The sequence below is a fragment of the candidate division KSB1 bacterium genome, from assembly GCA_024655945.1.
In the GTDB taxonomy this organism is placed as follows: Bacteria; Zhuqueibacterota; Zhuqueibacteria; order JANLFK01; family Oleimicrobiaceae; genus Oleimicrobium.
This window is the reverse complement of record JANLFK010000002.1, coordinates 403,701-461,371: the sequence shown is the minus strand read 5'-3', so window position 1 is coordinate 461,371 and position 57,671 is coordinate 403,701. Positions and strand designations below refer to the sequence as shown.

Below are 57,671 nucleotides of genomic sequence, written 5' to 3'. Positions count from 1 at the left end.
GATTGGAAGCGCACTCCCTCCTGGGTGACCTTGCGCAACTCGGCGAGGCTAAAGACCTGGTAGCCGCCGCTGTCGGTGAGCACCGGGCGGTACCACGCGGCGAAACGCTGGATGCCCCCTGCTTTCCGCACCAGCTCCACGCCGGGGCGCAGATAGAGGTGGTACGTGTTGCTGAGAATGATCTGGGCACCGCAGGCGACCAGGTCATCTGGCGACAAGGTCTTGACCGTTCCCTGCGTTCCCACCGGCATAAAGGCGGGGGTCTCCACCTCGCCATGGGCCAGGTGCAGCACTCCGGTGCGTGCGGCCGAACTCGGGTCTTTCTTCGCGATGGTGAAGCGCACCCGTCTCCCTAAGTGAGCAGCTCTTTGAGCGCCTGTTCGATCCGCTCGACGCCCTTGACGGTGACACCGGCCACGCGTCGTGTGGCGCGCATGCTTGAATGCGGAACGACGGCGCGCTGGAACCCCATGCGCTGCGCCTCGGCCAGGCGCTTGTCCAGGTGGGCCACGGCACGTACCTCTCCACCCAGGCCGACCTCGCCCACGACTATTGCCTTAGGATCGACCACCTTGTTCTGCATGCTCGAAGCAATGGCCACAGCGATGCCCAGGTCTGCGGCAGGCTCATCCAAGCGCACCCCGCCAGCCACGTTCACGAAGACATCAAAGGTGCCCAGACGGAGCCCAACCCTCTTTTCCAGCACCGCAAGCAGCAGTGCCACCCTGCGGGGGTCAACACCCGAGCTGGTGCGCTGCGGCACGCCAAAACTGCTGGGTGCAACCAAGGCCTGAATCTCCACCAGGATTGGCCTGGTCCCTTCCAGGATGCACCCGACCGCACTGCCGCTGGCATCGCCGCGTCGCTCGGAGAGGAAGAAGGCCGAGGGGTTTGTCACTTCGACCAGCCCCTTTTCGGTCATCTCGAAGACGCCGATTTCCCGCGTCGAGCCGAAACGATTCTTCACCGCGCGCAGGACGCGGTACATGTGGTCGCGGTCGCCCTCGAACAAGAGCAGGGTGTCGACCATGTGTTCCAGAGTCTTTGGCCCGGCAATGTAACCTTCCTTGGTTACATGGCCGATGAGAAAGATGGGTATGGCACTCCTCTTGGCCAGCGTGATGAGCTCCAGCGCGCACTCCCGCACCTGGCTAATGCTCCCCGGGGCACTCTCGAAGAGCGGCTTGTACATGGTCTGAATGGAGTCGATGACCACCAGACCAGGCTGCACTTCCTCTCCTGCCTCCAGCACCGCGTCCAAGTTTGTCTCGGCCAGCACGTAGACGTGCTCTGTGGAGGGCCCAAGGCGATCGGCGCGCATCTTGGTCTGGCGGGCGGACTCTTCGCCCGACACGTAGAGGACCGGGCGATCAGGGCCAGCCAGTGCCATGGCCTGCTGGAGCATAAGCGTCGACTTGCCGATCCCTGGGTCGCCACCCACCAGGATGACCGATCCCGGCACGATTCCTCCGCCTAACACACGGTTGAATTCAGTGAAGGGGGTGCAAAGCCGGATCTCCTCGGTGACCTCGACTTCTGAGAGGCGGAGCGGTTTGCTCACCGGAGTGGCGGGCGCACGCTGAGCACGGGCCGGCTGAGGGACAACTCTCTCCTCCACGAAGCTGTTCCAGGCCCCACATTCGGTGCACCGGCCCAGCCATTTGGGCGAGACATAGCCACACGATTGACAGACGAATCTGCTCTTCTGCTTCTTTATCTCGCTCACGGCTCGATCTCAGTCACAAGACTGGTCAGAGCGCCTCGAGGCTCCTGAATCATCCCGCCTGCGTCGCCCGCTGCTGGGCCCATGTGCGTTTTCTCCGGCAGTAGCGCCAGCCGTTTGAGCCCTGGTGACCATGGCCCTTTTGGTCCTTTTCCAAGGAAAGCACCGTGCTGCGTACGCTGACCAGGACAGAGAAGAGGAACTCCATGCCCAGAACACATGCCCTGATTCGCTACAGCCCCGTTTTTCTAATTCGGCTGGACAAGAGGCACCGGCAGCAACGCCTGCCGTCCGGCACTCCACTGACGAACGGCACACCCGCTCTGAGCCGTCTTCGAACTGCCGGCAGTGGTCACAGAGAACAAACCGACACGTTGGAAAGCTGCGCGAGCGAGCTTGTCGCCTTCTCGGGCCAGGGAGCCGTTGCACAGCGCAATGGCCGCCACCACAGGTGGAGAATCAACGCCTTTGTCCTGCACTTGCCTAATCGGATGGGTGAAGCACCAGTAGGGGGCCAGGGTCAACGTTCACGCGCCGGAGGAGCACAACGACTGCCTTGCTGAAGAGTGATGGTGTTCAGATTCATTTGCCTCTGGCGCGCACGGAGCCGGCTGCTGAACCGTGCAGTGCGCGCCGCCTCTGGGCAGTCCGTGCTGTGGCTGCGCCTCTGCGCCCGGACGCACAGCAAAGTATGGAAAAAATCGCTGAAAATCAAGCTGTTTTTTCTTGCCCGATCCTCTCCGCCATGCACATGGCACATCGCAGGCTCGAGGGAATCGCTCGCCAGAGAACCGACAGGTGCCCAAGCCTACTGGAAGAAATCCTGCAACTCTTCTACTGAGGGGGGGCGAGTTAGTTCCACCAGGTAGAGCTGAAACGTCCCTGTGCGATTCGAATGGAAAACAAGCCTCTTGCCATCAGGCGAAAAGCGGGGGTGCCCGTCAATGGCCTGGTCGTTGGTAAGCTGCTGCAGATTGCCGCCGTCTCTGCGGATGAGGTAGAGGTCGTACTTCCCCCTGTCCTTGGCGGCGAAGGCGATCGTGGTGCCGTCCGGAGAAAAGGCCGGCGCCGCCTTCACGCCCAACGTGTCAGTCACCACGCGCACCCGCTTCTTGGCCAGGTCCATCTCGCAGAGGAGAGAACGTCCTTCGTGTTCCTTGACGAAGAGCAGAAAACCTCCGTCAGCCGAAACCTCGGGTGCGAAGCAGTCTTCGCCAGGTTGGGTCAGGGTTATTGGCGTGAGGTCGTCCAACTGCATGGACATCACGCTACGCGTGCCGGTCTCCCCCAGGGGTGTAGAGACGTAGAAGAGCCGCGCCCCGTCTGGGGAGAAGACGGCATGGAAATCGTCGGCATGGCTCCTGGTCAACTGCCGCACGTGCCTTGATGGCACATCGAGCAGGTAGATTTCCCGCTGCTGCTGTCGAGGGTCTCGCGCCGGTTGGCTGTCGCGTGTGGAAGTGAACGCCACAAGTCGGCCGTCCCGCGCCGCGCAGGGAGCCTCGTCGCGAGCCGGATGCTCGGTGAGCTGGGTCAGGCTTCCTGAGGCAAGGTCCAGGACGAAGATTTCCCAGTTGCCGGTGCGATTTGTCTGCACGGCGATACGCCGCCCGTCCGGAAACCAGGAAGGGAACGCATGGTCATGAGGGCCACTGGTGAGTTGCTCAATATGGAAGGGCCTGCCGAGCTGGCGGCCTAAGCGAGCGAGAACCTCCGCTCCCTGGGGAGAGTCGACGGCACGCCGAATCAGCCGCTTGCCTTCCGCAGCAAAGCCCAACGCCCGCAGGGTCTGACCTTTCTCATACAGTGCCCAGGGATAGTCCGGCATGAGGGAAAGAGCGCTGTCGAACTGGGCCACGGCCAGCCGATATTGACCAGCGCCAGCGAGCGCCTGGCCCAGTCTTACCCGGGCATCGACGTCGTGGGGAGCCAGCTTCACGGCGAGCGCGAGCTCGCTGAGCGAAGAGTCACCATGACCGAGCTGCGGCTGGTGCGATGCACAGCCGAGCACCAAGCCTACACAAGCGAGCAGGAGAACACTGCGCATCATACGGTTTCCTTCATCTCCATGACCAGACCGCAGATACCCTTACGGAATCGCTACGGCAAGGCCGCTACCAGCCGCTCGATGTCCTGCGCGTTGTTGTAAAAGTGCGGCGAGATCCGGAGCAGCCCATTGCGCTCAGAGGTCACCACCTTTTCCTTGAGCAGCTTCGCGTAGATGACCCCTGCCTCCACAGTGGGGTGCCGGAAGCTGAGAATCCCCGAGCGGTGGCCATCTACCATCTGGGTGACCACCTCGTAGCCCCTCTCCGCTACCAACGAAGCCGCTAAAGCGGTGAGCCAGAGGAGCCGCTCTTCAATAGATGGGATGCCGACTTCTAACAACATCTCCACGCTGGCACCCAGGCCGGCAATGCCCAGCAGGTTTTGGCATCCCCCTTCGAATCGGCGCGCCGACTGCCTGAACGGCTGCGTTATGTCCGTGAATGCGGCCGGATTTTCCACGCTCAGCCAACCGAGCGTAGGAGTGAAGAGGGCGGGGAGGAGCTCTTTGCGCACGTAGAGCATCCCTTGCCCCCAGGGGCCCATCAGCCACTTGACGCCGTTGACGGCGACAAAGTCGGCACCTATTTCTCGCACATCAAAGTGGAGCGCACCTACGCCTTGGGTCCCGTCTACAAAGAAGAGGGCATTCCTTTCGCGACACAGGCGACCCACCTCAGCGAGGTCATGCCGCCAGCCGTCATCGTATTCGACGAAGCAGATGCTGACTAGCCTGGTGCGGCGGTCGATGGCCTCTGCCAGGGCATCGAGCGAGCCGTCGCGAAGAAGCCGGACGAGGCGAATTTCCACCCCGAGATTTTGCAGGTTCAGCCAAGGGTAGATGTTCGCGGGGAACTGATTGACCGGGGTGACCACGTTGTCCCCCGGCTGCAGGCGCAGTGCCTGGGCCACAACGGCGGCCGCTGCCGTCACGCTCTGAACAAAAGTGACCTCGTCGGGATGAGTGTGGATGAGCCCCGCCAGGTGCTGTCGGGTCTTTTCTGCGTACTCGTGCCACGCCTCTTCTTTCAGGTCGCCGTACTCACAGTCGCGCAGGTGCGCCTGGATTCTCTCTTGCACACGCCGCGACTCTGGTGCGTTGGAGGCATGATTGAGATACGCATATTCCGGCACTATGGGGAATTCACGCCGATACTGTTCGATGTCCTCGTCGGAAAGCATACCCTGCAGTAGTCAGCCCGGATCTCTTCTGCAAGCCACCTCTGGCGCCCGGCACGGCATTGACCGGATTTGGCGGAAAAGAAGGCGAGGCTGCATGCCCCGCCTTCTCTGCGCCTGCACACGCGCGCCACTTCGCTGGACGGGCGCCCAGGGCGTTAATGCCGCAGTCTATCGCCTTCGCTTCTTCTCCGCTTCGAGGAATGGCTTTACGAGTTCGATGGGAAGCGGGAAAACGGTCGTGGAATTGTTCTCCGAGGCGATGGTGGTAAGCGTCTGCAGGAAGCGCAGCTGCATGGCCATCGGCTCCGAGGCGATCACTTTGGCGGCGTCGGCGAGCTTTCTGGATGCCTGGAATTCGCCCTCGGCGTTGATCACCTTGGCGCGCCGCTCGCGCTCAGCCTCTGCCTGCCGGGCCATGGCGCGCTGCATCTCCACCGGCAGGTCGACGTGCTTGACCTCCACCATGGAGACCTTGATGCCCCAGGGGTCGGTCTGGTGATCGATGATCTGCTGCAGCTCGCGGTTGATCTTGTCGCGCGCAGAGAGAAGCTCGTCCAACTCAGCCTGCCCGAGCACGCTGCGCAGGGTGGTTTGCGCCAGCTGAGAGGTGGCGAAAAGGTAGTCTTCCACTTCCACCACTGCCTTAGCAGGGTCCATGACGCGGAAGTAGAGAACTGCGTTCACTTTCACCGACACGTTGTCCCGCGTGATGACGTCTTGCGGCGGCACGTCCATGGCGACGGTACGGAGACTCACTTTCACCATTCGGTCCACAAACGGGATGATCAAGAAGATGCCGGGGCCACGGGCGCCCACCAGCCGCCCAAGGCGAAAGATCACGCCTCGTTCGTACTCGCGCAAAATCTTGATGGCACTCAGCAGCAGGAAGAAGGCAATGACGATGACGATGATGAACGGTTGCATGATGACCCTCCCAATGAGTTATGCGGTGGCAGCCGCCTCAGAGCAGGCGGCCGATGCTAACTGGAGGCGAATTTCTTCACTTTCAGGCTCATTCCATCCACGCCCACCACCTGGATCTTCTGTCCTGCGGGAATGGGCTCGTCGCTGTAAGCGCTCCAGATCTCGCCATGCAGCCTGACCTGTCCCTCGGGCGCCAGATCAGTGACTACGACCCCCTTCTCTCCAATAAGTCCCTCTTTGCCAGTGGTGGGCTTGGTCATCTTGGCTTTCAGGGCCATGCCCATGGCGAAGAAGAAGAACAGGCCCGTGGTGATCGCCGCAGCCAATGCCACTCGCCAGTCGATGCGCATGCTGGGCATAGCGGTCTCCTGGAAGAGCATAAGCGAACCGATGAGCATTGCCACGATTCCTCCGATGGTAAGCACGCCGTAGCTGGTGACCTTCACCTCCAGCACGAAGAGCACGATGGCGAACAGAATCAGCAGCAGGCCGGCCGCCCGGACCGGAAGCTGTTGCAACGCAAAGAAAGCCAGAATCAGGAAGATGCCGCCCACTACACCGGGCAGTACCGAGCCGGGATTGGAAAGCTCGAAAAAGATGCCGTAGATGCCCAGGACCAGGAGTATGTAAGCGATGGTCGGGTTGGATATCTTGTACAGAATCAGAGAGCGCCAATCCATGGAGTACTCATGGATGGTGGCCTCTTTGGTGTGCAGGGTGACGCGTCCGGAAGCGACCTCTGTCTCTTTGCCGTCCAGCGTGTCCAATACCTCTTTCAGAGAGGCGCAGACATAGTCCACCACCTTCTTCTTCAAAGCCTCTTCTTCCGTGATCGAGGCGCTCTCGCGCACGGCCTTTTCTGCCCAGTCGGCGTTGCGCCCTCTCTTTTCGGCGATGGAGCGCATCCACGCGGCTGCCCAATTGGTGGTCTTTTCCGCCATAGTGGCGGAGGTGTCCTGCGCACCGATGCCGACCGGATGGGCGGCGCCAATGTTTGTGCCAGGGGCCATGATGGCAAAGTGGGCCGCCATGGTGATGAACACACCGGCTGACACTGCCCCTCCTCCGCTGGGCCACACGTAGACCACCACTGGCACGTCGGCGCCCAGGATGCCCTTTACGATGTCCTGCGTCGAGAGCACTAATCCCCCAGGAGTGTCCATCTTGATGACCAGGCACTCGGCACGTTCCTTCTCGGCCTTTTCGATATGCCGGATGATGAAGCGGGCCAACACCGGGTTGACGTCCCCCTCGACCTTGATGACGTGCACGCGGCCAGTGGCGCCTGAGGCTGCGGCGCTCACGGCCAAGAGGAGGGCAAGGAGTGAGAGAACTCGCAACAGGGATCTTTTCATCACGCGGTTACCTCGTGTGAGCACGCCACGTTTCAGCTTCACCGCCTGCTGAACAGATAGAGGATGAGGCTCAGAACAAGGCTGAGCACGACACACGTGGCGATTGGAAAATAGAAAGTGAAATTCTTGCGTTGCACGAGAATGTCGCCAGGCAATCGCCCCAAGAACGGAACCTGTCGGGCGAGCAGCAGCACCACGCCTACCCCAGCGAGGAAGAGGCCGAAGAGGAGCAGCACGCGCGCTATTGGGTTGAGGTCCATGGTGCCCACCGCGAATAAGCTATGGCCGCCTGCCAACTGGTAGCTCTGTGGTCCAGTTGAGCACATTGTATTTCCTGCAGATCTCCACAATTTTCTCCACAGGCAAAGCCTCGGCCTGGTGGCCGTCCTTTCCCCGAACCGGCGTGGCGCGAAAGAGAGAGTTGAGGATCGCTTCTTCGGTGGCTTCGACCACCGCTAAGAAGAGAGGGGAGAGTGCGCTATTTGGCAACTCGCGGAACTGGTGGAGGCCGCCCTCAGGTTTGGGGCGAATGCGCACTGCCGGACTGGTAGAGAAGGCGATGACATAGTCACCGCTGCCATTGGAGCAGTAGCCGCCTGTGTGGGCAAGTCCGAAGAGCGCGCGCTTGGCCAATCGTTTCAGGTTACGGCTGAGCAGCGGGGCGTCCGTGGCGACGACGATCATGCACGAGCCCTGCTCCGGCGGTTGCAGTTCTTCTCGCATGGGAAACCGCCCCAGCTCTCTGCCCACCGGAGCGCCGTTGATCTGCAGGATGCCGTCGAAATTGGTCTGCACCAGCACCCCTACCGTGTAGCCACCGCGACTCTTGGGCAGCACGCGCGAAGAGGTGCCGATACCCCCCTTGAACCCGAAACAGACCGTGCCTGTGCCCGCGCCGACACTACCTTCTTCCACGGGACCAGACTGCGCTAACTCCAAGGCCCTGAACACCTCCTCCACGCGAAGGCGCCGCCCGGCGATATCGTTGAGCCAACCATCGTTGGTCTCGCCCACCACAGGGTTCACCGAACGTACGTTCTGATTTCCCGGCATGCGCAGCGTGTAGTCGATCAGAGCTGTTGCCGCTACCGGGACGCTCAGCGTGTTCACCAGCGCGATGGGTGTCTCCAACTCCCCCAATTCTTCCACCTGGGTGAAGCCGGTCAGCTTGCCAAAGGCATTGCCGACGCTCACCGCCGCAGGTACGCGCTCCATGAAGAGATTGCCTGCATGGGGAAGAATCACTGTGACACCGGTGCGCACGCTATCCCCTTCGACGAGCGTATAGTGGCCAACCCTCACTCCCTCGACGTCGGTGATGGCGTTCCACTTTCCCGGCGGCAAGAGCCCGATGCACACGCCCACATCCCGTGCGCGAGGACGCTCTTGCTGGGCAGCGCTGTATGCCAGCGCCTCCACTCCTTGCATCAGTGCACCCCAGATCACCAGTAGTGCCACTACTCGCATTTGCCAACCTTTCCGCGTTGGCCACTCACCAGGGAGTTACGCGTGTTAGGCCAACACCAATTTAGCAAAAGGGCTGCTCAAAATCAACTGCTTTTTCCGCCGGTCGAGGTCTAACCATGGGACTACCCGGGTGGTGCGGCTCCCGGTCGGCGGCAGGCACCTCCCTCAAAAGGCCCGGAGCAACAAGGATATGGGCGCGCTCGCTCGCCGCGGCGACACCAGAAAAAAGTTGAGAAAAATGGCAGGGAAGAGATTTTCCGCTTGACATTTTCAGATATTTTTGCTAATATGATGACGCCTTAGAAAACATCCCTGCAAATTGAGCGGTGGTTTGTCAATTAAAGAGCCAACACCTGCCAATAGGGAGCCGAGCTCTGGACGTGGATTACAGGCCTCACCGTGCGGCGCGCGGTAGTGGAAGTAAGAAACGCCCAGGCGGTGCCCACCGTGTTGAGCACGGTTCTTTACGCAACCATCCTAATTTGCAGGGATTTTTCTTTTCTGTTCCGGACCTGATGAGCCAACCAGCGCTCTCTGTGTTCCCCCGCCGGTTCTGAGTGCACTCGTCTGCCGCAAAGCTGTCCTGCGCCCCAGTGACCACGCTCGCACGGTAGCTGCTTTTGTGAAGCTGTTACGCCTCTCTCGCGTCTCTGCTCTCTGCGCGTTCGACCTTGACTTTGCTGCAGCAGCCCTTCGAACTGAGAAGCGAGCGGGAGGCGAGGGAGCCATTCGTGGGTTATGGATGAACTCCTCCGACCTTGATTTCGCCGCGTGAACAACTCTTATTCTCTACTCTCCAGCGTTTCCGGATCTGATCTCCGGTGGGAATGGCAGAGTTTGTTGGAGTAGCTAGGAGGGAGGCCACTCACAGCATCCAATTCCTGTCCAGGGTGCGGTACTGGATTGCTTCGCTCACGAACTCGGGGCGAATCTCTTCACTTCCTTCCAGGTCGGCGATGGTGCGTGCCACTTTCAGCACGCGGTCGTAGGCACGGGCAGAAAACCCAAGGCGAGTGATGGCCGTACGCAGCAGCTCTTCGCTCCTGCTGTCGACCGGACAGTAGCGGCGGATATCCTTCGACTCCATGCGCGCGTTGCAGAAAAGCGCCTTTCGGTCACGGAAGCGGCGCAACTGAATCTCCCGCGCCCGCACGACTCTCTCCCGAATGACCGCCGAAGGCTCCCCCACCGTCTTGCCCGCCAGCTCCCGGTACTTGACCGCTGGCACCTCCACGTGCAGGTCGATGCGGTCCAGAAGCGGCCCGGAAACCCTAGAGAGATAGCGCTGAATCTGTGGCGGGGTGCAAGAGCATTCATGTGTCGGATCGGTGCGGTAGCCGCAGGGACAGGGGTTCATGGCGGCGACCAACATGAACTCGGCCGGATAGGTCAGCGACATCATGGCGCGGGAGATGGTCACCTTGCCGTCCTCGAGTGGCTGGCGCAGCACCTCCAACACGTTCTTCTTGAACTCCGGTAACTCGTCCAGGAACAGCACACCAAAGTGCGCAAGGCTCACTTCGCCCGGCTTGGGGATGGTGCCGCCGCCAATCAGGCCGGCGTCGCTGATGGTGTGGTGCGGCGAACGGAAGGGGCGAGTGGCAATGAGCGCCGTGTTGGGTGGGAGAAGGCCCCCCACGGAGTGAATCTTTGTGGTCTCCAACGCCTCCTCGAAGGTCAAATCCGGGAGAATCGTCGGGATCCGCTTGGCGAGCATCGTTTTGCCGGAGCCGGGAGGCCCAATCATGAGGATGTTGTGTCCGCCGGCTGCCGCCACTTCTAAGGCACGCTTGACATGCTCCTGGCCCTTCACGTCCTGGAAGTCGATGTCGTAATGCCTGCTCTGCGAGAAAACCTCCTGCAGGTCGACGGTGAATGCCTCTGGGTTGATGCGGCCATCGAGAAAGTCCACTGCTTCGCGCAGATGCCGGACTGGGATGACGGTGAGTCCTTGCGTCATCGCCGCCTCCCTGGCGTTCTCTTCCGGCACAATGATCCCGCGGATGTTATTGTTGCGCAGCGCCACCGCGATGGGCAGCACGCCGCGCACCGGACGGATCACGCCATCCAGAGCCAGCTCACCCACCAGCGCAAACTGATCCAGCAGACTCGTGGAAACTTGCTTGGTGGCCGCCAGAATGGCGATGGCCATGGGGAGGTCAAATGCCGAGCCTTCCTTCTTGACGTCCGCGGGCGCCAGGTTGACGGTGACTCTCTTGGGAGAGAGGCGGAAGCCGGTGTTCTTAATGGCAGCACTGACTCTCTCCTTTGACTCCCGCACCGCGCCGTCGGGAAGGCCAACCGTCGCGAAGGAGGGGAGACCCGATTCGAGGTGGGCCTCGACTTTTACGATGTAAGCGTCGATGCCCAAAACTGTCGCGCTCAGTGCACTGCCAAGCATAACCAACCCCGCTCGCGCTGCTTTACTGCTTGCAATATAGAAGAAAAGTTGAAAAATGCAAGTGAAAAGCTCGAAGGAGAACAGGCGGAGCCATCGACGCTGTACGGCGAGCTGGCGACGCATCATCTCTCTTTGCGCGCCCCACGCTTGCCTGGCGAGAGACAGGCGGACAGGGTGAAGTCCAAGGATGCCCTGTTGTAGCAGAGCGTGAGGTGGGGGGAATCGCCGCGCGTAAAAGAGCGGCAGACTTCAGAGCTGCTGGTTTGTGGCCGCGGGCATTCCCGGAGGGGGTCTGGCATGCTGGTGAGGTAGCGCCGCGCCACAGGGTGATTCAGCACCTCCAGCAGGGTGATGAGCGCCTCAACGGTGGATTCTGCCCCTGAGTTGCGGTTCACTCTGGTGGGGCTCTCGATGCCGTCGAAGCAGCGGCCGCTGGCTGGGTCGTACATGGCGGCGCGCGCCGCGTTGTTGCCGAGGAACCACGAGGCGGCAAGCCCCGCCAGCACCGCGCAGGTGGTGTCGGACGATGCCTCAGCCACGCCCAGCAGGCCGAGAGCGGCGCATCTGATGTCGTAGGCGATTTGGGGGAATTCTGCGGGGTGGGCCTGGTCGTCCACATGGAACTCGCGCAACCACCCCTCCACGAGCAGCCGGGACAGGAACTGCCGCCCCTCGCGCTCCGCTGCACTCACCAATTGTGGTTCGCCCAGCATCCGCCCCAAGGCGGCGAGTGCCTGAGTCTGCCCATTCCCCCACGCATGCCACACGCCAGGCCAGGAGAGGAACGCCCCGGCGTAGCGAGCCGTATCCGCAAGCTGCATGTACAGCAACCCCTCGGCAAGTTTCCTTGCGGCCGCCTCTACTTCGGGGTCAGTCTCCACCTGCAGGAATTCGACGGCGCCCAGCAAGAACTCGCTCGTCGCGTCGGCTGCACACCTTTGCAAAAGCCAGAGAGGGTAGAGGTGGCTCCCTATGGCGTCGTAGCGTCCATAGTGCGCGAGCACCTGGGACAGAGGTGTGCGACAACGCCGGAAGGCGTCGCGAAGCTCGTTGGCAAAGGCTGCGTCCCTTGCGCGGAAGAAGCGGTAGCCGGTGGCCAGTGCCCAATAGGCGCGTGCTGCAGAGAAGCCAAATCCTTTACGGCTGCTCTGCGCGGTTGTGTTGATGCTCAGAGAAGAGTCGACGAAATTGAAGAACTCCCCGTTGTTGGCCTGCAGCTTGAGTACGAAGCGCAACAGCCCACGCGCCAAACTGAGGTGCGAGGTATCGCCGGTGAGCGTCGCATAGCGCACCAGGAGCACTGCAGCGCGGGCGGCGTCGTCCACACAGGCGATGCCCTCCGACGGTGCGGCGACCCAGTGGTAGTCAGGATACTCGGCGTAGACGTGCAGGATGACCACCGAGTCGCCGCCCATCGTCGCCCATTCGCACAGGTGCTGCAAATGGGCAAAGTTGACCGTCGGTAGCTGGCAAGGACCCGGCCTGCGCTGGGCACAAACGCACCATGTGAGCGCTATCAGGAGGATGCTCAGAGTCGAGGCCCATGCCCCGAGAAGGGCACAGGGCCGCTTCCTGAATCCAGCCCCCCGGCGGGGCGCTTGCCAGCTAAGCCTCACTTCTTACCCTTCAGGTGGGCAATGAGATCATTTAGGTTCGCGGTAGCCAGGGCAATGGTGGTGTCCGCCGCTCCGTAGTAGAGGCGTATCTCTTTTGTCACCGGGTCGAGTATCGCGCCGCAGGGGAACACGACGTCTGCCACGTCGCCCACGCGCTCGTACAGGTCGCGCGGCCCGAAGACCCAGGTATCCGAGCGAGAGATGACGCGCGTCGGTTCCTCCAGGTCCAATAGGGCAAGCCCTAACCGGTAGATGGCCCCCGCAGCCGTGGTGCGCACACCGTGGTAGATGATGAGCCACCCCTCGGGCGTCTCAATGGGCGGCGTGTTCAGGCCAATCTTGCGCGCGTCCCACCACCCGCCTTGCCGTGCCTCAAGCAGGATCCTGTGATCGCCCCAATGGGTGAGGTCGGGCGAATAGGACACCCAGATGTGCGCCCCGGCCCCTGGAGTCACCGGCATGGGCCTATGGATGAGCAGCCACCGCCCCTTGAACCGTCTGGGAAAGAGCGATGAATCCTTGTCCTCGGGCGGCATGATTGGGCCACGTCGCTCAAAGGTGCGAAAATCCTTGGTCATGGCCAGCGAGACCAGCGGGCCGCGTTCTGAGAAAGCAGTGTAGGTAATCGCGTAGCGCTCCAGCTCCTCCAGCCACACAATCCGGGGGTCCTCCACGCCCCACAACTCTTCGGGGTGTTGTTCTGGGTGGGGAGCAAAGGTCGGCTGTGGGTCAATCTGCCAGTTGGAAACACCGTCGGCGCTGCGCGCCACCGTCAGGTGAGAGAAGCCGCGCATGTCTTCCACACGGGCAAGCAAGAGCGTCGCTCCGTCGAACTGCACGGCACCAGGGTTAAAGACCGCGTTGGCCGGGTACGGCCACTCGGAAGCGGTCAGAATCGGGTTCCTGGGATGGCGACGAAACAGCTCAGAGAACTGTCCAAAGCCAGCGACATCTTTCATACGCGTATCCGCACCTCCTCTTGTTGCGTTCCGGTCCACCATGCGTACCCCCAAACGAATACCTCAGCTCTTCAGCCCAGTTGTGGCCATGCTCGCAATGAAGTAGCGCTGGAAAAAGGCATAGGCAATGACGATGGGCAGCGCCAGCAGCGCTGCGGCAGCCAGGCGCACGCCCAGCAAACCCTCTGCCTTGCCTCCCACCGCAAAGAGCGCAACTAACTGCGGCATGGTCATGAGTTCCCATTTGCGAATGACGATGATCGGCCACAGGACTTCGTTCCAGATGTTCATGAAAGTGAGAATGGCCACGGTGATCAATGCCGGCACCGACAAGGGCCACATGATGCGAAACAGGATTCCAAAGTCAGAGCAGCCATCGATCCGCGCTGCATCCAACAACTCCTGCGGCACGCTCTTAAAATACTGCCGAAACACTACAATGGCGAAGGCATTGATCATGTACGGCACTATGAGGGCGTAGTAGGTGTCATTCCAGCCGAACTTGACCATGAGCACGTAGGTCGGAATGAGCGTTATCTGGAAGGGGAGGGTCATGGTGAACAGCACCACAGCGAAGATCCCGTCGCGACCCCGGAAGCGCAGGCGCGAGAGCGCGTAGCCAATCATCGAGGTGAAGATCAGCACCCCGGCGGTGGCGGAGAGCGAGACAAATAGGCTGTTGGCGAACGCCCGCGCGATGGGAATCTTGGTGAACACCAGACGATAGCTTTCCAGGGTCAACCTCCCTGGAATGGGGTTTAGACGGCCGATCTCTGCCTCTGGCCGCAACGTCGCCGAGAGCATCCAGACAAACGGGTAGAGGCACACGAGACTCCAGCAGAGGAGAAGTGCGTAGAGGCTGGCCTTCTTTGTGGCATGAACGAAATGTGGCCGCACACTCCTCATAGGCCGGTCTCCTGCTCAACTACCCTCTTCTGGAGGAGCACCACCATGAACACGATGAGAGCGAAAAAGAACCCCAGTGTTGCGGCATATCCCATGTGGTTGAATTGGAAAGCCTGATGGTAGATGTAGAGCACGGCCGACAGCGTGCTGCGGATTGGCCCGCCCCCGGTCATGATGTAGGGCTCGATGAACAGCGAAAAGCCCCCGATGGTGGACAGAATCACCACCATCACCACCGTGGGATTGACCATCGGCAGGGTGATGTGGCGGAACTTGCGCCACTGCGAGGCGCCTTCGATGTCGGCAGCCTCGTACAGGTGCTGCGGCACACTCTGCAGGCCCACCAAGAAGAGCACGATGTACAACCCCACGTTCTTCCAGGTGGCCATGATGGCAATGGACGGCATCGCCATGGTCGGGCTTGTCAGCCAGGGAACGCGGCCCAGACCGAGCGACGAGAGCACATTGTTCAACACCCCCGTGTCTTGGGCATAGAGGCTGTCCCAGAGCATGGTGGTCACCACGCCCGAAACCACCACGGGGAGAAAAAAGACCGCGCGGAAAAAGCCTCGCAGGCGCAATTTCTGATTCAGGAAGACTGCCAAGGCTAAGGCGATGACGATCTGCAGAGGGATGTGGATGAGCAAAAAGATGCCGGTATTTGCAAGGGCGCGGAAAAAGAGACGGTCGTGGAGCAGACGGTGCACGTTGCCCAGGCCAATCCATTGCATGGGTGACAGAATGTCCCAGCGATGGAAGATGAGCACGAAGGAAAAGACCAGCGGAAAGGCGACGAAGGTCAAGAAGTGGGCTATGTACGGGAGTACGAGCACGTAGCCGGCACTGGCAGTGTGGTGCCTTCTGCGGTGGCCCATGCTGGGACGCCCGGTGCTGGTGCTCACTGCAGGATTGTGTGAGGTGAGGTGGCGTTCGTCCATTGCCGGCTACTCCAGTACCAGTCGCGCTTGGCGTGCAGCGTCCTCGATGGCCTTTGCCGGCGTCTTCACCCCGTACACCACGCAGGCTTCAAACTCGTTGGACAAGATGTCAAAGACCTCTTTGAGCACTGGGCTGGTGTCGGTGCCGCGCACGAATCGGGCCTGGTCGGCAAAGCGCCTCATGAAGGGGCTCTTGGAGAAATACGGGGCAAAGAGCTGGTCCTCGAGAAGGTTGGCCCGCAAGGGGAGCTGGTCGCTCATCTCCAAAAGGAGAAGGTCGGCTTCGCGACTGACCAGGAACTTGGCAAATTCCCACGCCAGCCGCGGTTGACGGGTGTTGCTAAAGATGACGATGTTCTTGATGTCGCCGTAGGTGTACACCGGCCCGCTCACCCCATCCGGGCGTGGCACCGGGGCGAAGTCGTAGATGAAGCCCTCTGGCTTAAACTTCTCCGCATGCCTGATCTCCCAGGGGCCGGTAAAGCGCGACGCCACTATCCCTTGCAGGAAGACGTCAGTGCGCCCGACCATGCGTTCCTTGGGGAAATTGCCGCGGGCGAAAAGCGTCCGCAAGAAGCTGAACACTTCAACCGCCTGCTGGTTGTCGAAGGCGACCTCGCCGTCCTCCAGGAGGGTGTGGCCGCCTGTGGCGGCGATGTAGAGTGGGTAGAAGTCGAAAAAACGCTGCCACCACAGGGCGCGGATGTCGGTGATGCCCATCCAACGGTCGATGTGGCCATCGCCGTTGGTGTCGCGCGCGACCCTTTCTGCCGCCTGCAGATACTCGGAATAGGTTCTTGGAAAATGGTCGTAGCCCGCTTCCGCAAGCATCTCCCGATTGAAGATGACCATTACCGGGTTCGTCTTCCATGGGATCTGGTAGATGTGGCCATCGGATGAACGGGCCTCCTCCAAGAGCGCAGGATCCACGCGAGAGCCGATGACCTCGGCAAAGTCGGGGAAGGTGTCCAATGGGACAAGTTGCCCGGCGCGGGCGTAGGCCTCCACGTCTCCTGGCCACATGTTGGAAAAGACATCCGGGGTAGTCTTGCCCACCACGGCTGCCAGGATCGCCTCTTCGGTGGACTGGCTCTCCGGCACCGGTTGATGCGTCACCGGGCTCTCCGGGTGCAGGGAGTTCCATCGCGCCACAAGCTCTCTGGCCAAGTCGACTTCATACTGGTTGTTCGCTGACCAGTAGACCAGGCGGCTCCCCGTCGCCACAGGCCTCTTGGCGCAGTGAGCGAGCAGCAGCAGCTGGCTGCAAACCACTGCCGCGGCGAACATGAGTCGGACGTGAGAAAGGCGCACGGTCATGCCCGCCTGCTTATTGCTCCCCTTCGTCCCAAATCGGCCAGGGCGGGACCGCCAGTGCCCCGTACTGACCTGGTCGTACCCCGACCAGCGGGATGCGCGTCAGCGTTACCGACTGCAGCGGCCGGAGGTTGCGCTCCACAGGGTAGCGCGCACGGAGCTGGGCAAAATGGCTGCGCACCGAACCCCCCGGGCTGGCATTGGCGCGTAGCTGCCGCAGCATGAGCTCCGCAAGAAAGTAGTCCCGCCACATGGCAATCTCTTCCCTCACCTGGGGCGACTTGTAGAGGTCCTTGCGCTTTGCCTCCTGCGCCAGGAAGTGGTCGCGCACCATCGTGCTCAACGTCCGTGCCAGTGACGAGCGGCAGGCACTGGGGGAAGATGTGCCGATGGGCGGACGTAGAACCCGCCAGCGCTTCAGCACCTCGCCGATGGTCCACTGGCCGCCCGCAAAGCGAAGCACGACCATGTCGGCTGCTCCGGCAAGTTCCTGCGCGGTTGACCCGACCACCTCGTCGGTGAGCAGTATCTGACGTTCGGCAAGAGGGGGGAGGGTGCCACCGGCAAAGTCGATGTGGCGCTGGACTGCATTGGCCAGGATGTTGAAGGCTCGCTCGTCGACTTCTACCTGCTTGTCGCGCATCACCTCTTTGACGTAGGCATCGGCCCGCACGGCCTCCTTGCGGGCCCGCAGAATCTTGCTGGCCTTGTGACGGACCTCGGCTGCATCCGTTTCCGTCAGTGCGGGCGCGAACACAATGGAATCCACCCGGCACACCACATAGCCACGGGAAGTGTTGACCACGGGCGATATCTGGCCGATGCGCAGCTGGAAGAGGGCATCGTCCAAGGCTTGCTCGATGTCGCCCCACCGGGTGGCAAAGCGGAAGCGCGTTGTGTCGGCAGCCATCGGGCCCAATTTGCGCAAGAGCTGCGCGAATGAGCCGGAGGCGAGCAGCTGTTGACGCGCCTCCTCGGCTTCAGCCTGATTCTTCGTCAGGAAGAACTGAACGGTGCGGATCTGTCTCATGTGCTGGGCGGCGGCAGCAACCTCCTCCGGGGTCAGTTGCACCTTGTCTTGCACCTCACGCGCGTAGAGAGCCCGCGCTGCCGCAAGATCGGCGCACAGCGCCACGGCCTCCTGGAAGCGCTCATCGCGATGCAGGCCTTGAGCCTCGGCCTCCAGCGCCAGCAGCTTCTCGTCGATGAGCAGCTCTAACAACGCCCTCTTCTGCTCCTCCGGCGTTCCTCTGACCTGCGGCCTGATCGCCAGCTCGCAACGCAAGGCGAACTGCTGTTGGCTGATGCCACGATCCCCAACCCGTGCCACAAGGGGCGAATTGTCCCTGCAGCGCCCACACTGGAGCAAAGAGAGCAGGAGTGCCCCAAGAATTGCCCATCCACACTGAAGCTGCGCGCGACGCACGTTCCGTTCCTCGCCTCGTTCGATTATCGTAGGAGCAGCAGCTTGCGCGTCAGGCGTTTTCCCTCTACCGCCAACACCACGAAGTAGACCCCGCTGGGCACGGGCCGACCCTGGGCGTCATTCCCTTCCCAGGCGACCTTCCCGTAGCCGGGCTCAACGGCCCCGCTTGCTAAGTTTGCTACCTCCCGCCCGAGCACGTCGACGATGCGTATGCGCATGCTCGCGGTGGACTGGGGCACACCGTACTGGATGGTCGTCAGAGCACTAAATGGGTTTGGGTAAGCTTGGAACAGCACAAAGTTGGCCGGCAGCGAGGTGGAATAGGAGCCCGGTACTGCGCTCCCTTCTGCCACTATGTTGGCGATCTCCTCGTCGCCCAGGGCGTAGCTGAAGATGCGGATGTCGTCCAGGACCCCGGCAAAGTTGTAGCCAGCATCATGGGGCAACATTTGGCCAATGGTGAGGTCGATGGAGGTGGGCATGAGCCGACCAGACCACTCCGTGCGGCTGTCCAGCACACCGTCCAAATAGACAGCCATGGCGGTGCCGTCGAAGATGGTGATCGCGTTGTAGAAGCGACCTGGCACAATCTCCGTTCGGCTGTCGAGGTCCTTTACTCCGCGGTCGGTCTTCACTGTCCAGCGCAGCTTCTTTTCCGGAATGAGTGAAATCTTCCAGCGATTGTCCCAGCTGCCGTGCGAAATGGGGTAGCGCTCGCGCTCGCCAATGCTGGCCACGTTCATCCACAGGCTGATGCTGATTTGGTCGCGAAAATTCAGCGTCTGGGTGTTGCGCACCCGGATGTTGTCGTCGTCACCGTCAAAAGCATATGCGCAGTTCGCATTGCCGAAGCGATCGGCGGTGAGCTGCGCGCCGTGCACCGTGCCGTGGTGCGCGAAGCCGCTCTCATCGCGGGCATCGCCGTTGAAGGGGTAGTAGGCGACGGGGATACCCGTACCAGGGTGGGCAGGGTCCTGCACCACCACGCCGATGCTGTCAGTTGCCTGGCCGCCACGGGGGTCCGCAACCGTGCATCGCACCACAAAAAGACCTGGCATGGGGGGCGCTGTCCAGGTGGCGGTGGAATCGTGTGCCTCAAGCGCACCACCAGAGGCTGACCACGCGTAGCTTAGGCTGTCCCCGTCGGCGTCCCATGCGGAGCAGTGCAAGTTAGCCGAGCCCCCTATGACGACCTTGCGCGGTTCTGCTTCCAGCGAGCGGATCTGCGGCACGTGGTTGATGAAGGCCACCACCTCGAGGCGCACCGAACTGGAGTCCTCGGCGCTCGCTGCGTCCGTCACCCGGCAGGAGATCGCGTATTCACCGGCCGTGGAGGGAGCCACCCACGAGACCTTGCTGCCGCTTCCCTGCAGCGCGCCGCCGGTCGCTGTCCAGTGGTAAGTCAACGAGCCGCCATCGCGATCGACTGCCGTGCAATAGACGTCCACTGCTTCGCCGAATACGGCCAGGGACTTAGCAGCGGCCAGGCTCTTGATGCGCGGCGGATAGTTGGCCGCCGGCTGCCCGGAACGGTAGTCCACCACCACGCCCTCGATGAGCATCTTTTCCAGTTCGTAGGTCACCGCGCCACCGGCCGGTGCCAAGACGAGGAGAAGGGCGCTATTGGGCGGGATGGTCACGGGAGAAGGGCCGCTCACATTTCTGGCTATGAAGGTGTTGGAAACCGCATCATACAGGTCGCAGGGGGTCGGTCCCACCTCCAAGGTGACGCTCTGTTCCGCCTCATAAGGGTTGAAATACAGGTAGGTGGGATAAGCGGGCCCGTGGAAAAAGTCCGTCTTTAGCACATCAAGCTTGAGGATCATGGGCACATTGGTCGTATCGATGATGCCGCCGAAGATGCCCACGTGCGAGGAGCCGTACAGCGCCAAATTGGTTGCAGCCCAGCCGCCGTCCAAGGCGTCGCCTGTGGCATAGGGACTGACCGCTGTATGGCGGGCGTATTGGCGCAGCGCCTCATGGGCGATGTACGAGTGCGGGTCGTACTGGTGGGCCCACTCCTCGCTGTCCTGCCGCTCGTCAGGGAGATAGTTGGTGTAGAAAAGCCGGGAGGCGTTGGCACAATTGAGCATCCACTTGCCGATGGCGCGCGCAAAGCGGTCGTCGTAACGCACCATCGGCACCAGGGCGCACGCCATCTGAAACCCGTTCATGACGAAGGCATAGCCTGTGTACTTCGCCTCCCCAATGAGACCGGCGCAATCATAGCCGCCCCAGTTGCCGATGGTAGCTCCCCACTCGCGCACGTTCTGGCTAGGGTCGAAACACCAATTCAGTAGCTTCTGGACATTGTAGGTCGTGCCCAGCTCGGCGTTCATGCGCGCAGCAGCGTAAACGCCATAAGGCAACTGTAGCTCGTAGGATGGGTTGGTGCTCCTTGACTCCAAGAACTCCATGCACCACTCAGCGCCGATCCGGTATTTCTCCTCCCTCGTTTCGAGGTATGCGTTGTAGAGGAGCCAGGCAATGGCGCCTGCTGCCTCAGGCTCTGGTACGCCGCTGGCCAGTGGCGTCATGGTTGAGAGGTTGAAGGCACGGTAGCCCATGAAGGGCCTTCGCCATGGGGTGGTGCTGCCGCCCATTGCCTTGACTGCCGCCAGCCAACGATCGGCAACCGTTGTGAACTGGTAATCAAAGTCGCCGGTGTGAGGGTAAAGGGAGTAAAGCTGGTAGAAGAACACGTTGGGCATGGTGTCGTACCACCAGTCCTGACCGCTGCTGGCCACCGGACTGTTGAGGTAGACATTCTCCTCTGGACGGCGATTGAAGAACTCTTCGCACATCACGACCCAATCGTAGCCCCATTGATTGCGCTTGTCCACGCCCACCAACGTGGCACCAATGACCGCAGGCAAGACGTTAATGGCCTCTCCTGAGCGAGGCGAACGCGTGCCCACGTAGCTGTGCAGGCCGAAACTGCCGTGTTCCGGATAGTTCACGGTGGACGAGTAGGTCCAGGTGAGTGGCAGGTACTGGCCTGTGCGCGTAAGGTCGAAGACCAGCGAGTCATATCCCAGTGCCACCTGCTTCCAGTTGCGCATCTGGTAGGGCGTTGGTTGATTGGGGATGAGCTCAATGCGCGGGATGTCGATCTGCTGGCTTGCGACGGGGACAACGCCCATGAGCAAGCAGCCCGCAACAACCCCGGCCAAGATGCCCGCCACCGCCTCTCTCCTTGTGCGCATGACCGTCATGGCCGCCGCTCTCCTGTTTCCTCCGTGGAGAATGTGACTCGTCCGCTTTCTGTCACCAGGCAGTTCCTTGTCAGGTTTCCTCATCCTCCTACCACGCACCGCCGATGGAGACACGATGCACATTGTCCAGGCGGCCAAAATCGGCGTAGGCATAGTCGACGCGGATGGTGCGGTTGCCAATCATCCGCACGCTCAGGCCGGCGCCCATGGTAAGGCCCTCCTCGCCATCCCGGAGAAACAGATTGTTATAGCCGGCGCGCAGGAAAAACATTTCGCGGAAAGCGTATTCGCAGCCCAAATGGATGCTTTCGGTGTTGTCGGTGGGGTGCACTGCGTCCGTGGCCAGGGTGAAACGATGCATCGAGTTGTTCAACGCCTCCATTGCCACTCCTACCTGGAAAGTGAGCGGCAAGGGCCAGGGATCAGTCTTCAGCTCGGCGAAGATGCGGTCGTTGTTGCCCAACTTCTTGGGGTCGGGGTCGTGGAAGATGAGCAGGTCGTCTCCCTGCATGCGCATGTCCGTGCCAAAGTTGCGCAGGGCTGCTCCTATGCGCATCCCGTGGAAGCCGGTGGTGAAGAGCGTGCCGATATCCAAGGCGACGCCCCAGGCGCTTTCCTTCCAGATGCTCTGATAGATGTACTTGCCGGTGAAGCCAATGGAGAAGCGGTCGGTGAGCGAGATGCCGTAGCTGAGGGCAAGTGCCAAGTCACCGGCGGAGAACTGTTCGCCGGTGCCTTGCGGCATCTCCACGGTGCGCACTGGCATGTCGCTCATGCTCAGGGCGGTGAGGCTAGCGCCGATGCTTCCCCAGCGGCCCAAGGGCAGCACGGCGCCGACAAAGTCAAAGTCCAGTCCGCAGAGCCAGTCGGTGTGCACAAAGAGCAATTCCACTTGCGACAGGCGGGCAATTCCCGCCGGATTCCAGTGGAGGGCACTGGCATCGGAGGCGGTGCCCACAAAAGCGCCTCCCATGCCCACCGCGCGCGCGCCGACGCCGATCTCCAGGAACGGGGCAGCCGTCGTCCCCACATTCGACACGCTGCGCCCTCCTTGGGCCCAGCTCAGCGCCACGGAGAGGCTCCACAGACAGATAATGCGCACTGTTTTCATCATGGCCAATCTCCCTCTGCAAAGCGAGCGTGCCTACTTGATGACCGCAAATCGGCCGGTCGTCGACCCGATGCCCGGGGCATCGATGTGATAGAGGTAGATGCCGTAGGCGATATCCTGACCATCTTTGGAGACCAGATCCCAGGTCTCTGCACCATAGCTCACCGGTACATCGTGGTGAATAGTATCGACCAGTTGGCCGCGCACCGTGTAGATGCGGATGGTGCACTTGGGCGGCAGGTTCATGAATTGCACCCGCCGCTCGCCGCGGCCAAAGCGATAGGGACTGCGCGGCTCCCAGCTATTGCCTACCACATACGGATTGGGGACGACGATGACCTGGTCGAGCATAGACTTGGCCACTTGGACGTCGTACTTGGGCGCGCGCACCTGGAACTCGAAGCGCTCCCCCTTGCGGAACGGCTTGGTGGTGGCGATCCGGAACACGTCGCCAGGGGCCGGCGGGATGAACACCGGCTTCAGGCTGTCCACTTCAAAGGTCAATCGCCAGGTGGCCGTCACCTTCCAGGAGGAGAGTGGGTCGTCGATGAAGATGGTGATGCCCTCGCCGCTGTCCGGAGTTAGAGTCGAATCCTTCACAATGTCCCGGAAGAAGAATTGGGCTGGCACACCCTCGGTCACATTCCACACGCTGAACTTCACGGGCGTTTCTGGAAACCCTAATTTGCGTGCCGACTTGGCCTCGACCTTGTCCGAGAAGCGGACCTCATAGTCGGCAGGATAAGGGGTGGAATGGTTTAGAGCGGGGTTTTGGCTGACAAACAGCGGATCAAAGTCCACGTAGGTCTTGTAGTTGCAATTGCCAACCAGCCAACCCGTGCGCGAATAATCCACCTCGACCTTGGCGTCGTTGAAGATGTTTACCACCACTCCGTCAAACAGAGGGGATTCTGTCTCTTCCAGCACCGGGAGGCGATGGAAGAGGAGCGTTGTGTCCGCTGACACTATCCGGTAGAGGGAGTAGAACGGTATACCGCTGTTGTGAAAGCGGGAGGTATCGTCGAACACCACTCGGTAGCGCGCATTGTCACGGACCGAATCCTCGATCACAAACTGCACCTGCAGGCTTCCCGTCCCAGGCCCTTCGTGGGTCACGCCCTGGTCCTGCAGGGCGGCGCCCACGTAGCCAGCAGACGGCGGGTTAGGCACCACCACGGCAGTATTGACGTCGGTCTGCACGTTGCCAGCAATGTCGACCTTGATGACGCTGGCGCACTCGGCTGGTGCAATACCTTCGACCTCGCCGGTGGCGCTGGTGTCCACCAGACCGCGGTCGTAGGAGACTACCGCGTAATAGTAGGTCTGGCCGTTCTGCACGTCGGTGTCGATGAACACATGGCGCAGGCCGGTGTCGTTGCCCAGGTTGAATTTCACCCCTTCCACATCGATGGGGTGCAGGCCCTTGATGCCGTTCTGCAGGTCAAACTGCGCAATCGGTTTGCGAAACGTCGGTCTGCCGTAGGCGTCGGTGATGATTCTGCTCTCTAAAAATTCAGGCTCGGTACTGCGGTAGATGCGGTAGCCTTCAAAATCGTACGCCTGGAGGAAGGGATCCCACGAGCTCTCTGCCCTATTGTCCCACAAGAGGGTCACCTTGCCGTCCCCAGGAATGGCGGTGAGAGTTGGCTTTTCCGGTGGCTTGGCAAAGCGGTAGTCGGCGTTGTAGATCTGCTGCACTGTCTTCTTGGTGCGTGCCAAGTCGTCGGCGTCTTCGGCAAAGATCAGGGCCATGGAGTAGTTTTCGGTCTGGCCTGGCCGCAGGGGGAATGGGCCAGAAGAGAAGAACATGCCCAAGTTGGCGGTCACCTGCAGGGCATCTTTGGGCTGAGGTGCCGACACAAAGACCTTCCAGTTCTGCTCCTCGTTCCACAGCTCGTAAGTGTGCACCGGAAAGATGCGGAAGCCGGTCAGGCCGATCTGGTCGGATTCGTCTTTGTCCAAGTAGCTGTAGTTTGGCTCGCCGGGTGTGGGCATGCCATCTGCTTCGCCTGGGTCAGGGCCGGGGTATCCGTCCATGAACGGACCGAGCCCGTCTTCGCCCACATCGTCGTGCAGGGGCTCGCCAGCGTCCCAGTGGCCGTTGCCGTTCAGGTCCTCAAAGGACATCCAGTCCATGTCCTCGTCCGCCGACCAATGGGGGCGCGGCTCACGGTTGAACGTCTCGCGGAAGGCTGCCACGTCCGCACATCCGTACGGGTAAGCATCCAGCCACACGCCTGGGCTCGGATCGTCGCGCCGCTCGTCGATAAGCCCGTCGTCGTCGTTGTCTCGGCCATCGGTCTCGATGCCCGGGCTCTCGAGGAAGGCAAAGCCTGCGACACCCACCGGGGACCAGCGACCTGGCGTGCCAAAGCCGTCCCAATCCCACGCCCAGGCGATGTCCAGCTTCAGATCGTAGTTGCCGGTGTCGTCGGAAGAGTCATCGGTGCCTCCGACCCCCCAGTCGATGTAGAAGCAGTAATAGGTGCTGTCGTAGGTGGTCTTTCCTTCGTTGGTGATGAAGTAGATGGCAAAGAGTACATCTTCGGCCAGCACTTGCGACCACTGAAAGAGGCGCGTGGCTGCTTCGAGACCCAAGCCGCGGCGCGTCGTGTCGCTGGGGTCGGGATAGAAATCCCACTCCTCGTCAGGGTCGTCGTCGAATACGAAGTAAGTTTCCAAATCGGCATTGGTGACGCCTTTGCCGAAAAAGCCGTTCCAGAAGCCGTCCCAATCGGAGGGTTTGTCGGGCCAGTGCGCAGGCCAGGTCGTTGGGTCGTTGCTCATGGCGGGCTTGTCGCCGCGCGGGTTGAAATAGCCTGGCAAAGGTGCCCACCCCCACAACTCATCCTTTGGGCCCTTGTCGACGAATTCACGATACTGCGTTTCCATCGGGTAGATGACCTGGCCCTTGTTGTCGATGGTGCGCGCTTGCACGACCAGTGCCACCCCATCCACGTACGAATGGCCGCTGCCCTTGGGCCACTCACCGGAGGGCTGATCTGGCCAGTGGGCAATTTCCCCCCAGTTGATGAAGATAGTGCGAACCAGATTGCCGTCCATGATCCCCTGGCGGCGGTGGCGCGCGTCGCCCGTGTTAGGGTCTGGGGGGCGTTGTGCCATGAGCTCCGGGCAGGCAAAGGCCGCCAGAGCCAATAGTCCGAAAAGTACGCGCTTCATGACGCTATCCTCACCTGGTGAATAGACCACAGCTCAGAACTCCAACGTCACGCCGCATTGCACCTGGCGCGGGGCGCTGTAGAAATCCGGGCGCACGTAATACTGCTCGAGCGTGTTTACGCCCCGCGGCCGCAGACCTCCCGAATACACGGGCGCGAGAGAATAGCCGGCCCGTCCTGTGTCGGTGAAGACTTCGACTTCGTTCAACCGGTCAAACAGGTTGTAGACGCGCAGGAACAGTTGCAGCGCCAGTTTTCCAAGCCGGAAGGTCTTGTAGGCGTAGAGGTCAACGTTGTATTGGAGCGGCTTGCGGCCACTATTTTCCACCGCGGTCTGAATGTTCTGGAACGAGGGGGTGTAGGGGAGTCCTGTGCCGAAACGCCCGATCAGGTTGACGCTGACGTCGTCATCACTGCCCAGGGTCAACGTCGCGTTGACCTGATGGCGACGATCCCAATTGAGCGGCACCATCTGTTTAGTCGTCTCGCGTGGTGGCTCCGTCTGCTGGTCAAGAAAAGCGGTGTTCGGATCAGAGGCGTTCCCTTTGGCAATCTGAAATGTATAATCCAACGTGGCGCCTACCCCGCCCTTATGCCGCTTCTCGAAAGCCACCGTCACCCCTTTGACGTTTCCATAGTCGCGGTTGATGTAGCGGCCGTAGCGAATCCCTTGCAGGGTCATCAATACCTCGGTCCCCAGCAGATTGCGGATGTCCTTGTAGTAAGCCGTCACATCCAGAGCTAAGTCTTCGGTCAACTGCTGCTGCAAGCCCATCTCGTAGATGACCGTCTTCTGCGGCTTCAGGGTGGTGTTGCCGACGGTGTTCAGAAGGCTATGAGGCGGAGGAGAGGGAGTGCTCTGCAGAGGGTAGATGTCGAATTCCGGATTGGTGTACATGAAGTCCAGGTTGGGAATCTGGAAGAAATGCCCGTAGGAGACGTGAATGACCCCCCGCTCGGTGATGGGATAGGCGATGCCGAGGCGAGGGCTAAGTTGCGAGGCGCCCTCTGCACGCACCCGCGGTGAGCTGCTTGGCTCGCGGAAGTTGGTCGGCACTTCGCCGTCGGGCTCAAAGTGGTCGAACCGCACTCCCGCATTCACGATCATGTAGTCGAACTCCATCTTGTCCTGTACATAGGCGGCAAACTCCACAGGGCGGTGCGTGTATTGATTGTTGTTGAACGACGTCCTGGGCGGAACGCGCTCCGGGAGCTCGGGCACTACCTCAAACTCATGCATCCACAGGCGATGGCGTTTCACCTCGAGGCCGGTCTTGAACTGCTGCCTCTGCGTTGCCTGATAGGTGAGGTCGAACTTGCCGACAATCGTGCCCGTGCTGCGGTGGAAATTCCACATCTGCATGCCGCCAGTGAGAAAGGCGTTGGCACCGGTATCTTGCAACCTTCTGCTGGACACATATCCTGGGTCAAAAGGGTCTTCCAGAACAAACTGCTTGTAGACGGTGTAGAAGTAGGTTCCTTTTAGGGAGAAGAAGGCGCGTGGGCTCAACACTCTGTTCCATGCCAAACTCGTGTTGTAGCCCCGCTGGTAGCGCTTGTAATCGCCAGAAGGGTTCAGCCGGAAGCGATGGTCGTAATACTTGAAGTAAGAATCTTGCAGCAGGGTCTCGATGCTTAGCTTGTCAGCAGTGGACAGCCGCACACTCAGCTTCCCCTGCGCAGTGGCCCGACGTTCGGGATTCATGGGCACCGCCTTGGCTTCTCTGATGAGCCGCTGAGCGACTTCCTCGGAGAAGGAGTAGGTCTTCCCATGCGACATGATGGTCCACTTGGACTCCGCGTCGGCGGTAAAGTCGGACTGATCGCTGGGTCCGCACACGTCTTTGCCGTAGATGTAGCCTTCACTGTCGTAGTAGCGTCCCGAGAGGAAAAAGTTCATAGTGCCGGCAGTGAACGGGAGTGGACCGCTCAGAGTGCCCTGCAGGTTGTAGGAGGGGTTCAGCCGGTCGATGTTCCAGAAGATTTCCTTCTGCTGTTTTCCCCAAGAGAGATAGTCGCCCAAGTAGGCGGAGAGGCTGCCGGCGTAGCGGTCACCCCCCTCACGAGTGACGATGTTCACCACGCCAGACATCGCCTGGCCGTGCTCTGCATTAAAGGTGCCGCTGATGACCTGGAGCTCGGCGATGGCGTTGTTCTCCACCTCGAACGCCGGCTGGCCCGAGTAGATATCGTTGACCGGGACGCCGTCGATCATATACATCACTTCGCCTTGGCGACCGCCGCGGAAGTGGCCCTCGACCACGCCGGCCTGGAGGTTGACCACATCGTGAAAACGGTCAACCGGCAGGCGCTGAATGGTCTGGGAGTTGACCACCGCCTCCGTTGAGGTCAGGTCCTTGCGCACCAAGGGGCGCTCCGCGACCACAGTCACCGCCTCGCCGAGGTCCAGAACGGTCTCCTTGAGGCGAAAGTTGAGCGTGGTCGTCATGTCGATGGAGACCCTCACGTTCTCATAGCGGACCTCCTGGTAGCCGATCATGCTCGCTTTCACCGTGTACACGCCAGGCGGGACGTTGATGACGAAGTAGTAGCCATCGGCGTCGGTGGCAGCGCCCATCATTGTCCCCTCGATGACCACATTCACCCCGGGCAGCGGCTGGTTGGTGTCAGTGTCGACGACCCTGCCGGCGATTTTGCCCGTGGTTCCAGCCTCCACCGTCCCACCAAAGTAGTGCAGGACGAGACTGGCACTCACCAACAGAAGTATTGCAGCAAACCTGCGGCTCATTGCCCTCTCCTGTGTTGGACAGGAGCGGTGCCTACGGTGGCGGCACCGTTCCTCCGTATTCATGACAAGGCGATGCGCAAAGCCGGCCACTCTCGCGAATGGCCAGTTGCCTTGCATTTTCCGCAAGGCGAAAACTGAAGGGCTGCCTGCAACAACGCAGGCAGCCCTTCCGGAGGTACTACTTCACCAGCATCATCTTGCGGGTGATGGAGCCGTTGAGCTTGTAGACGTACATGCCGCTTGGCACCTGCTTACCGAAGGTGTCGGTCCCATCCCACACGACCGTGTAGCGGCCGGCCAAGCGGAACCCATCCACCAAAGTTGCGACCTTCTGGCCCAGGACGTTATAGACCTCCAACGTCACCTGCCCATCCCTTGGCACCGTGTACTCGATGGTCGTGGATGGGTTGAAGGGGTTGGGGTAGTTCTGCAGCAGCTCGTGCTGCTTGGGCAGTTGGTGTCCGGCCAGCGGTTGGAACTGCTCCACCGCCGTGGGCAGCAAAGTCACCTTCTGCACGGTAAAGTCATCGTACCAGCAGAAGCCTTTGGTGAAGGGGTTGAAGCGGGCGCGGACGGAGAGGCCGGCGGCATCGGGCTGGGACTTGGAGATGATGGTGTAGTAGGTCCAGTCCGAGGAGGAGTCGCGCTCGTCAAAGTAGAAGAACTGATCGCCACCGGTGAGGTTCCAATCCGTGTAGATGGGGTCGCGATGGTAGAAGAAGCAGACATTCATGCGGCTGTCGTGGCGATAGCCGGTCACGTTGGAGGGCAACCACTCGGGGTTGGTCAGCCCCTGGTCGCGCTTGACCCACACGCTGATCTTGTACCAGGTGTTGGGCTCCACCGGGATCGGCTCCGAGTAGAAGACCATCTCGTCGCCATTGTCGTCGGTTTCGCGCAACAGGGCCGACCAGGTGCCACTGTGCTTCTCGGTGTTGTCCAGGTTGGCAAAGCCCTCAGTGCCCGCATGCCACTCCATCCACCCCTCGGGGGTTTCCGCATCGCCGTTGAACGGCCACATCGACCAGGGGTCGGAACCACAGCCGATGTTGTCAAAGTACACCGTGCCCGTGGCATCCTTGCCCATCACCAGCTTCATGTACATCTCGTCCGGATCGGTGCCCGCAGGAATCAGCAGCCCGTCGGTGTACTCGGTCCACTCCTTGTTGGCCACACTCTGATCGACGGTGACAAACTGCTCGCCCAACAAGGTACCGCCGGCGTAGAAGGAGAACAACACGCCAATCTTGCCATCATCAGTGGCCGGATTGGTGTTGACCCCTACGGTCTTCGCCCAGAAGCTGAGGCTGTACAGCCGGTCGGCCTTGGCGTTGTTCCAGTACAACTTGGCGTTGTTCTCGCTGACCCACCCAGCCGGCTGCGCCGTGGTGGCCGTCTTGCTCACCTTGAAGGAGTGCTGGCTGTCATAGCCCTCCCAGGCCCACTCACACTGCACCCCCGCCTGATTGTCGCCAAAGGGAGCCCAGAAATTCGGCCGCAACTCCTCCATGTCCCCATTCGGCAACAAATTGGTCTGGGCGAGTAGTGGCAGGGCCAGGAATAGGCAGGAGAACAAAGCAATGGTGCGCAGTCTCGCAGTCATGGTGCTTCCTCCTGGTTAGGTGCAGCAGCTGCGGAGCGTGAGATCTCTCCGCGTCATCCCTTGCGACATGAAGCACGCTGTTTGTCTTTGGAAGGCCATCACCTCCTCTCGGTGGTCAGTGCGAACCAGTCGTTGCTGCGCACATCACCTCCTTTCGGGATATTGCCTGCCAGTTACGCGGATTCTCTCAGCACTAAGGTGGTTGGCACAATCGTTCGGCTAATGGCCCGGTCGTTGTGGTTGATCTGTTCAACCAGGCGCCGCACGGCAATGGCGCCGAGCTCTTCCTTGGGGACCCGCACGGTGGTCAAAGTCGGCTGGGTAGTAATCGCCGCCTCCACATCGTCAAAACCCACAATGGCTACGTCGTTTGGGACCTTGATTCCGCCTTCCTGCATCAGTCGCAGCGCGCCCACGGCCATCGCGTCGTTTGCCGCAAAGAGTGCCGTGAATGGCTGTCCTCGGTCGAGCAGCTCCTTGGCAGCTTCGTAGCCATCAGTGGTCCCGGTGTACGGTTGGTCGGTGACCACCAGTGCATCGAGCACCTCGATGCCTGCCTGTGTCAGGGCTTCCCGATATCCAAGAAAGCGCTCATGAATGCTTGGGTGTTCCAAGTCGCCGCCGACAAAAGCGATGCGCCGGTGCCCCTTGTGGACGAGATGGCTTACCGCGAGCTGCGCGCCGCCCACATTGTCGATGAGCACACAGGAGTAATCGCCACGCGGTGGGTAGTAGTCGACTAAGACGATAGGGAGGCCCTGTTGCTTGACGTACTCGACCAGCCGGGAGGGCACCTTGCCAGCGAAAATGACACCGTCCACATCGCGCTCCAGCAAGAAGCGCGGAACCCCTTCGCGACGGAAGCGCTGTTCGACGGTGGTCAACAGGATGTAGTAGTCGTGACCGCGGGCTTCGAATTCGGTACCCAAAAAGACTTTCGTGTAGAAAGGTTCAGCTCGGGAGAAGTGGTCGTCGGTGAGGATGAATCCGAGGTTGCCACTGCGCTGGGTGACAAGCCCACGCGCGGAACGGTGGGGGTGATAGTTGAGCTCAGCCACGGCGCGCAACACGCGTTCACGTGTCTCTGCGCTTACTTTCCCTTTGCGGTTGACCACGAGCGACACGGTGGACACAGCCACTCCTGCACGCCGGGCAACGTCCTTGATGGTCGGGCTCATCGAAACGATTCTATTCCAGCTGCCCTCTACTGTTCAACTACGCCCTGCTGCAAGCCCAGTCGAAGGCGCATGACGGGCGAAACGTTTCGATTTAATATAACGCGCACGCGGCAATTTGTCAAGTACTTTTTTGCGTGAAGGCGCAAAATCGACTGTGCGTAGCCTATGCGGTCCCCAGGTATTTTCTCGCCGAGGCCTGTTCATTCTGAACAGTTGCGGCCGAAGGAGAGCACAAGCTGCTCTTCCTCTTCCTGGTGGGCGAACACCACCGTCACCCGGTGAGCACCGGCAACAGGCTCGCAGTCCCAGTGCAGCCAGCCGCCGCTTGCAAGCGACGCCTTGACGAGCGGCCACGGGGAAATCACCACCACCGCACTGCGATGCCTGGGAAAGGCGGCCAATAGCAGCTCCAGGCGGCCACCACGTTCTTCCCATCGGGCCGAGACCAGTGCGGAATTGGCCGCGGCGAGATAGGGATGCTGTGGACGGCCGAGCTCCACGTTCACCCGCCGCCGGGGCGCGCTCTTGTGGGGAATCACTGCAGAAGGGTAGTCGTGCCCATCGAAGCGGAGGCGCCTAATGACGGGACCTTGTCCTCGGATCGAGACGAGAACTTTGTTCCCGGCGACGAACCAGTCGCTGGCAAACTCGCTTTGCCCCAGGGGCAAGAAAGGATCGATGCTCAGGTTCCATGCGTTTCCGGTCAGGCCATAGACCGAAAGCAGCGCCTCCAGATACCAAGCGGCGGCCCAAAGGAACTGGGGCTTGTCCACCTGCCCGTACCGCAAAGAGTCGCTGGGGTCGCCACAGCGGTATTCGTACATGGCCGGCTGCCCATTGGGGCTGGTCATCACCCCGTGCAAGCTCATGGTCTTGGCCAAAAAGTCGTACGCTTCCTGCTTGGCACCGACGGCATTGAGAGCCAACGCATACCAGGCATTGCCGTGGGGCCACACACCTCCATTTAGGTAGTGGTAAGGCGTCCCGGCCTCGTTGCCGTGAAAACGGAATTCCTCGACCAGTTGGTCAAAATCCGGAGGATAGGCATTGAGCACCCCAATGTTCTGGTCAACCAGCACCCGCCGGGCTGTGGCCACAAGTCTTTCTGCCTTTGCACCGTCGAGCAGGCCGAAAGGGACGGCGAGCAAGGGGCCGGTATAGAGGTGGGGATCAGGTTTTCCATCTTGCAGATAGTCCATCAGGTAGCCGCGCTCGTCGTCCCAGAGGCGTTCCTTCAGGGCCCTCTCCATGCGTGTCGATAGCTGCTCATAGCGCATCAGGGAATCCTTCTGGCCCAGCCCCCATGATAGGTGGATGAACTCCCGCATGGCGGCCACGGTGAGAATGGTCATGTAGGCGCGGGGGCCATAGTTGCTGCCGATGTCCCACCAGTCTGGGCGGTATGCCCAGACGAGGTCGTCTTCGCCACAATTGGTGAGCACAAGATGCAGGCTTCTGGTGAGGAGCGGCAAGAGCTCAGCCATGGTCCTGCGATCTGCAGAGTGCTTGAAATAGCGCCCCGCCACGATGATGAACCAAAGGTGGTTCCAATTGTCTGGCCCGGCGAGTTCGGTGACGTAACGGTGGTCCTTCCAGTAGTAGGCGTGCGGGAGAGTGTTGAGCGAATCCTTCAGGCTGGCAAGATAGAGGAGGTCACGGCGCACGCGGGCGGGGTTAAAGCGACAGGCGGCTACGTCCGTGAGTAAGGCATCGTGCGTGAAGAAAAAGTTGTACTCTGCCGGGCACGGCATTGGGAGAATGTGTCCCGCAAGGTAGTGGGCGTTGGCGGCCAGAACCCCCCTTGCCCAGCGTGCAGTGTGCAAAGCGCCCGGTTCCTGGATCCGGAGCGCCGTGCCGCGGAACGATTCCTGGAGCACATGCGCGCGGTAGGCGGCCACCTCTCGCTCATAGGTGCGACGGAGGTGCTGTGCGAGTGCGCGTCCTTCTCCTGCGGCACATATGCCGACTAGCTGTTTGACGGTGATCGCCTCCTCAGGGCGCAGCTGTGCGCGGTAAATGAAGGCCACCACGGGCGGACCAGGGTTGGCCTCCGGAAGCAGTGTGCAGGGGAGACTGTCTATCTCAGTGAGCCAGCGGGAGGGAGGCGGGGCAAGTGTTGTCGCTATGTCGCGCCCGTCCGTGGCGAAAGAATGGGGTTCGGCGCCCACGTTGACCACAATTAGCTCGGCCGGTCCTGTCTCCGGGTCCAAGTGGTGGACAAGCAGCGCGCGTTCCCTTGCGTCGAGTTCCGTCCAGGCTTTCTCTTTGCGCTCGTATGTGTGGCTGGTACGCAGAGCCGCGTCAAGGTGCGTGCGGAGGTCGAACTGTTCGGTTCGAGCTGACTTGTTCTTCAGGGTAATCGTCGCCAGCAACGCCGGTTCTCCCAAGCAGAACTCGTAGGAAACTTCTGCCTCCCATGATGTGGCTTCGTGGCGGTAACTCACCGAGTAGGGCGTCAGGGAGATGAGACGCTGGCCGGTTTCCAGAAGTTGCGGTTTGTTGTCGCCTTCCTTCAGCGCAATGAGGAATACCCGCGATGTATCACGCGTCCAATAGTCTTCACTGTTGTCCAGACTGTTCGCCACAGGGTAGAAGAAGCTGATCCTGGTGAGAAGGGGCGAGCTGTGGTGAGCTTCGATCCCTGCGTAGGGGCCGCCGACCTCAACCTGCGCGTGAGGGATGTCGGTGTGCACGGTTAGCTGGGACTCCATGCGAGTGTCCGACGGGCCATATCCGAGTCCCAAATGGGCAAGGGCAAGCAGAACTGCCAAACGGCAGTAGCGCATTTGTCCAAGCATAGCGGTTTCCTCCCGACTGTGAACTAAAGATAGCCCGTTTTCCGTGAAAGTCAAGGAGAATCCCTCCTCCACCGCGCGAGGTTTGAAGGCGTCAGGTATGCCGGGCTCGTGCCTGGTGGCAATATATGGAAAGGTTGCCTGGGCACGGCTTGGCCAGAAAGGGACCGCCATTTGTCGAAAGGGAAGAACGCTTGGGATCTCGTCGGGTCTTTTGGTGCGGTAGCTCGAATACGATTTTTGCAAGATACTGAATCGCATAGCCGGTAGGCCGCGCGTTGGTCTCCTTTGGCCGCGGAGAGAATGGAAAGCGCCGTAGCGGAGCACGTGCAGGCAATGGCAGTAAGGCCGGACATGACGTTGCCGAGAAGACGGTGGCAAAAAACGGTAATGATTGAAAATTTCGCTTGATTTTCTTGTGCAATATTTGTACATTTGCACCGTCCGAACAGGGAGGATTGAGCCCTTACCTGCGAGACCTGTTTTAGGGTCAGTTGCCCGCCGACATGGATGTTGGTTAGCAGTTCAATGGGGAAGAATTTCGGAAAAGGAAAGGGACTGTTAGCCACAGCTGGGTAGGGTGGATAGTAGTCTCTGGGTCTTGGGTTGTTTTTCAGCAACGGCCACTAACATCTCCTTCCTTTTGAGTCTTCCGACTCACTCACAATCGCTTCGCTTTGCATGACATGGGGCTTGTTGCGCTGAATCAAGGCGACTGAGGGCGAGCCCACGCCGGTGCTATTTGCTGTCGTGCGCGGGCTTGCCTACCCTCCGACATTGACGTTCTGAGGACAAGGGGAGCATTGTGCCTCTTGCACTGCGGGTAGGCTTAGTACGCCCTGGCGGGAGTTCAGGTGTAAGAGGTACAACGCGCAATTTCCTTGGTTGGCGGGGGTTCTCAGGTTCTGGCGCTGCGCCGGCACGGAGGGCGGTGTCCAGCACCTCAAGTGACCATCAAACGAGTCAGGAGTGGATCGGTACGCCGAGTATGGGACTGAGCTAATGGACACATTCCGCCGTAGACTGCTGGAACTGAGCGGCATACTGACCGACGAGGAGGCGGCGTATGCCTACTTGCTGCAGCGCCTGCAGAAAATGGGGATGTTGAGGTGCGGAAAATGCGACTTTGACAGCTTCTATGTCCTGAGCAGATCTCGCTTGAAGTGTCGTCGTTGCCGTTGGGAGTTCCGCCCCCTGGTGGCCACGGCGTTTTCGGTTCTCAATGTGCCGTTGTCGACCTGGCTGTCCATCGTGAACTATTGGGTGGCAGAAGTGCCAGCGCGACAGGCGGCAGCGCGATGCAACCTCAACTACAAGACGGGGCTCAGGGCCTACACGCTGATCAGGCATGCGGTTCTTGGGCCGCAACTGCACGGAACGGCGGACGATGTGCAGGCTAAGGACTATCCGGCCATTGGCGTGCTCGACAAGGTGGAGTATGGAGAAGCCAGGCTCTTAGATGCAGCCCAAGGGGAAGCAGTCCTCAAGTCGGACCTGGCGCGCGTTCGGAAAGGCAAGATCCTCTACACCGAACCGTGGCAAGAGTACGATACAGTCGTGGCCTTTGTTGACCGGGGAAGACGTCGGCAGAGGAGGGCGAAGTGGGCCGACGCAGTCTATGTGGACTACCTCCAGGGGTTTTGGCAGTATGCCAAGGGGTACCTCCTGGGGAATCGTGCAATCAATCGAGGCAACATATTCATTGTCATAAAAGAGCTCGAGTGGCGCTACAACAATCGGGATGCTGACCAGTTCGAGCTCATCGTTGAAGGTTTGTTGGCCGCTTCAATGGGACGGGGCAAGACACGCCCCATGCGACCAGAGGTTACCACAACCAACTAACGGAGTGCAGAAGGACTTATGGCGGACGGGCGGTTTGTGTCGGGTGGAGCGCATAGGTTCCCTAGCCAATCATTTGGAGCCATTCATGGAAATGAGTCCAGTGACAGGGAGCACATTCACCGCGACGCAAGAGTTCGTTGCACCGGCCATCGGCAGCAGTCCCCTGCTCCGTTTCTTGCGGGTGCTGTTCAGGCGGAAGTGGCTCGTCCTGGGTTTCGCTGCGCCGGTCATCGGCGGCGTGGCGGCTGTCACCTTCTTGGCAGCCCCGGTGTTTCGCGCGACGGCAAAGCTCCTGGTAGAGCGGGAGATCGACTCGGAAAAGTCCGTCCTGTTGGGAGTGAGCGTGCAGCCGGACTATGACCGCTACGACTGGGTGAACGCGGAGACGGAGATCATTCGAAGCCTCCCGGTGGCGGCGCGGGCCATGGAGAAGGTGGGGCCGGTGCCAGTCAGGGCAGCTTTTCCCTCGCGAGAGGTTGGCGAGCAGCGCAAGCTAGAGAGCAGCCTCATCGACTTCCAGCAGAGGTTGCGCGTAGAGAACGTCCCCAAGACCAATGTCATCCTGGTAAGCTTTGAGGCCAATGACCCTGCCTATGCTGCCGCGGCGGCCAATGCGGTGGTGGAGGCGTACGCCACCTATCGCGCACAGCTCTACGACCAATCAGCCGCCTATAAGTTCTTCCAGGAGCAACTCCGCTTGGCCGACAGCCGGCTGCGCGAGCTACAGGAGAAGCAGGCCAACTACAAGCAATCGGCTGCGATGATCTCGCCCGAGGCGCAGCGCACCATTCTCCTAAACCGCCTGTCTGACTATGAGTCCAGACTCACCGAGGTGCGCACCACGCGCATTGGCAAAGAGGCACGCCTGCAGGTGCTCAAGCAGGAGCTGGCGCAAGGGAGGGTAGGCATCCCGTCTATCGAGTCGAGTGACAGCCCAAGCAGAGAAAAGCACATTGCCAAGCTGCGCGGCGAACTCTTGGACTTGCAGATGCGCCGAGAACAGCTTCTCACCCGGTTTACGCCTCAATACGAGGGGGTGAGAAATCTCGACAAGCAGATAGCTGCCACGCAGCGTCAAATCGCTGAAGAGGTTGAGCAGATCATCCAGATGGAGACAGTCGCCATCGCCGCGCTCCGTTCTGAGGAGGAGGCTCTGCAGGAATCGATTGCGAGCATCAAGCGGGACATCCAGAATCTTGCTAAGCAGGAGTACGAGTTTTCGCAACTGAGCCGCGGCATTGACGACAATCAGCAGATTTACTCTCTGCTTCTCCGCCAGCGCGAGCAGGCGCGCATTTCGCTGGCAAGGATGCAGCGGGGGGTGAGCGCGCGGGTGATCAGTTCGGCGGAACCGCCCTTGCGCCCGGTGCGACCCCACAAGCGGCTGAACATGGCCTTGGGTCTGCTCCTGGCGCTTTTTGGCTCGCTGACGCTGGCCTTCGTTGCGGAATATTTGGATCACACGGTGCATGAGCCAGCGGAGTTGGAGTGGCGAACGGGCATCCCTGTGTTGGGCAGCGTGCGCGAGGTAGCGGGTGCGCGGCGGGGGCACTGACCCTTTTGGAGAAACGAGAATGGTAGGCCTTGTCAGTCCGGCAGAGGCAACCAGCAGGCAATCGGCGCAGCGCATGGGGAGCGGAGCGCGAGCCGATGCCGTGGGGGGGAGCAGCCAGCTGACGCGTGTTGCGTCGCAGCGCGCCGTCAGTACGCGCCAGAAAACTACAGGCGTGCTCAACGACCTCAAGGCGGTTGCCCATGTGGTGGAGTCGGTTGCCGCACGTACCGGTGCACGCATTGTTGGTCTGACCAGCGCTCTGCCGGGAGAAGGGGTGTCCACGTGTGCTGCGGCAATTTCCTTCCTGTTGGCCGCGGACGGCGAAGCGGGCGCGAGCAGGGGACGGACCGGATCCCTTGTCACCAGCTCGGCAGAAGCAGCGGACGCGGTCATCCTGGTGGATGCAAACGTGGGCGCCCCCTTCATCCACCGCGCATTTGCCCTCCCTCTGAGCCCGGGCCTTTCCGACGGGCTGCGGCAGGTTCGATCGCTTGCTGAGTTGGCGCACAGGGTGGAGAGTTCGCGCCTGCTGGTGATCCCTGCCGGCTCTGGACGGGGAAGGGCAGATCTGCAGCAGCTCGGCAGAGCGTTGCGGCAAGTGGCAGAAAGGGTGCGACTGGTGGTCGTCGATCTTCCCGCCGTGCTCGGCGCAGCAGAAGGGGTGAGCTATGCCATGCTGTGCGACGCCGTCATCTTGGTGGTGCGCGCCAACCACACCAGGTGGGAGGCCGTAGTGCAGGCACAGCGGATGTTGGAACGGGCAGGCGTGCCCATCTTGGGCGCGATCCTGAACAGAAGGCGCTTCGACCTGCCCAGCTGGCTCTACGAAAGGTTGTGATGTTTGGCGAATTCCGTGGAGGAGAGGTGTCACGAAACAGCTACCACTTCGCTCTTGGCTGGATGAGGCGTGCGAAGGCCGGCACCCAGGCCGCCGGATTTCCTCCGCCCTTTGGGCCACTCGAACCTCGCAAGGGAAGCGCTGGCCAACGGCATCGGGAGCGTGGGGACAACCCTTCCTCGGCAGTGGAGGGTAACGGCTGGCTCGCACGGGCCGCCTTTGCCCAGGTTCTTCGCAAGGAGCGGCACCGCAGCGACCGCACTGGTTCCCCGTTTTCCTTGGTGGTCTTTGAACTGGAAGAAAGTCGCGCAGGCGAATCCAGAGCGGCGGTGGAGAATTTGAAGCACATCATCAGCTCCTCCACCAGGGACTATGATGTGCGCGTGCTCTTGGATGCCAAGCGCCTCGGGGTTCTGCTGCCCGACACACCCTTTTCCCATGGACGTCTGGTCGTGGACAAGATGCTTGCCCGTCTGCGGGCTGACGGGCGTGATGTTCAGTGGGCTTCGTGCCTGCGAGCCGTGCATGTTGTGGCCTATCCTGGCTCGCCACGCCGCGGGTACGCGCATGCCAAGACCAGACTCCTCCCGCCAGATGCGGCAGCCCGTGAGGCCGCGATGAAGCTCTCCGCGGGCAAGGGGCGGAGCCGTGCGGCGCGAGAGTCGCTTCCCCTGGTTTGGGAGGTGTCCCACGGCGGCGCAGGTGCCGTGGCCATGAGCACCCCACTCTTCTTGGACGTCCATCTCGAGACGGAGCGGGTGTACCAGATCGCCAAGCGGGCGATGGACATTGTGGGCGCCGCTGTGGGAATTGTACTCCTTGCCCCTGTGATGGCGGTGGTCGCCGGGGCCATAAAGCTCACCTCCAAAGGCCCGGTGCTTTTCAAGCAGCAGCGGGTCGGCTACCGAGGGAGGCCGTTCACCATGTACAAGTTCCGGACCATGCGCGTCGGCTGCGACGATGCCGTGCACCGCGACTATGTCAAGAAGCTGATCGAAGGCCGGAACGAGGAGATCAACTTTGGCACCGAGGAGCAGCCCCTCTACAAGCTGGTGAATGACCCAAGAATCACTCGGGTGGGTCGCTTTCTACGAAAGACGAGTCTGGACGAGCTTCCGCAGCTTGTCAACGTCCTGTTGGGACAGATGAGCCTGGTGGGGCCGCGGCCGCCTCTGCCCTTCGAGGTGGAATCTTACAAGAGCTGGCACATGCGCCGCTTCATGGAGGTGAAGCCAGGGATCACCGGACTCTGGCAGGTGTATGGCCGGAGCTCCACGACCTTTGACGAAATGGTGAGGTTGGACTTGCGCTATGCAGCCCAGCGCTCGTTGCTGTTGCACCTGAAACTCATATTCAAGACCTTCACGGCCGTGTTCGCCGGGAAGGGCGCTTTGTGAAAAAAGGAGGACTGCGATGCTGAATGTGAGTGTGATTGGCGTCGGCTATTGGGGGCCGAATCTCGTGCGCAACTTTGCGGCCAACCCAAGGGCCAAGGTGGTCTCCTGCTGTGACCTGGCGCAGAACAGGCTGGACTTCATTAAGCGCTCCTACCCCGCCGTGGAGACCACCACCGACTATCGGCGCATCATCAAGGATCCCACCACGGACTTGGTCGTGGTGTGCACGCCGGTGTCCACGCACTTTGCCATCGCTCGCGAGGCGCTCCTGGCCGGCAGGCATGTGCTCATCGAGAAGCCGATGACCGCCACCAGTGCCCAGGCCGAGGAGCTCGTGGAACTGGCCGAGCGCAGGGGCCTGAAAGTGTTCGTCGACCACACGTTCATCTACACGGGCGCGGTGCGCAGAATTAAAGAGCTCATCGACAGCGGTGAACTCGGCAAGGTCTACTACTTTGACTCGGTGCGCATCAACCTCGGCCTCTTCCAGCACGATGTCAACGTGCTCTGGGACCTTGCCCCGCACGACGTGTCAATCATGCACCACTTGCTCCCCAGCAAACCTGAGAGCGTGGTAGCTACTGGCATCGACAACTTTGGCAACGGCTTGGAGAACGTTGCCTATCTGACCGTCTATTATCCGGACCACCTCATTGCCCATGTGCACACCAACTGGCTCTCCCCGGTGAAGATCCGGCAGACGCTCCTGGCGGGGAGCAAGAAGATGGTTGTGTGGGACGACAATCAGCCGAGCGAAAAGGTGCGCATCTATGACAAAGGTGTCGATGTGATTGAGAGCGTGGATGATGTCTACCACATGCTGGTCCAATACCGGACCGGGGACATGTACTGCCCGAAGATCGACAGCCGAGAGGCGCTTGCCGTCGAGGTGGAGCGCATCATCGACTGCCTAGAGAAGGGCAGCGATGGCGTGGCCGACGGCCATGACGGGCTCATGGTCGTGCGCATCCTGGAGGCTGCCCAGACATCGGTCAAAGCCAGAGGAAGGGAAGTGAGAATATGAAGCGCAGCCTGATTGCGGAAAGTGTCAAGCTGGGGAAGGACGTCAAGATCTACGACTTTGTCAACCTCTATGGCTGTGAGATTGGCGATGGCACCAAGATTGGCACCTTTGTGGAAATCCAAAAAGGGGCCAAGGTGGGCAAGAACTGCAAGATTTCCAGTCACACCTTCATCTGCGAGGGGGTGACCATCGAGGACAACTGCTTCATCGGCCATGGCGTGGTGTTCATCAACGACCGCTATCCGCGAGCCACCACCGCTGACGGCCAGATGCAGACAGAGCAGGACTGGGTGGTGGTGGCGACCCTCGTGAAACGGGGCGCCTCCATCGGCTCTAATGCCACCATTCTGTGTGGCGTGACCATCGGGGAGAATGCCATTGTTGGGGCAGGGAGCGTGGTAACGCGCAACGTCCCAGCCAATACTATCGTTGCCGGACATCCGGCGCGAGTACTGCGTCGCATTAACGGAGAGGAGCAACACAATGAAGGTACCCTTTCTTGACCTGAAGGCTCAGTATCAATCCATCGGTGAGGAGGTCAGGGAGGCGGTGCAGCGGGTGCTGGAGCAGACTGCCTTTGCGGGCGGTCCGTTTGTGGAGCAGTTCGAAAGAGAGTTTGCCGCATTCTGTGGGTGCGAGTGCGCCTTGGGCGTGAGCAGCGGCACCTCCGCGCTCTGGTTGGCGCTGAAGGCTTTGAACGTGGGACCTGGCGACGAGGTTATCACCGTGCCCAATAGCTTCATCGCCACCGCAGAGGCCATTTCCTTTTGCGGCGCAACCCCCGTGTTTGTCGACGTTGACGAGCGCACCTACACCATGGACCCGGCGCTCATAGAGCAGGCCATCACCGAGAAGACCAAGGCGATCATCCCGGTGCACCTGTTTGGCCAGATGGCCGACATGGACCCGATCATGGAGGTCGCCCGTGCACACGGCCTATACGTGGTGGAAGATGCCTGCCAGGCTCACGGCGCCGAGTACAAGGGGCGCATGGCCGGGTCAATAGGCGATGCAGGATGCTTCAGTTTTTACCCGGGAAAGAACTTGGGTGCCTACGGAGAGGCCGGCGCGGTGGCCACCAACGATCGAGGTCTGGCCGAGCGCATCCGCATGCTTCGTGACCACGGCCAGGCGAAGAAGTACTATCACCGCATGCTCGGCTGGAACGACCGGATGGATGGCATCCAGGCGGCGGTGCTGAGCGTGAAGTTGCGCTACCTGCCGGAGTGGACCAAGGCCCGTCGCGCGCATGCGGCGGCATATCAGCGCCTTCTCTCCGGCAACACCGCGGTTGTCACCCCTTACGAGGCACCTCATGGGCAGCACGTCTACCACGTCTACGCCATCCTGACGGAGCAGCGCGATGCCCTGCTGGAGCATCTTGCCATGCGCGACATCTCTTGCGGCATCCACTATCCGGTGCCGATCCACCTCCAGGAGGCTTACCGCTTCCTCGGCCTCGGCGAGGGGAGCTACCCGGTGGCGGAGCGCTGCGCCCGGCAATTTCTGTCATTGCCCATGTACCCGGAGCTCACGCAGCAGCAGATCGAGTACGTGGCACGGGCGATCGAGCTTTTTGTCATGAAAGAAGCCTTGAAGTACGCTGTCACCGTGTGAAGGTGTGGCCTTGTCTTCTGGCGAAGTCGGGAGGAGGCCGCAAAGCAGTGTTGGTACGAAGAAGCTGACGAGGGCGGAGCAGTGCCTACGGGAGAGGATGGACGGTTGGGGCCGCTGATCTGGATCGACTTGGACAATTCGCCGCACGTGGTGCTTTTCACGCCGGTCACTCACCAGTTGGAGAAAAGGGGATGCCGGGTGCTGATCACGGCCAGGGACTGTTTTCAAGTATGCGGCCTTGCCGAGCGAGCAGGTCTGGCCTACCGACGCTTGGGGCGGCACTACGGTCGCCACAAGAGCCTGAAGGTTGTTGGCCTGGTGGTGCGGGCGCTGCAGCTGGCCCCGGTCGTGCTCCGCGAAAGGCCTGTTCTGGCCCTGTCGCACGGTTCGCGCTCACAGATGCTTCTGGCCGCAGCCTTGCGCATGCCCTGGGTCGTAATGGTGGACTATGAGCACGTGCAGTTGTTGCCGTGGCTGCGGGCGACGAAGATCATCGTGCCAGAAGTGGTGCCCCTTGCGCCGCTCAGGAAGTATGCGCGAGCGGTGAGCACCTATCCCGGCATCAAGGAGGACATCTATGTGCCGTTTTTCCGGCCAGACCCCCGCCTGCGCGCGCAACTGGGCGTGGGCGACGATGAGGTGCTCGCGGCCATAAGACCACCTGCCACAGAGGCCCACTATCACAACGCTGCAGCCGAGGAGCTCTTTGACGCCGTCATCGACTGCCTCGGCGCACAGCCACAGGTGAAGATGGTGGTGTTGGTGCGCAGCCTCCATCAGGAGGAGGAGCTGAGGCGAGAATGGCCGCATCTTATTGCCGCAGGGCGCATCATCCTGCCGGCCAAGGTGCTGGACGGGCTCAACCTGATTTGGAACGCAGACCTGGTCGTGAGCGGGGGCGGCACGATGAACCGCGAGGCCGCTGCGCTGGGCGTGCCGGTCTACAGCATTTTCCGTGGCCGGATCGGTGCGGTGGACCGCTCCTTAGCCGAACAAGGACGACTGGTGCTCCTTGCCAGTGAGGATGAGGTCAGATCGAAAATCCGGATCGCGCGGCGGGAAATCAAACCCTTGGCGCCAACGGCGCGAAGTCCAGTGCTGGAACTGGTGGTTGAAGAGGTGCTGTCCGTCCTTGCGGAGGGGCACAACGCCGCGCCAGCGAGGAGCGCCCCCTCGGCGGCGCAGCCCCAAGAGCAATCACCAGCCGGTGTGGAGAGAGCAGCATGAGACTGCGCGGCTTAGCAAGAGAGACTGTCATCTACGCCATTGGCAACGCCGGGCTGCGAGCAGGGGCCTTTTTGCTCATCCCGCTTTACACGCACACGTTGCCGATGCAGGAGTACGGCCTGTTGGCCACCCTTTTGCTGACGATGCAGGTGTTGGGCATCGTCATGGGGCTGGGCGTGCGTACTGCCTTCATGCGCTTTTGCGCCGAATTTGCCGAGAAGGGGCAGCTGGGCCGATTGCTCGGCAGTGCCTATGCGCTCGTGGCGGCCGGTGGGATTGCCGTCACCGCAGTGGCCATGACTCTGCTCAAGCCGCTGTTCGCCGCCGTACTGCACACGGTCCAGCCAGGCCCCTTCGTCCTGCTCGTGTGCATGGCGGCTCTGGCCCAGACACTGTGGATGCTCACGGTTTCCTATTTTCGCGCGAGAAACATGGGCGGTGCCTTCGTGGCCTTGAACGGTGTTGTCTTCCTGCTGCTTGCGTCGAGCACCGTGCTCTTCCTTCTGCAACTGCATGTGGGGCTCAAAGGGGTGTTGTGGGCCTACGTGGTGAGCTACGGCCTCATGTGGGTTATGGTGAGCATGGCCATTGCGAGGGTCACAGGCTTGACAACGGATCGGGCCACTATGCGGCGCCTAGTGCGCTTCGGATTTCCACTCATCTTTGCCATGTCAGGAGATCTGGCGCTGGATAGTTCCGCCCTCTATGCCATGAGCGTCTTTTCTGGCCTGGAGGAAGTGGCAGTGTACTCGCTTGGCTTCAAGATTGCGCAGATTGCCGTGATCACGCTCATTCTGCCGTTTCAGCTCGCCTATGAGCCTGCAGTGTACGGCGTCCTGGATTCGCCGGCACTGCGGTGGTTCATCGGCGAGGCGCTCATTCACTTGTTCTTGGCATTTGGCTTTGTTGCCATGGGGATCGTTTTTGTGTTCAGGGACTTGATCCACGCAGTTGCTCCTGCGGAGTACGGTGCAGCCTTCGGCGTGGCGTTTGCCCTTCTCCCAGGGGTGGCCTGCATCGGCGCGCAGTATGTTGGCGAGTCGTTGCTGCTTTTGCGGGGCAAGACCCGAGTATCGGCAGCAGTCGTGAGCGGCGTCTCCCTGGTGAGCATTGGCTTGAATGTGTGGCTCATCCGGCTGTGGGGTATGCACGCGGCAGTGCTGGTTTACAACGTGGCCCACATTGCCATCGGTCTGCTGCTGGTCGTCGTGGGGATGAGGTATGTGCCTATTCAGCTGCACGGGCGGCGCCTCGCCGGGACCGTGGCTCTTTTCCTGGGCGGGACGACACTTGTCTGGGCGGCCAGTCGCCTGCCCGGGGGCCTCTTCTACCCGCTTGCGGCGCTGGCGATTCTTGCGGCGCTCTATTGTGCCAGGGAGTTAGGCATAGTTGACCTGCGCCTCTGGCAGAAAAAGGAGTTGGCCGAACATGCAGCATAGGAGCGCGGGCCAGACAATATCGAGCCCATCACTTTTCGCCGTGGGCCTGGTGCTCTGGGTGGCGATCATGGTGCTGACGGGCACCTACCTGCGCGTGCGGGAGATCGAGCAGGCCACCCAGATGGACTGGCTTGTCGCAGCACGCCTTGCCGCCTGTGTGCTCGGCGGGGCCGTCGGCGTGTTGCTCCTGGCGCGAGGTGAGCGTGGCGGGCCGGCGACAGTCGCCGTGGCGGCCTATGTGGTGGCGGCTGCCTTGTCGGCGCTTTTCACGCCGCACAGGACGTTGGTGCTCGGGTATTGGGTGCTCCTGGCTGGCGGGGTGCCGCTGACGCTGGGACTGGTGGCCGGTGCCGACGAGCGCCGCCTGCTCCGCCTGGAACGGACCTGGCTGGTGGTGATGGTCCTATTGCTCATCAAGGACGCCCTGATCGGAGTGCTTGCCCCTCAGCTGCAGGAGGCCTATGGCGCAGAGGGACCGACGCGTCTGGGCATGGGTGTGACCCATGCCAATGCCCTCGGCTTTGGGGCTTCCTTGGCCTTTTGGCTTTCTTTGGTCCCGGCAAGCGGGGGCAAACGAGCCCTCCTCTGGCTGCTGCGGCTGTTGTTGGTGGCAATCGTGGCGCTGTCCTGGTCGCGCAATGCGATGGTGAGCCTGGCGATGGGCGGGCTGGTACGCGCCTGGTTAGTGCAGAGCGGGCGCCCACTGGAGGGTTACCACGTGCGCTGGGCGCTCCTGGCAGGCGCTGGTGCGGTGGTGGTGCTGGTGGCCCTGCTCCTTTCGCTCAACGTGAAGGGCGTGGTGGATGCGGCTCTGGCTTTCAACCGCACCACTTCTCTCGCAACGGTAACCCGTCTGACTGGCAGAGCGGAGATCTGGCCCTTGGCGGTGCAAAAGATTCTGGCCGACCCATTGACGACGGTGTTCGGCCATGGTTTTGGCGCAAGCCGTATGGTGCTGAACGACGGCAGAGACGTTCTTGGGTTCTACGCGGCCAACGCCCACAACACCGTGTTGGAGGTGGCCCTCACCACCGGCATAGTCGGACTGTTGGCTTTTGTCACCATGGTGGTGCTCTTTGCGCGCTGGCTGGTCCGCTATCGCCCGCTGGAGCGGTGGGCGCCCCAAGGCATGGCGTTGCGTGCGGCCGTGGTCTTCACGATAATCATGGTTCACTCGGTGACCGAATCGATAATGGGAACCCGCTTGGGTCCGGTGACTCTGCTTTGGGTCTTTTACTTGGCGGTGGCCGACCGCCTGCGGCACGAATACGTTCCCGCGCGAGGGTGACATGGGCAGGTCCTTGGGAGACAGAAACCGCATGTATGTGCTGATCACCGCGGCGCGCAACGAAGAGCATTTCATCGAGCGCGCCATCGTCAGTGTCGCCCGGCAGAGCCTTCTTCCGGCGCGCTGGGTGATTGTGGACAACGGCTCCACAGACCGCACGCGAGAGGTGGTGGCGAGAAATGCGCGGCGGTATTCGTTCCTCCGCCTGATCAGCCTCGCGCCCTCAGGAAGCGGGTTCGCGCAGAAGGTTTGCGCCATCGAAGCAGGCTACGAGGAGCTGCGGGCGCTGCCGTTCGACTTTGTCGGCGTACTCGACGCGGACATCACGCTGGAGCCAACCTATTACGAACGCCTTTTGGCGTTCTTCCGAAGTGAGCCGCGATTGGGCATTGCCGGGGGCGTTATCTTGGAAGCGGACAAAGGAGTGTTTCGGCCTCGCTACGGCAACAGTCCCGATTACGTGGCGGGGGCCATCCAGATGTTTCGCCGTGCATGCTACGAGGCCATCGGCGGCTACCTGCCACTGCCGCACGCACATGAGGACACCGTTGCCAGCGAGATGGCTCGGATGCATGGGTGGGAGGTCAGGTCGTTTCCAGAACTGCAGGCCTGGCACCACCGGCGCTCCAGCACGGGACAGGGCCGACTGCTTGCGGCGCGCTTCCATCAAGGTGAAGCCGACTATGCCGTGGGGTACCACCCGTTGTTCGAGCTGGTGAAATTCGTGCGCCGCCTTGGCGAGTCCCCGCTGTTGGCAGGGAGCACCGTACGCCTGAGTGGCTATCTCTGGGCAGCAGCTCGCCACAGACGCCGCCCGGTCGATGGGCGCTTTGTGAGCCACCTCCGCAACCGGCAGATGGCGCGGCTCTATGCTTTCTTGCGAAGAAAGGCACAGTATGCTTAAGCGATTGTTCCGGGTGTTGGTCAGCAGTGCCGTGTTGGCTGTCGACTTGCTGCGCGATGCTGCCGGGAGGCTCGTTGGCGTAACTCGGCAGGCGGGCTGTGTGGTGCTGTACTACCACGACGTGCCGGAGACACGGGCCGCGGCCTTTGCCCGGCAGATGGACATGGCTCTGCGCTGGGCCGAGCCGGTGCCGCCGGCGGCGACAACAAAGCTCCCTCATGGCCGGCGCTGCTTTGCGGTCACCTTTGACGACGCCTTGGCCGAAATCCAGCACACGGCCTTGCCTGTGCTGCGGGCGCGGGGCATTCCAACGGCGGTGTTTGTGCCCACCTCGTTTGTCGGGCGTGTTGCCGGCTGGGACATGGTCAAGGGTTGCGGTGAACAGGGTCAGCGGGTGATGAGCTTTGCCGAGCTGCGGGCTCTGGACGAGGAGTTGGTGCTCCTGGGCTCCCACACCTTGCGCCATCCCTGTTTGTCCACTTTGCCGCAGGAGGAACTGGAGAGAGAGCTGAGGGAGTCGCGGCGGGTGCTCGAGGAACAGACAGGTCGGCCGGTGACCCTGCTGAGCTTCCCCCATGGTGACTATGACGCACGTGTGCTTGCCGCCGCCAAAGAGGCTGGCTACACGCGCTGTTTCTCCATCTCCCCGGACTGTCGGCCGCAAGATGAAAGCAGCTTCGTCGTCGGCAGGGTCAAGGCAGACCCCCGCGATTGGCCGATAGAGTTCTTCCTCAAGGTGCGGGGATGTTACCGCTGGCTGGGGGCAGCCTCGCGCGCCAAGGCATATGTCTGCGCCAAGAAGGTGAACGGCAAGGTGGTGGCGCCACGCAAGAGCGTAGCTGCTGCGGCGAAGAGAGGGTCGCCTCGCCGCCGCCTCTCTCGCTGTGCTGCTGCCGTCGAATGAGGACTATGACAATGACAAACCAGCGAAAACTGGAGGGGGGATTCTCTTCAGCTGTGACCAGGCTCTCGCAGCGGGAATGGGACACGTTGGCGGGAGGCCTTGCCGACCTCACCGTCTATCAGACATGGGCCTATGGCGCGGTGCGTTGGGGAGAAAAGAACCTGGCCCACTTTCTCCTCCACCGGTCCGGCCAAATCGTTTCTGCTGCACAGGCGCGCCTACTCAGCGTACCACTCCTTGGGTTGGGCGTGGCGTATGTGCGCTATGGCCCCCTGTTTCGGCGCAACGGAGTCGATGAACGCCTCGACGCGTTTCGTCAGGCAGTGCGCGGGCTGCGCAACGAGTTCGTGTGCGAGCGCGGGCTGACCCTGCGCCTGAACCTGAATCTTGCTGCGGTCGACGAGCCGGATCACTACCTGGCTGTCTTAGAAGAAGAAGGTTATCATCGGGCTCGCCTGGTGCCGCCTCTGCGCACGCTGTTCCTTGATCTTTCGCCGCCTCTTGAAGAACTGCGGAGCAACCTGCTGCAGCGATGGCGCAATCAACTCAATCAATCTGAGAGACGCTTTGCGGTGGAGGTGAGCAGCGGCACCGGCTCGGAGCTCTTTGAGGAGTTCACGAAAGTGTATCGCGAGATGCTTGGGAGCAAGGAATTCGCGGTCTTCACCGATGTCGACGAGTTTGCTGCCATGCAGCAGGCGTTACCACCCGCGCAGAAGCAGCTCGTCGTTCTGGGCCGCGTGGGAGGGCAAACGGTGGCCGGCACCGTACTTTCGGTAACCGGGGACAAGGCAATCATGCTCCTTGCCGCCAGCAACCAACAGGGCAGGGCAGTGCGGGCCGCCTATGCCGTCCAATGGCATGCGCTCGCGCTGCTGAAAGAGCGGGGGTGCCGCTGGTACGACCTTGGCGGCATAGATCCGGTGACAAATCCTGGTGGATACCATTTCAAGCTCGGCTTGGCTGGCAAACGCGGCGTGGATGCAACTTATGTGGGCCAGTACGAATGCAGTCCAGACGTGGTGCGCGCTGTGGCCGTGGGTTCAGTCCAGGCCCTGGTCAGCGGCTACCGTCGTATGCAACTGATGCTGAGCGGCGTTCGTTCCCGGCGCGCCCTTTCCCGCGAAACGCGCGCTGCAGACGAATGCCTCGCCCAATCTGCTCAGAACAAGGGGATGTCGGAAGTTGAAGCAAAGGCGTAGGGAAGCGTCTGTGCCTTTTGGCCCTCAACGTAGCGGAGTACAGTCATGAAGATCGCAGTGACCGGATGCGCCGGGTTCTTAGGCTCCCACCTCGTCGACGCTCTGTTGGAGGGGCAACATCGCGTGGTGGGCATCGACAATCTGTCCATGGGCCGCATGGAGAACATCGAGCACCAGCTCGGCAATCCACGCTTTGCCTTCTACCCCGAGGATGTGCGCCGCCGTATGGCGCTGCGCGGCTACTGCAAGGGGGCAGAGGTCATTGTCCATCTGGCTGCCTTCAAGATCCCGCGCTATGGCAAGAGCATCGACACCCTGCTCATCAACAGCCAGGGTACGCATTCCGTGCTGGAGGTGGCACGCGAGATCGGCGCTAAGGTAATCCTCGCCTCTACCTCAGACGTGTACGGCAAGAACGCCGCTCTTCCTTTTCACGAAGAGAGCGATAGCGTGTTCGGCAGCAGCAAGGTGGCCAGGTGGGGCTATGCCGTATCCAAGCTCTTTGACGAACATCTCGCCTTTGCCTATCAGGAGGAATACGGCATTCCCGTGGTGGTTCTGCGCATCTTTGGCTCTTATGGTCCCCGGCATCATTTGTCGTGGTGGGGCGGTCCGCAGGCGGTTTTCATCAGCCAGATTCTGAAGGGGGAGCCGGTGACCATCCATGGCGACGGTATGCAGACGCGAACCTTTGCCTACGTTTCCGACATAGTCGATGGCATGCTCCAGGCGATTCTTCGTGACCAGGCAAACGGCGAAATCTTCAACCTTGGCGGGCAGGAGGAAATCGCCATCATCGAGCTGGCACGCCTGATTCACCGCCTCTGCGGCGTGGGCAGGTCCTTGGCGGTCAACTTCGTTCCCTATTCGTCCTTCAACGGCAGGCCTTACGAAGATGTCATGCGGCGCGTGCCCGACGTCAGTAGGGCGGAAAAGATGCTCGGCTACAGACCCAAGGTTGCTTTGGAAGAAGGCCTGCGCCGCACAATTGCCTGGCAGCGGGAAGTCCTGCATCTGCCTGCGGCAAGTCTTTCCGTACCGGCGCGCCTCATGCGCGGCCTGAACGCCATTGCGTAGCGAGAGCCACATGCGACAGCAGGTTGCCATTGTCGGCGGTGGGATGCTCGGTATGACCTTGGCCTATCGTCTGGCCGGGGCAGGGGCGGAGGTCACCCTGTTTGAGGCGGCCAACGAGCTGGGCGGTTTGGTGGGGAGCTGCCGCATTGGCCATGTGTCGTGGGACCGCTACTACCACGTGGTTCTGCCCTCTGACAGCCGCTTGCAGGCCCTCCTCGGCGAGTTGGGGCTGTCCGGCCAGCTCGTGTGGAAGCAGACCCGCACTGGCCTGCTCATTGACGGGAAGCTGTATTCGGTCTCCAACGTGCGGGAGTTCGTCTCGCTGCCGGTTTTGTCGCTCCTGGACAAGCTGCGCTTGGGTGCCAACATTCTCTACGCTTCGAGGACGCGCAACTGGCAGCGCTTGGAGCGACTGCCTGCGGTCGAGTGGCTGCGCACCTGGTGCGGCGAACGGACCTGCGCACACTTCTGGGTGCCACTCTTGCGCGCGAAACTGGGTGAGGAATATCGGGCGGCTTCGGCCGCGTTCATCTGGGCGACCATGGCAAGGCTGTACAGCGCGCGGCGCACCGGGGCCAAAAGGGAAGAGCTCGGCTACGTGCACGGGGGGTACGCGACCGTGGTAGAGGCCATGGTGCGTGCCTTGCATGAACGCGGCGTGAAAGTGAAATATGGCCATCGTCTGCATCGCGTCGAGCTCGAAGCGGCAGGCGATTGCCTCCTCAGGTTCGACAACGGGGCAACACACCGCACCGCGAAGGTAGTGCTGACCAGTCCGAATCCAGCTATTGTCCAAACCTGTCGCTGGCTCCCTGCCCCGGAGGCTAAACGACTGGGCGGAGCCACTTACATGGGAATCGTATGCTTGGCCTTGCTGTTGCGCAAACCCCTGGCGGGTTTCTACGTCACGAACATCGCCGACGGCGGGTTCCCCTTCACCGGGATCATCGAAATGTCGTCACTGGTTGATCCGCGCACTTTTGGCGGCCACTCTCTGGTGTATTTGCCCAAGTACGTGCGCGCAGATGACCCCCTGCTCTTGGCGCCTGCGGAAGAGATTCTGCACTCCTTCGTGGAGGCGCTTTGCCGCGTCTATCCGGCGCTGAGCCTGGAAGACGTGGTCGGCTGGAGCGTGAACAGGGAGCAGCACGTGTTTGCTCTTCCCACGCTCCGCTACTCGGAGAGTGCGCCTCCGATGTGTACCGTGGCGCCTGGTGTGTTCATAGTGAATTCCGCGCAGATTGTCAACACTACCCTAAACGTGAACGAAGCGGTGCGCCAAGCTGAAGAGGCCGCGCAACTTCTAATGGACGAGGCTTAGTCGGGAATAGCCATGACAGCTGTCGACAACAGTGGGCAGAGGCCGCTTGCGGCCATATCCTTAGACCTCGACGACAAGTGGTCCTACATGCGCACCCGCGGCGACGCGCGGTGGAAGGAGTTGCCCTCCTATTTGGACGTGGCCGTGCCGCGCATCCTCGATTTCTTGCGGGCCAAAGGCCTGCCCATCACCTTCTTCATTGTGGGCGTCGATGCGGCGCGGGCCCAAAATGGCGACCTGCTCAGGGGGATTGTCCAGGAGGGACACGAGCTCGGCAATCACTCCTACCACCACGAGCCGTGGTTGCAGCGCTATCCGCGCGAGGCAATCACGCAGGAGGTGCTGAGGGCCCACGAGGAACTGCTCCGGGTCACTGGTGCGGCGCCGGAGGGCTTCCGGGGCCCGGGTTTCAGCTGGAGTGCTGCGCTCATCGAGGTCTTGGCAAAGGCAGGCTACCTCTACGATGCCTCCTCTCTGCCCACGGTGCTGGCACCCCTGGCGCGGCTCTATTTCTTGAGCAAGAGCACCTTGCAGAAGGAGGAACGCCAACTCCGAGACGGTCTTTTCGGCTCCTTTCGGGACGGTCTGCGGCCCGTCGAGGCGCACTACCTTGGCCTAAATGGGCACCGGCTGATGGAGATCCCCGTGACGACGATACCGGGGTTGAGGATTCCGTTTCATCTTAGCTATCTCATGTACTTGGCTCGAAGGTCCCGGCCGCTCATGCGCACCTACCTAGAACTTGCGCTGAGCCTGTGCCGCACCACCGCCACGCGGCCGAGCTTTCTCCTGCACCCGCTCGACTTTCTCGACAAGGGCGACGCCCCAGAGTTGGCATTCTTTCCGGCCATGGAGATGCCGTGGCAGGACAAGATTGAGGTCGCAGGGGAGGCACTTGACCGTCTGGCGGCTCGTTTTGAGCTGCTCCCCATGGGCACGTTTGCCCGTTCCATCGCCAGGAGTGGGACGTTGCCCGTAGTGCGGATGGCAAACGGAGGTCACGCGCAATGACCATAGGAAACCGTCGCCACATCGTCACCGTACTGCTCCACGACTACTATCATCGCTGTGTGTTCAGCAACGTGATAGGCAGCCGACAGTGGCACCGCCTCGCTTCGCGTCTGGAGCAGAATGTGGAGAAGGTGCGGAAGTTGTTTTCCGAGTACGATGTGAAGGCCACTTTCTTCACCTTGGGATGGGTCGCCCAGCAGAGGCCAGAGTTGATTGCCCGCCTGGTGGAGGATGGGCACGAAATCGCCAGCGCTGGTTTCCTGCCACAGGATGTGCGGCGCCTCACACCGGAAGCTTTTCGCGAGGATCTCATGCGAGCCCGGCAGGCATTGCAGGCTGCCGGTGCGGGGCCGGTCTTAGGGTATCGCTGTCCTTTGGGCTGGCTCTCTCCCACAGACCGGTGGGTGCTGGACGTGCTCATCGAAGAAGGATGCCGTTACGACGCGAGCATGCGTCCCAGCCTGTGGACACTTCAAGAGGCGAGGAGTCTCCGCCGCCTGCACCTGTACGAGAACGCCCAGGGGCGGCTCTGGGAGCTGCCGCCCCCCACCGCGAGGGTGCTGGGCTTCAACATTCCCATTGCCGGAGGGAACTACCTCCGCCAGTTGCCACGTTGGTTCACCCTGCGGGGTTTCCAGCAATGGACGTTCGAGAGCGATGACCCCTTTGTGCTCTACTTCCACCCGTGGGAGCTGGACGAAGACCTTCCCCGCATCAACAACATCGGATTTCTTGCCCATCTCAGGCAGTACCGAAACCTGGACCGGATGGCCGAGCAGGTGCAGATGCTGCTGCGCAATGCTCAATTTATGAGCGTGAGTCAGTATTTAAGGCTGGAGCCGGCGTCATCCGCGGAGAAGGAGGCTCCTGCCCGTGCAGAGCCAGTTCAGCAGGCTTTCCCCGTGACTATAGCTCGGCCGAAAGGCGAGGAGATCACACTCATTGTTCCGTGCTACAACGAGAAGAGCTCCCTTTCGTACTTAGCTCATGCGCTTTCCGATCTGGAACGCGCGGCCCAGGGAAAGTATCGGTTCCGATATGTCTTTGTGGATGACGCCAGTGGCGACGGAACTGCCGACGAGCTTGCCCGGATGTTCGGCGATCGCCAGCATTGCCGCATCCTGCGTCACCAGCGCAACCAGGGGGTGGCAGCAGCCATTCAGACGGGCGTGCAGGCGGCCTCCACCGATGTGGTCTGTTCCATCGACGCCGACTGCACCTATGACCCGCTGGACCTTCTGCATATGATTCCTCTGCTGACGGACGGGGTCGATGTAGTGGTCGCCTCACCCTACCATCGCCAAGGGGCGGTGTTCAATGTGCCACGCTGGAGGCTCTTGCTGTCCAAGCATCTGTCCAAAGGCTACCATCTGGTCTTCCACAACAAGTTGGCCACTTACTCGAGTTGCTGTCGCGTCTACCGCCGCAAGGCCGTGGAGCAACTCCAGCTCGGCCACGGCAACTTCATCGGCATTGTCGAGTTGTTGGCGAGAGTGGACCGCGCCGGGGGAAAGATCGTGGAGTTCCCGACCGTGTTGCACAGCCGTTTGCTTGGCCACTCGAAGATGAAGGTGCTGCGCACCATCTGCGGACATCTGGGCCTCCTCACGGCTTTGGCTCTCCAGAGACTGCCGCTTCGCTTCCCGGGAAGAAGGGCATCGAAAGCAGTGGCAGGGTCTGCCCCGGGGAGTGATGCGGCGCTCCAGGCACGGGTGCGACCTCGCATAGTCGGAACGGTGCTGCCGGGATGAACAGACCACGGCCTACCACTTCGGCAGGATGGGTCTGCGTGCTCCTCTTTGGGGTGGCCATCTGGCTGAGGAGCATTGACCTTTGGCGCCCGATGGACGGAACAGTGCGCGAGCCCTGGCGGGAATGTGATATCGCCGCGGTAGCGCGTAACTTTTATGCGGAGGGGATGAACATCTTCTACCCGCGCATTGACTGGCGCGGCGACGGGCCGGGCTTTGCAGAGATGGAATTCCCCGCGCTCTCCTGGGCCATAGCTCTGCTTTACAAGACTTTCGGGTTGCACGAGCAGCTCGGGAGAATCATTCCTTTCTTGTTTTCCATCGGGACGCTGTGGATTTTCTTCCTCCTTGCGAAGAGACTCCTTGCAGGACGTGCCTCCCTGTTGGCTCTGGCGTTTTTCGTGTTGAGTCCTCTGGCTATCCGCGTGTCCAATTCCCTGCAGCCGGAGTCCATGATGCTTTTCTTCCTCATCGCTGCGGTGTACGCGTTCATCCGTTGGCTGGAGGAGGGGAGTTGGCAGTGGTACTGGCTTGCCGCAGGTACCACTGCGTGCGCACTTTTGGCCAAGGTCAATAGCGCGCACATCGGGCTGCTGTTTGCGGCGCTTCTGCTCATGCGCCAGGGGCTCGGCAGTCTCCGCAACTGGCGAGTTTGGGTGTTGGCCTTGCTTGCGGTACTTCCTGCAGCCCTCTGGTACCTGCATGCGCACCATTTGTGGCTCACGTACCACAACTCCTTGGGGCTTTCCAACGAGTACCATTGGATTGGCTGGGACTTTTTCACCAACCCGCGGTTCGTGGTGGGCATTGTCAAAATCGAACTGCTGTTCGTCTGGATGCCTCTCGGCTGGCTGGCCTGGGCCTATGCCATCCTGCGCGGACGCCGGCAAGGCACGAGTGTCGCCGTTTTGTGGATGCTTTCCGTCCTGGCGTACTACGTGGCCACTTGTAGGACGACCAGCGAGGAGTGGGCCATCTACTACCATGTCGCCAGCGTGCCGCCCGCGGCCCTGCTCTTTGGGCTCGGCGCCGACATGGCCATCGGCAAGGCCGGGGCCAGAGGAGTGGCAGGGCTCGTTCTGGCTGGCGCCACGGCTCTGATGGTCGTGATGGCGCGGCTGGCTCTTGGCTCTCCTCCGACGATTCCCACTGCCATCGCCACCGCCACGATTGGCGGCGTAGCAGCTACCGCACTCGCTGCCAGCACAGGCAGGGGTACGGCGGAAGGTCGAATGCGGGCGCGCCGCCTGGGCCAACTGGCGGTTGTGTTTTCTGTAGCCTCGTCTTTCCTATTTTCTGGGTTCCGTATTGCCAAGGACATCCATCCTTCGCACATGCGGACCGTCTACGAGTGCGCCCGGGAGGTTGAGCCGTCTATCCCTCCTGGCGATCTGATTGTGGCCTCTGGTGGCCACAACGCCGACGAAGACGGTCTACCTTTGGCGATCAATGCCCCGTACCTTTTCTACTGGCTTGGCCACAAAGGATTCAATATCGCTATCGAAGAGCAGTCGGTTGCTGCCTTGGAAAGCCTCGCATCCCGAGGAGCGCGCTTTTTTGTTGCGGAGCGGGACGCCCTTGCGGAGAAGGCCGGGTTCGAAGCAGAAATGCGAGCGCATTTCCCCCTTGTAGCGGAGAACCGTGCCTTGGAGGTGTTTGCCCTTGCAGGTGACAGCAGCCAGATCTACAGGTGGCTTTCTTCGGCAAGTTCCTCGCCCCCAGTGGAGGAGGCCCCGCGATGAGGCTTATGAGGAGGCTCCAGCTTCTCCCGGTCGGTTCACTGGTAAAGACCGGGAGAGTGGACCATGCAGATTGGAACTACCGTCCTCTGCTCGGCTTTGTGCAGCGGCAGAGGTTCAAGCTGTGCCGTCGCCTGATGGCTCCGTTGCCCTCCGGCCGCGTGCTGGAAATCGGCTACGGCAGTGGCGCGTTCATGCCCGAATTGCATTCCCACAGCACTTCGCTGTTTGGGGCAGACGTGCACCCGTTTGCCAGCGCCGTCGCGGCCGTGTTGCGGGAGCACGAGGTGGAAGCGCATCTGGCGCAGGCCAGCGCGGAGAGGCTGCCGTTCAGGGATGCCTCCTTTGACCTGCTGGTGACCATAAGTGCCTTGGAGTTCGTGCCCGACCTGGTCGGTGCTTGCCAGGAGTTGCGCAGAGTTCTGAAGCCTTCTGGCGCACTGGTGGTGGTGACCCCCGGTGCTTCGCCGGCCATCGACTTTGGCTTCAAGCTCCTCACCGGCGAGGATCCGGAGGCAGATTTCGGCGATGCCCGGCAGCGCGTGCGCCAGACCCTGCTGAGGTACTTCGCGATTGACAAGGAACTGCGCTTCCCACCACTGGTTGGCCGCTGCCTATGCCTGTACCGCGCCCTTCGCCTGCGCCCCGTGGTTACCTCTTGTACCGCGGGGCAGAGCGACCCGGCGGCAAAGGCGGCGCCTCCTGTGCTCGCCTGTTCTTCGGCCGACCCTGACAACGATTCGTTGCCTTGAGCTATGTAACCCACGGAGTCATATTGTGCGCATGCGAATCATCTTCACGGTGCTCTTCAGCCTCACCGCCCTGGGATTTGCACAGGGCGAAAAGCGAATCTACATTGCAAATGACGACCACACCGACTACATGTGGCGGGCGGACGAGGAGACCTACCGGCAGGCTTTCTTGGACATGCTCGACTACTATCTTGACCTCGCCGACGCCACCGAGAACGAGCCATGCGACTTTCAAAGCCGCTTCAATTGCGATGGCAATTTTTGGGTGTGGACCTACGAGAAATACAAATCTGCCGCAGAGTTCGCCAAGCTGATCCAGCGGATCAGAAGCGGGCATATCGGCGTGCCCCTGAACCCTTTGGTCATCTGCTACGGTGGTGTGCCGGCCGAGGCGGTGCTGCGCAGCATGTACTACGCCGGCTCTCTGGAGCGACGCTATCGGCTGCGCTTTCCCATTGCCATCTCCATGGAGAATCAGACCCTGCCCTATGGGCTTGGTGCCCTGTGGGCAGGAGCAGGTGCCAAGTACTCGTGGAAGGGCGTCTGCGCCTGCCTCACGCAGATCGACTACGTCTACGGCAGAGAACACGAAGCCTACTGGTGGGTGGGCCAGGACGGCAGCAAGATCCTCATGAAGTGGAACTCCATGGTCTACCACGGCAATCAGGGTATCGGCGGCTACGCGGAGGCCTACGA

At 61.1% G+C, this 57,671-nt stretch carries 42 protein-coding genes and 1 other RNA gene (2 of these 43 cut by a window edge); 21 read left to right on the top strand and 22 right to left on the bottom strand.

Going from position 1 to position 57,671, the window contains the following annotated elements:
• The 8 genes from tgt to NUW13_04860 all read right to left on the bottom strand — a co-directional run.
• Positions 1–344, bottom strand: the beginning of a protein-coding gene (gene tgt / locus NUW13_04895) for a tRNA guanosine(34) transglycosylase Tgt (protein MCR4438364.1). It extends 817 nt beyond the left edge of the window; only the first 344 of its 1,161 coding nucleotides appear in the window; the start codon lies at positions 342–344; its stop codon lies off the left edge, out of view.
• Between the two features lie 8 nt (positions 345–352).
• Positions 353–1,717: a DNA repair protein RadA gene (gene radA / locus NUW13_04890; protein ID MCR4438363.1), complete on the bottom strand. Its 1,365-nt coding sequence runs from the start codon at positions 1,715–1,717 to the stop codon at positions 353–355.
• Between the two features lie 814 nt (positions 1,718–2,531).
• The gene (locus tag NUW13_04885; protein MCR4438362.1) at positions 2,532–3,773 is read right to left on the bottom strand and encodes a hypothetical protein; all 1,242 of its coding nucleotides are present in this window, start codon (positions 3,771–3,773) and stop codon (positions 2,532–2,534) included.
• Positions 3,774–3,823: 50 nt separating this feature from the next.
• The gene (locus tag NUW13_04880) at positions 3,824–4,951 is read right to left on the bottom strand and encodes an aminotransferase class V-fold PLP-dependent enzyme (GenBank protein ID MCR4438361.1); all 1,128 of its coding nucleotides are present in this window, start codon (positions 4,949–4,951) and stop codon (positions 3,824–3,826) included.
• Between the two features lie 168 nt (positions 4,952–5,119).
• A complete protein-coding gene (locus NUW13_04875; protein MCR4438360.1) occupies positions 5,120–5,875 on the bottom strand; it encodes a slipin family protein in 756 nt (251 codons plus the stop codon).
• 56 nt (positions 5,876–5,931) lie between these two features.
• A complete protein-coding gene (locus NUW13_04870) occupies positions 5,932–7,230 on the bottom strand; it encodes a nodulation protein NfeD (protein ID MCR4438359.1) in 1,299 nt (432 codons plus the stop codon).
• Between the two features lie 38 nt (positions 7,231–7,268).
• Entirely contained in the window at positions 7,269–7,490 is a 222-nt protein-coding gene (locus tag NUW13_04865; GenBank protein MCR4438358.1) for a DUF2905 domain-containing protein, read from the bottom strand.
• 19 nt (positions 7,491–7,509) lie between these two features.
• Positions 7,510–8,658, bottom strand: coding sequence for a P1 family peptidase (locus NUW13_04860; protein ID MCR4438357.1), 1,149 nt, complete (start codon positions 8,656–8,658; stop codon positions 7,510–7,512).
• Between the two features lie 345 nt (positions 8,659–9,003).
• On the opposite strand from NUW13_04860, the gene ssrS reads away from it, so the two are divergent.
• Positions 9,004–9,192: non-coding RNA, 6S RNA (gene ssrS, locus NUW13_04855), on the top strand.
• A gap of 370 nt (positions 9,193–9,562) precedes the next feature.
• Here ssrS and NUW13_04850 read toward each other — a convergent pair.
• The 14 genes from NUW13_04850 to NUW13_04785 all read right to left on the bottom strand — a co-directional run bounded on the left by NUW13_04850 (position 9,563) and on the right by NUW13_04785 (position 34,090).
• Positions 9,563–11,098 carry a YifB family Mg chelatase-like AAA ATPase gene (locus NUW13_04850; GenBank protein MCR4438356.1) on the bottom strand — a complete coding sequence of 512 codons (1,536 nt, stop codon included), beginning with the start codon at positions 11,096–11,098 and terminating at the stop codon, positions 9,563–9,565.
• 122 nt (positions 11,099–11,220) lie between these two features.
• On the bottom strand, positions 11,221–12,513 hold the full coding sequence (locus NUW13_04845) for a hypothetical protein (protein MCR4438355.1): 1,293 nt from the start codon (positions 12,511–12,513) through the stop codon (positions 11,221–11,223).
• A gap of 197 nt (positions 12,514–12,710) precedes the next feature.
• A complete protein-coding gene (locus NUW13_04840) occupies positions 12,711–13,673 on the bottom strand; it encodes a glycosidase (protein MCR4438354.1) in 963 nt (320 codons plus the stop codon).
• Between the two features lie 63 nt (positions 13,674–13,736).
• Positions 13,737–14,579 carry a carbohydrate ABC transporter permease gene (locus tag NUW13_04835; protein ID MCR4438353.1) on the bottom strand — a complete coding sequence of 281 codons (843 nt, stop codon included), beginning with the start codon at positions 14,577–14,579 and terminating at the stop codon, positions 13,737–13,739.
• Positions 14,576–15,517, bottom strand: coding sequence for a sugar ABC transporter permease (locus NUW13_04830; GenBank protein MCR4438352.1), 942 nt, complete (start codon positions 15,515–15,517; stop codon positions 14,576–14,578). The genes NUW13_04835 and NUW13_04830 overlap by 4 nt, the downstream gene beginning before the upstream one ends.
• Positions 15,518–15,523: 6 nt before the next feature.
• Positions 15,524–16,834, bottom strand: a complete 1,311-nt coding sequence (locus NUW13_04825) for an extracellular solute-binding protein (GenBank protein ID MCR4438351.1) — start codon at positions 16,832–16,834, stop codon at positions 15,524–15,526.
• A gap of 10 nt (positions 16,835–16,844) precedes the next feature.
• On the bottom strand, positions 16,845–18,257 hold the full coding sequence (locus NUW13_04820; GenBank protein ID MCR4438350.1) for a peptidylprolyl isomerase: 1,413 nt from the start codon (positions 18,255–18,257) through the stop codon (positions 16,845–16,847).
• Positions 18,258–18,280: 23 nt separating this feature from the next.
• Positions 18,281–21,472: a T9SS type A sorting domain-containing protein gene (locus NUW13_04815; protein MCR4438349.1), complete on the bottom strand. Its 3,192-nt coding sequence runs from the start codon at positions 21,470–21,472 to the stop codon at positions 18,281–18,283.
• Positions 21,473–21,560: 88 nt separating this feature from the next.
• Entirely contained in the window at positions 21,561–22,586 is a 1,026-nt protein-coding gene (locus NUW13_04810; GenBank protein MCR4438348.1) for a PorV/PorQ family protein, read from the bottom strand.
• Between the two features lie 30 nt (positions 22,587–22,616).
• Positions 22,617–25,763 carry a hypothetical protein gene (locus NUW13_04805; GenBank protein MCR4438347.1) on the bottom strand — a complete coding sequence of 1,049 codons (3,147 nt, stop codon included), beginning with the start codon at positions 25,761–25,763 and terminating at the stop codon, positions 22,617–22,619.
• Between the two features lie 33 nt (positions 25,764–25,796).
• A complete protein-coding gene (locus NUW13_04800) occupies positions 25,797–28,511 on the bottom strand; it encodes a TonB-dependent receptor (GenBank protein MCR4438346.1) in 2,715 nt (904 codons plus the stop codon).
• Positions 28,512–28,689: 178 nt separating this feature from the next.
• Positions 28,690–30,114 carry a T9SS type A sorting domain-containing protein gene (locus NUW13_04795; protein ID MCR4438345.1) on the bottom strand — a complete coding sequence of 475 codons (1,425 nt, stop codon included), beginning with the start codon at positions 30,112–30,114 and terminating at the stop codon, positions 28,690–28,692.
• A 173-nt stretch (positions 30,115–30,287) separates the two neighbouring features.
• Positions 30,288–31,292: a LacI family transcriptional regulator gene (locus tag NUW13_04790; protein ID MCR4438344.1), complete on the bottom strand. Its 1,005-nt coding sequence runs from the start codon at positions 31,290–31,292 to the stop codon at positions 30,288–30,290.
• Between the two features lie 200 nt (positions 31,293–31,492).
• Positions 31,493–34,090, bottom strand: a complete 2,598-nt coding sequence (locus NUW13_04785) for a hypothetical protein (protein MCR4438343.1) — start codon at positions 34,088–34,090, stop codon at positions 31,493–31,495.
• 966 nt (positions 34,091–35,056) lie between these two features.
• On the opposite strand from NUW13_04785, the gene NUW13_04780 reads away from it, so the two are divergent.
• The 20 genes from NUW13_04780 to NUW13_04685 form a co-directional block, all read left to right on the top strand.
• The gene (locus tag NUW13_04780; GenBank protein ID MCR4438342.1) at positions 35,057–35,929 is read left to right on the top strand and encodes a transposase; all 873 of its coding nucleotides are present in this window, start codon (positions 35,057–35,059) and stop codon (positions 35,927–35,929) included.
• An 85-nt stretch (positions 35,930–36,014) separates the two neighbouring features.
• Positions 36,015–37,484 carry a Wzz/FepE/Etk N-terminal domain-containing protein gene (locus tag NUW13_04775; protein ID MCR4438341.1) on the top strand — a complete coding sequence of 490 codons (1,470 nt, stop codon included), beginning with the start codon at positions 36,015–36,017 and terminating at the stop codon, positions 37,482–37,484.
• Between the two features lie 19 nt (positions 37,485–37,503).
• A complete protein-coding gene (locus tag NUW13_04770; GenBank protein MCR4438340.1) occupies positions 37,504–38,322 on the top strand; it encodes a CpsD/CapB family tyrosine-protein kinase in 819 nt (272 codons plus the stop codon).
• 26 nt (positions 38,323–38,348) lie between these two features.
• Positions 38,349–39,719: a sugar transferase gene (locus NUW13_04765; GenBank protein ID MCR4438339.1), complete on the top strand. Its 1,371-nt coding sequence runs from the start codon at positions 38,349–38,351 to the stop codon at positions 39,717–39,719.
• Between the two features lie 16 nt (positions 39,720–39,735).
• Complete coding sequence (locus tag NUW13_04760; GenBank protein ID MCR4438338.1) at positions 39,736–40,743, top strand: Gfo/Idh/MocA family oxidoreductase; 1,008 nt, start codon at positions 39,736–39,738, stop codon at positions 40,741–40,743.
• Positions 40,740–41,246 (top strand): N-acetyltransferase, encoded by a 507-nt coding sequence (locus NUW13_04755; protein MCR4438337.1) that lies wholly within the window; start codon positions 40,740–40,742, stop codon positions 41,244–41,246. The genes NUW13_04760 and NUW13_04755 overlap by 4 nt, the downstream gene beginning before the upstream one ends.
• A complete protein-coding gene (locus tag NUW13_04750; protein ID MCR4438336.1) occupies positions 41,227–42,360 on the top strand; it encodes a DegT/DnrJ/EryC1/StrS family aminotransferase in 1,134 nt (377 codons plus the stop codon). Before NUW13_04755 ends, NUW13_04750 begins: the two co-directional genes overlap by 20 nt.
• Before the next feature lie 81 nt (positions 42,361–42,441).
• A complete protein-coding gene (locus NUW13_04745; protein ID MCR4438335.1) occupies positions 42,442–43,587 on the top strand; it encodes a DUF354 domain-containing protein in 1,146 nt (381 codons plus the stop codon).
• Positions 43,584–45,026, top strand: coding sequence for an oligosaccharide flippase family protein (locus tag NUW13_04740; protein MCR4438334.1), 1,443 nt, complete (start codon positions 43,584–43,586; stop codon positions 45,024–45,026). The genes NUW13_04745 and NUW13_04740 overlap by 4 nt, the downstream gene beginning before the upstream one ends.
• Positions 45,016–46,314 carry an O-antigen ligase family protein gene (locus NUW13_04735; GenBank protein MCR4438333.1) on the top strand — a complete coding sequence of 433 codons (1,299 nt, stop codon included), beginning with the start codon at positions 45,016–45,018 and terminating at the stop codon, positions 46,312–46,314. Before NUW13_04740 ends, NUW13_04735 begins: the two co-directional genes overlap by 11 nt.
• 1 nt (position 46,315) lies before the next feature.
• Complete coding sequence (locus tag NUW13_04730) at positions 46,316–47,218, top strand: glycosyltransferase family 2 protein (protein MCR4438332.1); 903 nt, start codon at positions 46,316–46,318, stop codon at positions 47,216–47,218.
• Entirely contained in the window at positions 47,211–48,122 is a 912-nt protein-coding gene (locus NUW13_04725) for a polysaccharide deacetylase family protein (GenBank protein MCR4438331.1), read from the top strand. The genes NUW13_04730 and NUW13_04725 overlap by 8 nt, the downstream gene beginning before the upstream one ends.
• An 11-nt stretch (positions 48,123–48,133) precedes the next feature.
• Entirely contained in the window at positions 48,134–49,324 is a 1,191-nt protein-coding gene (locus NUW13_04720) for a GNAT family N-acetyltransferase (GenBank protein MCR4438330.1), read from the top strand.
• 45 nt (positions 49,325–49,369) lie between these two features.
• Positions 49,370–50,401: a GDP-mannose 4,6-dehydratase gene (locus tag NUW13_04715; protein ID MCR4438329.1), complete on the top strand. Its 1,032-nt coding sequence runs from the start codon at positions 49,370–49,372 to the stop codon at positions 50,399–50,401.
• Positions 50,402–50,411: 10 nt separating this feature from the next.
• The gene (locus NUW13_04710; GenBank protein ID MCR4438328.1) at positions 50,412–51,722 is read left to right on the top strand and encodes an NAD(P)/FAD-dependent oxidoreductase; all 1,311 of its coding nucleotides are present in this window, start codon (positions 50,412–50,414) and stop codon (positions 51,720–51,722) included.
• Between the two features lie 12 nt (positions 51,723–51,734).
• Positions 51,735–52,733: a polysaccharide deacetylase family protein gene (locus NUW13_04705; GenBank protein ID MCR4438327.1), complete on the top strand. Its 999-nt coding sequence runs from the start codon at positions 51,735–51,737 to the stop codon at positions 52,731–52,733.
• Positions 52,730–54,484: a DUF3473 domain-containing protein gene (locus NUW13_04700; GenBank protein ID MCR4438326.1), complete on the top strand. Its 1,755-nt coding sequence runs from the start codon at positions 52,730–52,732 to the stop codon at positions 54,482–54,484. Before NUW13_04705 ends, NUW13_04700 begins: the two co-directional genes overlap by 4 nt.
• Positions 54,481–56,226, top strand: a complete 1,746-nt coding sequence (locus NUW13_04695; GenBank protein MCR4438325.1) for a glycosyltransferase family 39 protein — start codon at positions 54,481–54,483, stop codon at positions 56,224–56,226. The genes NUW13_04700 and NUW13_04695 overlap by 4 nt, the downstream gene beginning before the upstream one ends.
• Positions 56,223–56,975, top strand: a complete 753-nt coding sequence (locus tag NUW13_04690; GenBank protein MCR4438324.1) for a class I SAM-dependent methyltransferase — start codon at positions 56,223–56,225, stop codon at positions 56,973–56,975. Before NUW13_04695 ends, NUW13_04690 begins: the two co-directional genes overlap by 4 nt.
• A 31-nt stretch (positions 56,976–57,006) precedes the next feature.
• Positions 57,007–57,671: the 5' end (the start) of a T9SS type A sorting domain-containing protein gene (locus tag NUW13_04685; GenBank protein MCR4438323.1), read on the top strand. Its footprint extends 2,455 nt past the window's final position; 665 of the gene's 3,120 nt are visible here — the first part of the coding sequence; its start codon is at positions 57,007–57,009; the stop codon falls past the right edge of the window.

What these genes read in the sequence shown, in the direction of transcription:
- NUW13_04885 (MCR4438362.1), bottom strand. Translation starts at nt 3,773, where the DNA reads ATGATGCGCAGTGTTCTCCTGCTCGCTTGTGTAGGCTTGGTGCTCGGC.
- NUW13_04880 (MCR4438361.1), bottom strand. Translation starts at nt 4,951, where the DNA reads ATGCTTTCCGACGAGGACATCGAACAGTATCGGCGTGAATTCCCCATA.
- NUW13_04875 (MCR4438360.1), bottom strand. Translation starts at nt 5,875, where the DNA reads ATGCAACCGTTCATCATCGTCATCGTCATTGCCTTCTTCCTGCTGCTG.
- NUW13_04870 (MCR4438359.1), bottom strand. Translation starts at nt 7,230, where the DNA reads ATGAAAAGATCCCTGTTGCGAGTTCTCTCACTCCTTGCCCTCCTCTTG.
- NUW13_04865 (MCR4438358.1), bottom strand. Translation starts at nt 7,490, where the DNA reads ATGGACCTCAACCCAATAGCGCGCGTGCTGCTCCTCTTCGGCCTCTTC.
- NUW13_04860 (MCR4438357.1), bottom strand. Translation starts at nt 8,658, where the DNA reads ATGCAAGGAGTGGAGGCGCTGGCATACAGCGCTGCCCAGCAAGAGCGT.
- NUW13_04850 (MCR4438356.1), bottom strand. Translation starts at nt 11,098, where the DNA reads ATGCTTGGCAGTGCACTGAGCGCGACAGTTTTGGGCATCGACGCTTAC.
- NUW13_04845 (MCR4438355.1), bottom strand. Translation starts at nt 12,513, where the DNA reads ATGGGCGGCGACTCGGTGGTCATCCTGCACGTCTACGCCGAGTATCCT.
- NUW13_04840 (MCR4438354.1), bottom strand. Translation starts at nt 13,673, where the DNA reads ATGAAAGATGTCGCTGGCTTTGGACAGTTCTCTGAGCTGTTTCGTCGC.
- NUW13_04835 (MCR4438353.1), bottom strand. Translation starts at nt 14,579, where the DNA reads ATGAGGAGTGTGCGGCCACATTTCGTTCATGCCACAAAGAAGGCCAGC.
- NUW13_04830 (MCR4438352.1), bottom strand. Translation starts at nt 15,517, where the DNA reads ATGGACGAACGCCACCTCACCTCACACAATCCTGCAGTGAGCACCAGC.
- NUW13_04825 (MCR4438351.1), bottom strand. Translation starts at nt 16,834, where the DNA reads ATGACCGTGCGCCTTTCTCACGTCCGACTCATGTTCGCCGCGGCAGTG.
- NUW13_04815 (MCR4438349.1), bottom strand. Translation starts at nt 21,472, where the DNA reads ATGACGGTCATGCGCACAAGGAGAGAGGCGGTGGCGGGCATCTTGGCC.
- NUW13_04810 (MCR4438348.1), bottom strand. Translation starts at nt 22,586, where the DNA reads ATGATGAAAACAGTGCGCATTATCTGTCTGTGGAGCCTCTCCGTGGCG.
- NUW13_04805 (MCR4438347.1), bottom strand. Translation starts at nt 25,763, where the DNA reads ATGAAGCGCGTACTTTTCGGACTATTGGCTCTGGCGGCCTTTGCCTGC.
- NUW13_04800 (MCR4438346.1), bottom strand. Translation starts at nt 28,511, where the DNA reads ATGAGCCGCAGGTTTGCTGCAATACTTCTGTTGGTGAGTGCCAGTCTC.
- NUW13_04795 (MCR4438345.1), bottom strand. Translation starts at nt 30,114, where the DNA reads ATGACTGCGAGACTGCGCACCATTGCTTTGTTCTCCTGCCTATTCCTG.
- NUW13_04790 (MCR4438344.1), bottom strand. Translation starts at nt 31,292, where the DNA reads ATGAGCCCGACCATCAAGGACGTTGCCCGGCGTGCAGGAGTGGCTGTG.
- NUW13_04785 (MCR4438343.1), bottom strand. Translation starts at nt 34,090, where the DNA reads ATGCTTGGACAAATGCGCTACTGCCGTTTGGCAGTTCTGCTTGCCCTT.
- NUW13_04775 (MCR4438341.1), top strand. Translation starts at nt 36,015, where the DNA reads ATGGAAATGAGTCCAGTGACAGGGAGCACATTCACCGCGACGCAAGAG.
- NUW13_04770 (MCR4438340.1), top strand. Translation starts at nt 37,504, where the DNA reads ATGGTAGGCCTTGTCAGTCCGGCAGAGGCAACCAGCAGGCAATCGGCG.
- NUW13_04760 (MCR4438338.1), top strand. Translation starts at nt 39,736, where the DNA reads ATGCTGAATGTGAGTGTGATTGGCGTCGGCTATTGGGGGCCGAATCTC.
- NUW13_04755 (MCR4438337.1), top strand. Translation starts at nt 40,740, where the DNA reads ATGAAGCGCAGCCTGATTGCGGAAAGTGTCAAGCTGGGGAAGGACGTC.
- NUW13_04750 (MCR4438336.1), top strand. Translation starts at nt 41,227, where the DNA reads ATGAAGGTACCCTTTCTTGACCTGAAGGCTCAGTATCAATCCATCGGT.
- NUW13_04740 (MCR4438334.1), top strand. Translation starts at nt 43,584, where the DNA reads ATGAGACTGCGCGGCTTAGCAAGAGAGACTGTCATCTACGCCATTGGC.
- NUW13_04735 (MCR4438333.1), top strand. Translation starts at nt 45,016, where the DNA reads ATGCAGCATAGGAGCGCGGGCCAGACAATATCGAGCCCATCACTTTTC.
- NUW13_04730 (MCR4438332.1), top strand. Translation starts at nt 46,316, where the DNA reads ATGGGCAGGTCCTTGGGAGACAGAAACCGCATGTATGTGCTGATCACC.
- NUW13_04725 (MCR4438331.1), top strand. Translation starts at nt 47,211, where the DNA reads ATGCTTAAGCGATTGTTCCGGGTGTTGGTCAGCAGTGCCGTGTTGGCT.
- NUW13_04720 (MCR4438330.1), top strand. Translation starts at nt 48,134, where the DNA reads ATGACAAACCAGCGAAAACTGGAGGGGGGATTCTCTTCAGCTGTGACC.
- NUW13_04715 (MCR4438329.1), top strand. Translation starts at nt 49,370, where the DNA reads ATGAAGATCGCAGTGACCGGATGCGCCGGGTTCTTAGGCTCCCACCTC.
- NUW13_04710 (MCR4438328.1), top strand. Translation starts at nt 50,412, where the DNA reads ATGCGACAGCAGGTTGCCATTGTCGGCGGTGGGATGCTCGGTATGACC.
- NUW13_04705 (MCR4438327.1), top strand. Translation starts at nt 51,735, where the DNA reads ATGACAGCTGTCGACAACAGTGGGCAGAGGCCGCTTGCGGCCATATCC.
- NUW13_04700 (MCR4438326.1), top strand. Translation starts at nt 52,730, where the DNA reads ATGACCATAGGAAACCGTCGCCACATCGTCACCGTACTGCTCCACGAC.
- NUW13_04695 (MCR4438325.1), top strand. Translation starts at nt 54,481, where the DNA reads ATGAACAGACCACGGCCTACCACTTCGGCAGGATGGGTCTGCGTGCTC.
- NUW13_04690 (MCR4438324.1), top strand. Translation starts at nt 56,223, where the DNA reads ATGAGGCTTATGAGGAGGCTCCAGCTTCTCCCGGTCGGTTCACTGGTA.